49 protein-coding genes and 1 pseudogene (1 of these 50 only partly in view) are annotated in these 55,500 nt (G+C 69.1%); 23 read left to right on the top strand and 27 right to left on the bottom strand.

The features are described from left to right. On the top strand, window positions 1–1,597 hold the 3' portion of the coding sequence (locus AC4BAR_RS13380; protein WP_490628377.1) for an ABC transporter ATP-binding protein/permease. It extends 188 nt beyond the left edge of the window; only the last 1,597 of its 1,785 coding nucleotides appear in the window; its start codon lies beyond the left edge, outside the window; its stop codon occupies window positions 1,595–1,597. On the opposite strand, the gene queC is transcribed toward AC4BAR_RS13380, so the two are convergent. Further along, window positions 1,584–2,327 carry a 7-cyano-7-deazaguanine synthase QueC gene (queC, locus tag AC4BAR_RS13375; RefSeq protein ID WP_490628376.1) on the bottom strand — a complete coding sequence of 248 codons (744 nt, stop codon included), beginning with the start codon at window positions 2,325–2,327 and terminating at the stop codon, window positions 1,584–1,586. The two genes, AC4BAR_RS13380 and queC, sit on opposite strands and share 14 nt — an antisense overlap. 18 nt (window positions 2,328–2,345) lie before the next feature. Then, entirely contained in the window at window positions 2,346–3,008 is a 663-nt protein-coding gene (locus AC4BAR_RS13370; protein ID WP_490628375.1) for an alpha/beta hydrolase, read from the bottom strand. Between the two features lie 207 nt (window positions 3,009–3,215). Between AC4BAR_RS13370 and AC4BAR_RS13365 the strand changes: the two genes are divergently transcribed. Then, window positions 3,216–3,941, top strand: a complete 726-nt coding sequence (locus AC4BAR_RS13365; protein WP_490628374.1) for a TetR/AcrR family transcriptional regulator — start codon at window positions 3,216–3,218, stop codon at window positions 3,939–3,941. Window positions 3,942–3,959: 18 nt separating this feature from the next. On the opposite strand, the gene AC4BAR_RS13360 is transcribed toward AC4BAR_RS13365, so the two are convergent. Both AC4BAR_RS13360 and AC4BAR_RS13355 read right to left on the bottom strand, forming a co-directional pair. Next, the gene (locus AC4BAR_RS13360; protein ID WP_490628373.1) at window positions 3,960–4,463 is read right to left on the bottom strand and encodes a hypothetical protein; all 504 of its coding nucleotides are present in this window, start codon (window positions 4,461–4,463) and stop codon (window positions 3,960–3,962) included. Between the two features lie 76 nt (window positions 4,464–4,539). Next, complete coding sequence (locus tag AC4BAR_RS13355; RefSeq protein ID WP_490628372.1) at window positions 4,540–5,436, bottom strand: AraC family transcriptional regulator; 897 nt, start codon at window positions 5,434–5,436, stop codon at window positions 4,540–4,542. A 171-nt stretch (window positions 5,437–5,607) separates the two neighbouring features. On the opposite strand from AC4BAR_RS13355, the gene AC4BAR_RS13350 reads away from it, so the two are divergent. From AC4BAR_RS13350 to AC4BAR_RS13340, 3 genes are all read left to right on the top strand, one after another. Then, a complete protein-coding gene (locus tag AC4BAR_RS13350; protein ID WP_490628371.1) occupies window positions 5,608–6,075 on the top strand; it encodes a (2Fe-2S)-binding protein in 468 nt (155 codons plus the stop codon). A 9-nt stretch (window positions 6,076–6,084) separates the two neighbouring features. Continuing rightward, entirely contained in the window at window positions 6,085–8,325 is a 2,241-nt protein-coding gene (locus AC4BAR_RS13345; protein ID WP_490628370.1) for a xanthine dehydrogenase family protein molybdopterin-binding subunit, read from the top strand. A gap of 95 nt (window positions 8,326–8,420) precedes the next feature. Next, window positions 8,421–9,137 carry a queuosine precursor transporter gene (locus AC4BAR_RS13340; protein WP_490628369.1) on the top strand — a complete coding sequence of 239 codons (717 nt, stop codon included), beginning with the start codon at window positions 8,421–8,423 and terminating at the stop codon, window positions 9,135–9,137. A gap of 7 nt (window positions 9,138–9,144) precedes the next feature. On the opposite strand, the gene fba is transcribed toward AC4BAR_RS13340, so the two are convergent. Genes fba through AC4BAR_RS13300 form a run of 8 tightly spaced genes read right to left on the bottom strand, consistent with a single transcriptional unit; the run spans window position 9,145 to window position 16,601 of the window. Continuing rightward, window positions 9,145–10,188 (bottom strand): class II fructose-bisphosphate aldolase, encoded by a 1,044-nt coding sequence (fba, locus tag AC4BAR_RS13335; RefSeq protein WP_490628368.1) that lies wholly within the window; start codon window positions 10,186–10,188, stop codon window positions 9,145–9,147. 32 nt (window positions 10,189–10,220) lie between these two features. Next, complete coding sequence (gph, locus tag AC4BAR_RS13330; RefSeq protein ID WP_490628367.1) at window positions 10,221–10,904, bottom strand: phosphoglycolate phosphatase; 684 nt, start codon at window positions 10,902–10,904, stop codon at window positions 10,221–10,223. Beyond that, window positions 10,901–11,785 carry a phosphoribulokinase gene (locus AC4BAR_RS13325; RefSeq protein ID WP_490628366.1) on the bottom strand — a complete coding sequence of 295 codons (885 nt, stop codon included), beginning with the start codon at window positions 11,783–11,785 and terminating at the stop codon, window positions 10,901–10,903. Before AC4BAR_RS13325 ends, gph begins: the two co-directional genes overlap by 4 nt. Window positions 11,786–11,809: 24 nt before the next feature. Continuing rightward, window positions 11,810–12,904: a class 1 fructose-bisphosphatase gene (locus AC4BAR_RS13320; protein WP_490628365.1), complete on the bottom strand. Its 1,095-nt coding sequence runs from the start codon at window positions 12,902–12,904 to the stop codon at window positions 11,810–11,812. Between the two features lie 14 nt (window positions 12,905–12,918). Next, a complete protein-coding gene (locus AC4BAR_RS13315; RefSeq protein ID WP_490628364.1) occupies window positions 12,919–13,665 on the bottom strand; it encodes an HAD-IA family hydrolase in 747 nt (248 codons plus the stop codon). Then, window positions 13,662–14,630 carry a CbbX protein gene (gene cbbX, locus AC4BAR_RS13310; protein WP_490628363.1) on the bottom strand — a complete coding sequence of 323 codons (969 nt, stop codon included), beginning with the start codon at window positions 14,628–14,630 and terminating at the stop codon, window positions 13,662–13,664. Before cbbX ends, AC4BAR_RS13315 begins: the two co-directional genes overlap by 4 nt. A gap of 45 nt (window positions 14,631–14,675) precedes the next feature. Next, window positions 14,676–15,110, bottom strand: a complete 435-nt coding sequence (locus tag AC4BAR_RS13305; protein WP_490628362.1) for a ribulose bisphosphate carboxylase small subunit — start codon at window positions 15,108–15,110, stop codon at window positions 14,676–14,678. 30 nt (window positions 15,111–15,140) lie between these two features. After that, entirely contained in the window at window positions 15,141–16,601 is a 1,461-nt protein-coding gene (locus tag AC4BAR_RS13300) for a form I ribulose bisphosphate carboxylase large subunit (protein ID WP_490628361.1), read from the bottom strand. Window positions 16,602–16,706: 105 nt separating this feature from the next. On the opposite strand from AC4BAR_RS13300, the gene AC4BAR_RS13295 reads away from it, so the two are divergent. Further along, complete coding sequence (locus tag AC4BAR_RS13295; RefSeq protein ID WP_490628360.1) at window positions 16,707–17,645, top strand: LysR family transcriptional regulator; 939 nt, start codon at window positions 16,707–16,709, stop codon at window positions 17,643–17,645. Between the two features lie 14 nt (window positions 17,646–17,659). Here AC4BAR_RS13295 and AC4BAR_RS13290 read toward each other — a convergent pair whose 3' ends face one another. Genes AC4BAR_RS13290 through AC4BAR_RS13265 form a run of 6 tightly spaced genes read right to left on the bottom strand, consistent with a single transcriptional unit; the run spans window position 17,660 to window position 25,558 of the window. Continuing rightward, window positions 17,660–18,925, bottom strand: coding sequence for a TolC family protein (locus tag AC4BAR_RS13290; RefSeq protein ID WP_490628359.1), 1,266 nt, complete (start codon window positions 18,923–18,925; stop codon window positions 17,660–17,662). Then, window positions 18,922–19,245, bottom strand: a complete 324-nt coding sequence (locus AC4BAR_RS13285) for a DUF3240 family protein (protein WP_490628358.1) — start codon at window positions 19,243–19,245, stop codon at window positions 18,922–18,924. Before AC4BAR_RS13285 ends, AC4BAR_RS13290 begins: the two co-directional genes overlap by 4 nt. Next, window positions 19,242–22,358 (bottom strand): efflux RND transporter permease subunit, encoded by a 3,117-nt coding sequence (locus tag AC4BAR_RS13280; protein WP_490628357.1) that lies wholly within the window; start codon window positions 22,356–22,358, stop codon window positions 19,242–19,244. The genes AC4BAR_RS13285 and AC4BAR_RS13280 overlap by 4 nt, the downstream gene beginning before the upstream one ends. Further along, on the bottom strand, window positions 22,358–23,500 hold the full coding sequence (locus AC4BAR_RS13275) for an efflux RND transporter periplasmic adaptor subunit (protein WP_490628356.1): 1,143 nt from the start codon (window positions 23,498–23,500) through the stop codon (window positions 22,358–22,360). The genes AC4BAR_RS13280 and AC4BAR_RS13275 overlap by 1 nt, the downstream gene beginning before the upstream one ends. Window positions 23,501–23,522: 22 nt before the next feature. Next, window positions 23,523–24,896, bottom strand: coding sequence for a sensor histidine kinase (locus tag AC4BAR_RS13270; protein ID WP_490628355.1), 1,374 nt, complete (start codon window positions 24,894–24,896; stop codon window positions 23,523–23,525). Continuing rightward, window positions 24,896–25,558, bottom strand: coding sequence for a response regulator (locus tag AC4BAR_RS13265; protein WP_490628354.1), 663 nt, complete (start codon window positions 25,556–25,558; stop codon window positions 24,896–24,898). The genes AC4BAR_RS13270 and AC4BAR_RS13265 overlap by 1 nt, the downstream gene beginning before the upstream one ends. A gap of 156 nt (window positions 25,559–25,714) precedes the next feature. Here AC4BAR_RS13265 and AC4BAR_RS13260 point away from each other — a divergent pair, with 156 nt between their 5' ends. Then, a complete protein-coding gene (locus AC4BAR_RS13260) occupies window positions 25,715–26,470 on the top strand; it encodes a YoaK family protein (RefSeq protein WP_490628353.1) in 756 nt (251 codons plus the stop codon). Here the strand turns inward: AC4BAR_RS13260 and AC4BAR_RS13255 are convergent, their stop codons facing one another. From AC4BAR_RS13255 to AC4BAR_RS13240, 4 genes are all read right to left on the bottom strand, one after another. After that, a complete protein-coding gene (locus AC4BAR_RS13255; RefSeq protein ID WP_490628352.1) occupies window positions 26,471–29,008 on the bottom strand; it encodes a cation-translocating P-type ATPase in 2,538 nt (845 codons plus the stop codon). A gap of 16 nt (window positions 29,009–29,024) precedes the next feature. Continuing rightward, window positions 29,025–29,447 (bottom strand): universal stress protein, encoded by a 423-nt coding sequence (locus AC4BAR_RS13250; RefSeq protein WP_490628351.1) that lies wholly within the window; start codon window positions 29,445–29,447, stop codon window positions 29,025–29,027. 30 nt (window positions 29,448–29,477) lie between these two features. Further along, on the bottom strand, window positions 29,478–32,183 hold the full coding sequence (locus AC4BAR_RS13245) for a bifunctional acetate--CoA ligase family protein/GNAT family N-acetyltransferase (protein ID WP_490628350.1): 2,706 nt from the start codon (window positions 32,181–32,183) through the stop codon (window positions 29,478–29,480). 66 nt (window positions 32,184–32,249) lie between these two features. Further along, complete coding sequence (locus AC4BAR_RS13240) at window positions 32,250–33,506, bottom strand: Hsp70 family protein (protein ID WP_490628349.1); 1,257 nt, start codon at window positions 33,504–33,506, stop codon at window positions 32,250–32,252. 159 nt (window positions 33,507–33,665) lie between these two features. Here AC4BAR_RS13240 and AC4BAR_RS13235 point away from each other — a divergent pair, with 159 nt between their 5' ends. From AC4BAR_RS13235 to AC4BAR_RS13210, 6 genes are all read left to right on the top strand, one after another. After that, window positions 33,666–34,961, top strand: coding sequence for a TIGR03118 family protein (locus AC4BAR_RS13235; RefSeq protein WP_490628348.1), 1,296 nt, complete (start codon window positions 33,666–33,668; stop codon window positions 34,959–34,961). Between the two features lie 24 nt (window positions 34,962–34,985). Continuing rightward, complete coding sequence (locus AC4BAR_RS13230) at window positions 34,986–36,311, top strand: porin (RefSeq protein WP_490628347.1); 1,326 nt, start codon at window positions 34,986–34,988, stop codon at window positions 36,309–36,311. Continuing rightward, a complete protein-coding gene (locus AC4BAR_RS13225; protein ID WP_490628346.1) occupies window positions 36,311–36,886 on the top strand; it encodes an FMN-binding protein in 576 nt (191 codons plus the stop codon). The genes AC4BAR_RS13230 and AC4BAR_RS13225 overlap by 1 nt, the downstream gene beginning before the upstream one ends. Window positions 36,887–36,889: 3 nt before the next feature. Then, window positions 36,890–37,675 (top strand): FAD:protein FMN transferase, encoded by a 786-nt coding sequence (locus tag AC4BAR_RS13220; protein WP_490628345.1) that lies wholly within the window; start codon window positions 36,890–36,892, stop codon window positions 37,673–37,675. 4 nt (window positions 37,676–37,679) lie between these two features. Further along, window positions 37,680–38,165, top strand: coding sequence for a hypothetical protein (locus AC4BAR_RS13215; RefSeq protein WP_490628344.1), 486 nt, complete (start codon window positions 37,680–37,682; stop codon window positions 38,163–38,165). Between the two features lie 69 nt (window positions 38,166–38,234). Further along, window positions 38,235–39,389 carry a zinc-binding dehydrogenase gene (locus AC4BAR_RS13210; RefSeq protein WP_490628343.1) on the top strand — a complete coding sequence of 385 codons (1,155 nt, stop codon included), beginning with the start codon at window positions 38,235–38,237 and terminating at the stop codon, window positions 39,387–39,389. Between the two features lies 1 nt (window position 39,390). Here AC4BAR_RS13210 and AC4BAR_RS13205 read toward each other — a convergent pair whose 3' ends face one another. Next, window positions 39,391–40,692, bottom strand: coding sequence for a tetratricopeptide repeat protein (locus AC4BAR_RS13205; RefSeq protein ID WP_490628342.1), 1,302 nt, complete (start codon window positions 40,690–40,692; stop codon window positions 39,391–39,393). 171 nt (window positions 40,693–40,863) lie between these two features. Between AC4BAR_RS13205 and AC4BAR_RS13200 the strand changes: the two genes are divergently transcribed. From AC4BAR_RS13200 to AC4BAR_RS13190, 3 genes are all read left to right on the top strand, one after another. Then, the gene (locus AC4BAR_RS13200) at window positions 40,864–41,055 is read left to right on the top strand and encodes a YgaP family membrane protein (RefSeq protein ID WP_490628341.1); all 192 of its coding nucleotides are present in this window, start codon (window positions 40,864–40,866) and stop codon (window positions 41,053–41,055) included. A 588-nt stretch (window positions 41,056–41,643) separates the two neighbouring features. Then, window positions 41,644–43,164 carry an aldehyde dehydrogenase gene (adh, locus tag AC4BAR_RS13195; RefSeq protein WP_490628340.1) on the top strand — a complete coding sequence of 507 codons (1,521 nt, stop codon included), beginning with the start codon at window positions 41,644–41,646 and terminating at the stop codon, window positions 43,162–43,164. Between the two features lie 66 nt (window positions 43,165–43,230). After that, complete coding sequence (locus AC4BAR_RS13190) at window positions 43,231–43,608, top strand: DUF779 domain-containing protein (RefSeq protein ID WP_490628339.1); 378 nt, start codon at window positions 43,231–43,233, stop codon at window positions 43,606–43,608. Between the two features lie 90 nt (window positions 43,609–43,698). Here the strand turns inward: AC4BAR_RS13190 and modC are convergent, their stop codons facing one another. Genes modC through modA form a run of 3 tightly spaced genes read right to left on the bottom strand, consistent with a single transcriptional unit; the run spans window position 43,699 to window position 46,256 of the window. Then, a complete protein-coding gene (gene modC / locus AC4BAR_RS13185) occupies window positions 43,699–44,781 on the bottom strand; it encodes a molybdenum ABC transporter ATP-binding protein (RefSeq protein WP_490628338.1) in 1,083 nt (360 codons plus the stop codon). Then, a complete protein-coding gene (gene modB, locus AC4BAR_RS13180) occupies window positions 44,778–45,458 on the bottom strand; it encodes a molybdate ABC transporter permease subunit (protein ID WP_490628337.1) in 681 nt (226 codons plus the stop codon). The genes modC and modB overlap by 4 nt, the downstream gene beginning before the upstream one ends. 42 nt (window positions 45,459–45,500) lie before the next feature. Next, window positions 45,501–46,256 carry a molybdate ABC transporter substrate-binding protein gene (gene modA / locus AC4BAR_RS13175; protein ID WP_490628336.1) on the bottom strand — a complete coding sequence of 252 codons (756 nt, stop codon included), beginning with the start codon at window positions 46,254–46,256 and terminating at the stop codon, window positions 45,501–45,503. Window positions 46,257–46,387: 131 nt separating this feature from the next. Between modA and AC4BAR_RS13170 the strand changes: the two genes are divergently transcribed. The 7 genes from AC4BAR_RS13170 to AC4BAR_RS13140 all read left to right on the top strand — a co-directional run bounded on the left by AC4BAR_RS13170 (window position 46,388) and on the right by AC4BAR_RS13140 (window position 55,317). Then, window positions 46,388–47,212 carry a TOBE domain-containing protein gene (locus AC4BAR_RS13170; protein ID WP_490628335.1) on the top strand — a complete coding sequence of 275 codons (825 nt, stop codon included), beginning with the start codon at window positions 46,388–46,390 and terminating at the stop codon, window positions 47,210–47,212. 48 nt (window positions 47,213–47,260) lie between these two features. Further along, the gene (locus tag AC4BAR_RS13165) at window positions 47,261–47,806 is read left to right on the top strand and encodes an NADPH-dependent FMN reductase (protein ID WP_490628334.1); all 546 of its coding nucleotides are present in this window, start codon (window positions 47,261–47,263) and stop codon (window positions 47,804–47,806) included. Between the two features lie 286 nt (window positions 47,807–48,092). Next, a complete protein-coding gene (locus tag AC4BAR_RS13160) occupies window positions 48,093–49,847 on the top strand; it encodes an LVIVD repeat-containing protein (RefSeq protein WP_490628333.1) in 1,755 nt (584 codons plus the stop codon). Window positions 49,848–50,224: 377 nt separating this feature from the next. Further along, complete coding sequence (locus AC4BAR_RS13155) at window positions 50,225–51,907, top strand: LVIVD repeat-containing protein (protein ID WP_490628332.1); 1,683 nt, start codon at window positions 50,225–50,227, stop codon at window positions 51,905–51,907. An 85-nt stretch (window positions 51,908–51,992) separates the two neighbouring features. Continuing rightward, window positions 51,993–53,324 carry a DUF6765 family protein gene (locus AC4BAR_RS13150; RefSeq protein ID WP_490628331.1) on the top strand — a complete coding sequence of 444 codons (1,332 nt, stop codon included), beginning with the start codon at window positions 51,993–51,995 and terminating at the stop codon, window positions 53,322–53,324. Window positions 53,325–53,327: 3 nt separating this feature from the next. Next, window positions 53,328–54,845 carry a hypothetical protein gene (locus tag AC4BAR_RS13145; protein ID WP_490628330.1) on the top strand — a complete coding sequence of 506 codons (1,518 nt, stop codon included), beginning with the start codon at window positions 53,328–53,330 and terminating at the stop codon, window positions 54,843–54,845. Between the two features lie 28 nt (window positions 54,846–54,873). Beyond that, window positions 54,874–55,317 carry a hypothetical protein gene (locus tag AC4BAR_RS13140; protein WP_490628329.1) on the top strand — a complete coding sequence of 148 codons (444 nt, stop codon included), beginning with the start codon at window positions 54,874–54,876 and terminating at the stop codon, window positions 55,315–55,317. Between the two features lie 13 nt (window positions 55,318–55,330). Here AC4BAR_RS13140 and AC4BAR_RS13135 read toward each other — a convergent pair. Continuing rightward, window positions 55,331–55,500 (bottom strand): annotated as a pseudogene (locus tag AC4BAR_RS13135) (ABC transporter ATP-binding protein); the annotation flags it as partial.

Genomic DNA, 55,500 nt, shown 5'->3' with positions numbered 1-55,500 from the left:
GCTGTTCTACGACGCGCTGCAGGACAAGCAGGCGGCGGTGTTCTGGACCCAGCTGGGCCGCTTTTGCTGGATCGCTTTTGCGCTGATCGTGGTGGCGGTCTACAAGTTTTACCTGACCCAGTTGCTGGAGATGCGCTGGCGGGCCTGGATGACGGCCCATTACCTCGACCGCTGGATGGCCGACCAGGCCTTCTACCGGCTGGAGCTGGCCCGCTACGCGCCGGGCCAGGCCTCGCCCGACAACCCCGACCAGCGCATCCAGCAGGACCTGGCGCAGTTCACCGCCTTCACCGTGTCGCTGAGCATGGGGCTGCTGAACGCCGGCGTCACGCTGGTGAGTTTTGTCGGCATCCTGTGGGGGCTGTCGGGCGACTTCGCCTTCAACCTGGGCGAGACCCGCATCGACATCCCCGGCTTCATGGTCTGGGCGGCCATCGCCTACTGCGGTGTGGGCAGCTGGATCACCCACCGCATCGGCCGGCCGCAGATTCGGCTGAATTTTCAGCAGGAACAGGTCGAGGCCGACTTCCGCCACCACCTGGTGCGGGTGCGCGAGCACAGCGAGGCGATTGCGCTGGACCGCGGCGAGGCGGTGGAGCGCCGGCAAATGGATTTGCATTTCGGCCGGGTGCTGCAGAACTATTTGAAGCTGCTGAAGGCGCAGAAAAACCTGACCTGGTTCACCTCGGGTTTTGGCCAGGCCGCGGTGGTGTTTCCCTTCATCGTGGCCGCGCCGCGCTTTTTCAGCGGCGCCATCCAGCTCGGTGAGCTGATCCAGATCTCGTCGGCCTTTGGCCGGGTGCAGGACTCGCTGAGCTGGTTTGTCGACAACTACGCCAGCCTGGCGGCCTGGCGCGCCACCACCGACCGGCTGACCAGTTTCGAAGAGAGTTTTGCGCGCCTGGCCAGGTCGCCCTCCGAGGGTTTGGCGATGGACGCCGCGGCCGCTGGCGAGGGCCTGCTGGCCCAGCAGCTGACGCTGCGCCTGCCCGCCGGCGACGCGGCCCGTCCGCTGCTGGCCGCCACCACGCTGCAGGCCTTGCCGGGCGACACGGTGCTGCTCAGCGGCCCGTCGGGCAGCGGCAAGTCCACGCTGTTCCGCGCACTGGCCGGCATCTGGCCCTTTGCCCAAGGCCGGGTGGCCTTGCCGCCCGAGGTGATGTTCATCCCGCAGCACCCCTATTTCCCCAACGGACCGCTGCGTGACGCGCTGGCCTACCCGGACCCGGCCGCCAGCCACAGCGACGCGGCGCTGGAGCAGGCCTTGCGCGACGCGCTGCTGCCCGAGCTGGCCGACCAGCTCGACCGGTCGGCGGCCTGGGGCCAGACCCTGTCGGGGGGCGAGCAACAGCGGCTGGCCATCGCCCGGGTGTTGCTGAAGCGGCCGGCCTGGGTGCTGGCCGACGAGGCCACCAGCGCGCTCGACGAAGCGGCCGAGGCCACGTTGTACGGCCGGTTGCTGGCGCTGGTGAAAGGCCGGGGTGGCCTGGTGTCGATTGCCCACCGCCCGGCGGTGGCGGCCTTCCATGGCCAGCGCTGGACGCTGGTGCCGCAGCCCGAGGGCGCGGCGGCCCGTTACGCGGTCAAGGTGGACTGAGCGGTTGGCCTGTGGCCTGGCGCCAGGCCTGGAAGCCGCGCGCGCGCAGCGTACAGGCCGGGCAACCGCCGCAGCCATAACCCCAGGGGTGACGGTGTTCGCGGTCGCCCAGGTAGCAGGTGTGGGTGGCCTCAATGATCAGGTCCACCAGACGGCGGCCACCGTCGGGCGTGCCCGAGGCCTCGCCCAGCTGGTGGGCCAGGGCCCAGGTGGCGGCCTTGTCGATCCACATCAATGGGGTTTCAATCAGGTAGCGCTTGTCCATGCCCAGCGAGAGCGCCAGCTGCATGGCCTTCATGGTGTCGTCGCGGCAGTCGGGGTAGCCGGAGAAATCGGTCTCGCAGACGCCGGTGACGATGACCTCCAGCCCGCGCCGGTAGGCCAGCGCGGCGGCCAGTGTCAGAAACAGCAGGTTGCGGCCGGGCACAAAGGTGTTGGGCAGGCCCGAGCTTTCCATCGCGAATGCGGTGTCGCGGGTCAGCGAGGTTTCGCTGACCTGGCCCAGCACCGCCAGGTCCAGCTGGTGGTCGTCACCCAGCTTGGGCGCCCATTGGGGAAACTCGGCCTTGAGGGCTTGCAGCACCGCCAGCCTGGCCTGCAACTCCACGCTGTGGCGTTGCCGGTAGTCGAAGGCCACGGTTTCCACCCGCTCGTACTTGGACAGGGCCCAGGCCAGGCAGGTGGTGGAGTCCTGCCCACCGGAAAACAGCACCAGCGCGTTTTTATGCATCACGGTCGTTGGTCGGCTTCAGGCCAGCACACGCAACAGGAAGGCGTTGATGTCGTCAATCTCCTCCGGGCTGACCGAGTGGGGCATGGGGTACTCGTGCCATTCGGGCGCGTAGCCCAGCGCCTGCAGCGCGTCGCGTGAGGCGGTGGCGCGGGCCAGCGGCACCACCGGATCGACCCGGCCATGGGCCAGAAAAATCGGCACGTCGGCGTTGGCCGGGCTGCGCTCGGCGGCGGTGCTGGCGGCCAGCGGCAGGTAGCCTGACAAGCCGATCAATCCGGCCAGCCGTTCGGGGTGGCGCAGGCCAGCCATCAGCGTCATCGCGCAGCCCTGCGAAAAGCCCATCAGCACGGTGCGGGCTGCTGGCACGCCGAGGGCGCGCTCGCTGGCCAGCAGCGATTCGATCAGGTCGCAGGACTGGCGCAGGCCGGCCTCGTCTTCGCGGCGCACCAGATCGGCACCCAGGATGTCGTACCAGGCCCGCATCACGTAGCCGCCGTTGATGGTCACCGGCTGCAGCGGCGCGTGGGGGAAGACAAAACGCACGGCGCCGACAGACCGCAGGTCCAGCTCGCGGGCCACCGGCACGAAGTCGTGGCCGTCGGCGCCCAGGCCGTGCAGCACGATGACGGTGGCGGTGGGGTGGGGGCCGGTTTCAAAGGCCAGGGCTTCGAGGGACATGGTGGGCGTGGCGTGGTGAAACCCCGATTTTGCCGCACCGGCCGACGCGGCCGACGGCCTTCACCCGGTCGGCCCGACGACCCCGTGGTTCGACTGTACTTTTGGCTGATGGCGACCGGCGGGTCACTGGGGTATCTTATGGTTCTGACCGGTGTTCGGTGCGCTTCAATACACTCACCCGCAAGAAGAAAAACCAGGAGACAAAAGATGCCAGTATGGAACGGTGCAGTACCCGCGGCCAAGGCACAGTTTGAGGCCAAGCGCGAGGCCTTGCTGAGGGAGGCCGCCGCCTGTTTCACCCGCAACGGCTACCACGGCACCTCGCTCACCGAGATTGCCTCCATCCTGGGCGTCAGCAAGGCGGCGCTTTACACCTATGTGAAGAGCAAGGATGAGCTGCTGTATTTCTGCCACCAGGCGGCCATGGACATGGCGCTGGAGAGTGTGGTCCAGGCCCGTTCGGCGCCGGGCTCGGGGCTGACCCGGCTGTGCCAGGCGTTGGAGAGTTACCTCAGCATGATGCTGTCTGAAAACCGCAGCTTTGTGCTGATTCTGGAAGAGCACGCCTTGTCGAAAGAGCATGTGCGGCTGATCGTGGCCCGCCGTGACCAGTTTGAGGCCGAGTTGCGCACCCTGGTGATCGAGGGCACGGCCGACGGCAGCATCGTGCCCTGCAACCCCAAACTGGCCGTGTTTGCCGCCCTGGGCATGCTCAACTGGGTGATGAAGTGGTACAGCGCCAGCGGCACCTGGACCGGCGAACAGGTGTCGGCGGCGCTGGTGCGTTTTCTGGAGCGCATGCTGTCCACCCAGCCCAAGCCCTCGCTGCTGGAGGCCTTGCCCGGCGAGGCCGATGGCTGGAGCGCGCTGGGCATGCCGCCCTTTGCGCTGGGTGAGTTGAACGGCGAGGCTTCGGCCAAGCTGCCGTCCTGAGCCCCAGCGGGCCGGCTGTCAGCGCAAGCAGGCGGTCCAGGGCTGGTTGGCCTTTTGCGCGGCGTCGCGGTCCAGCTTGACGATGCTGGCCGGTCCCCAGGGGTCGTCGCGTTTGGCTTTGGTCTCGGTGCCCACGGTCACCTCGGTGGTGCGCCAGCGGCCGCCTTCGGCGATGTAGGCAAGGCGAGCCACGTCGCGCTGCAGCCGGTTGTCCGGGCCGGCCACCAGCTGTTGCGCTGCGGCCTGGCTGTTGGCCACACCAAAACCCTCGATACGCTCCACCGTCAGCACCGCCACAAAGGGCGATGAGTAGTATTTCTGGCTGATCTCGTACTTGAGCTTGGACTCGGTAGTGATCTTGCGCACCCACAGCGGCGGCGCATCGGCCATCACCTCACCGGCCCGGATGGCCTTGTGGGTGGCTTCGCATTGGGCAAAGATGTTGGCGAAATCGCCCATGGCGTCGGCATGGGCGGCACCGGCCAGGCAGGCGGCCACGGCAAAGAGTGATAGGTGTTTCAAGCGCAGCTCCCAGGAAGGCAAAACCGCATTATCAAGGCCGCCCTCTGTCTGGCAAGCCCTGGCACCGGCCGGGTGCTCAGTTGGGACCGGCCCGCAGTTGCCGCATGTCCTCGCCCGGGCTGTTGCCAAAGGCGCGCTTGAACTCGCGGTTGAACTGCGACACGCTTTCGTAGCCCACCCGCAGCGCCGCCGCACTGGCGCGTTCGCCATCGTGGGCCATCAGCAACCGGGCCTTGTGCAGGCGGATGCTTTTCAGGTATTGCAATGGCGAGCTGGAGGTGACGGCCTTGAAGTTGTGGTGGAAGCTGGACACGCTCATGTGGGCCTCGCGGGCCAGGGTTTCGATGTCCAGCGCCTCGGCGTAATCGGCATGGATGCGCTGCAACACCCGGGCCATGGTGCTGAAATGGCCATGCCGCGCCGCCAGGTTGCGCAAGGCGCCGCCATAGGGTCCTTGCAGCACCCGGAAGACGATTTCGCGCACCAGCTGCGGGCCCAGGATGCGGCTTTCGGTGTCGCTGCGCAGGCAGTGCAGCAGCCGGCAGCTGGCGTCACGCAGCGCCTCGGTCATGGGCGCGGAGCAGATGCCGCGCGGCACCTCGCGGGCGCCGGGGCCGGGCTCATCGAGCTGCAGCAGCAACTCCTGGATCAGCGCCGGCTGCAGGCTGACCGACAGGCCCAGCAGCGGCGATTCGGGTGTGGCCTGGGTTTCGCACTCAAACGGCAGAGGCACCGACAGCACCAGGTAGTTGTCGCGGTCGTAGCAGTAGCGCTCGTCACCCAGGTAACCGATCTTGTGGCCTTGGGCGACGATCACCACACAGGGTTCGTAGACCAGCGGCACCCGCGGAAAACTGCGCTGGGTGTGCATCAGGTTGACGCCAGCCACCCGGCTGGGGTGGATGCCTTCCTGCAGGTCCAGGCCGCGCAGCAGCTCGGCCAGGGGGGTCGGGGAGGGGGCGGATTTGGCCATGGTGCGTGTGTCTACAGTATTACGGTCTGGTGGAGCAAGTATCCAGGTTCTGGCGATGAAACAGGTTGTTCTGTCCGAACTTTTGCAGGATCAGGCAAGTCTTGTGCAGGATTTTTCTTGAGCGCATGCACCCCGCTGGGAACAATCACCCCATCCTCAAGAAAGGCCTGTATGACCCCACTGAACATCAACCAGAAGACCCACCAGGTCGACCTGCCCGGCGACACCCCGCTGCTGTGGGCGCTGCGCGACGAGATCGGCCTGACCGGCACCAAATTCGGCTGCGGCATGGCGCTGTGTGGCGCCTGCACCGTGCACGTCAACGGCGTGGCCACCCGCTCCTGCATCACGCCCATCTCGTCGCTGAACGGCCGCAAGGTCACCACCATCGAGGCGGTGGCCAGCGGCCCCGCCGGCAAGGTGGGCAAGGCCGTGCAGGACGCCTGGGTCAAGCACGACGTGGCCCAGTGTGGCTACTGCCAGAGTGGCCAGGTGATGAGCGCCACCGCGCTGCTGCAGAAAAACCGCAAGCCGACCGATGCCGACATCGACGCCGCCATGGCCGGCAACATCTGCCGTTGCGGCACCTATGTGCGCATCCGCGCCGCCATCCTTGATGCCGCCCGCGCACTTGCCTGAGGAAACCCCATGTTGTTCACATCCCCCACCGACTCCCACGATCTGCTGGCCGGCACCGCGCCGCACGACGCCCCGGTGAGCGCCGGCCTGCAACGCCGCGGCTTTCTGAAGATGGCCACCGCGTCCGGCTTTGCGCTGGGCCTGTTCCCTGCCGGCGCGGCGCTGGCCGCCGACGCCCCCACCGCTGCACCCGCTGGGCTGACGCCGCAGCAGCAGCCCAGCGCCTTTGTGCGCATCAGCCCGGACGGCATCGTCACCGTGGTCATCAACCGGCTGGACTTCGGCCAGGGCGTGCAGACCGCGCTGCCCATGATCCTGGCCGAGGAACTGGACGCCGACTGGAGCCGCGTGCGCAGCACCCATGGCGATGCCAACCCGGCCTACTTTGACCCGGCCTTTGGCATGCACCTGACCGGTGGCTCCAACACCATCAAGAACTCCTACACCCAGTACCGCGAACTGGGCGCCCGCACCCGGGCCATGCTGATGGCGGCGGCCGCCGCGCAGTGGCAGGTGCCGGTGGCGTCCGTGCGCACCGACAAGGGCTTTGTCATCGGCCCCAAGGGCCAGAAGCTGGGCTACGGCCCGCTGGCCGCCGCCGCCATGCAGCAGCCGGTGCCGCAGACCGTGGTGCTGAAAGACCCCAAGACCTTCCGCCTGATCGGCCAGCCCACCGGCCGCATCGACGCGCGGGCCAAATCCAGCGGCCAGCAGTCCTATGGCATCGACACCCGCTTGCCGGGCCAACTCACCGCCGTGGTGGCCCATGCGCCAGTGTTTGGCGCCAAGGTCAAATCGGTGGACGACGTGGCCGCCAAGGCCGTGCCCGGCGTCAAGGCCGTGCTGCGGGTGCCGGCCGACCGGGGTGGCGAGAGCGTGGCGGTGGTCGCCAGCGGCTACTGGGCCGCCAAGAAGGGCCGCGACGCGCTCAAGGTCGAATGGGACAGCAGCGCGGTGGAAAAGGTGGACACCACCAAGCAGTTGGCAGCCTACCGCGCGCTGGCCAAAACCAAGGGCCTGGTGAAGTTTGACGCTGACGTGAGCCAACTCTCTGCCGCGCCCAAGAAGATCAGCGCCGAGTACGTCTTCCCCTACCTGGCCCACACGCCGATGGAGCCGCTGAACTGCACCGTGTCGCTCAGCGGCACCGGTGCCGAGCTGTGGCTGGGCACCCAAATGCCGGGGCTGGACGCCGCCGCCGCCGCCAAGGTGCTGGGCGTGGAGGCGGCCCAGGTCAAGGTCCACACCCAGATGGCCGGTGGCGGTTTCGGCCGGCGCGCCATCCCCACCAGCGACTACGTGGTGGAGGCGGTGCAGGTGGCCAAGGCCGCCAAGGCGGCCGGCCTCAACGTGCCGGTGCGCATGGTCTGGAGCCGCGAAGACGACGTCAAGGGTGGCTACTACCGGCCGTTGCATGTGCACCGTGCCGAGATCGGCTTTGACGCCCAGGGCAACATCAAGGCCTGGGACCATGTGATCGTCGGCCAGTCCATCGTCAAGGGTTCGCCCTTCGAGGCCTTCATGGTCAAGGACGGCATCGACGCCACGGCCGTGGAAGGCATGAAGGAGCCCTACGCGCTGCCCATGCGGCTGTCGGTGCACCACCCGCAGGCCAATGTGCCGGTGCTGTGGTGGCGCAGCGTGGGCTCGACCCACACCGCCTACGTGATGGAAACGCTGATCGACGAGGTGGCCCGCCAGTCCGGCCAGGACCCGGTGGCCTACCGCCTGAAGCTGATCGGTGACGCCGCGCCGCGCCACAAGGCCGCGTTGCAACTGGCGGTGGACCGATCGGGCTACGGCAAGCGCACACTGCCCGCCGGCCGCGCCTGGGGCGTGGCGGTGCATGAATCGTTCCAGTCGGTGGTGGCCTACGTGGTCGAGGCCTCGGTGGACAAGGGCGTTCCGAAGCTGCACCGCGTGACCGCCGGCGTGCACTGCAACCTGGTGGTCAACCCCAAAACGCTGGAAGCCCAGGTGCAGGGTGGCGCGCTGATGGGCTTGTCGATGTGTTTGCCCGGTGCGGCCATCACGCTGAAAGACGGCGTGGTCGAGCAGAGCAATTTCCACGACTTTGCCGTGCCCCGCATCACCGACATGCCCCAGGTTGCGGTGCACCTGGTGCCCAGCACCGACGCGCCCACCGGCATGGGCGAGCCCGGCCTGCCGCCGCTGGCGCCGGCCTTCGCCAACGCCGTGGCCCAGCTCACCGGCAACACGCCGCGCGAGCTGCCGTTCAAGCTGGCCTGAGCCCGCTGGCCCTGCGGCCGCCGTGCCTCTGGGGAGGCCGGCGGCCTTTTTCATGGCCTTGCCTAGAATGGGGGCATCACCCCCCGAGGCTCCCCATGCGTCGCACGTCCTACCGCTACTACGACTTCATCCTGGCGGCCTTTGTCTGTGTGCTGCTGTGCTCCAACTTCATCGGCGCGGCCAAGCAGGCCACGCTGACCTTGCCCGGCTGGGGCCCGGTGACCTTTGGTGCCGGGGTGCTGTTCTTTCCCATCTCGTATCTGTTCGGCGACATCCTGACCGAGGTCTATGGCTATGGCCGCGACCGCCGGGTGGTGTGGGCCGGTTTTGCCTCGCTGGCCTTTGCCTCGGTGATGGCGGCGGTGGTGGTGGCCCTGCCGGCCGCCCCCACCGACTTCATGGCCAGCTACCAGGGCCAGCTGGAAGGCGTTTTCGGTGGCGCCTGGCGCATCGCGCTGGCGTCCATGCTGGCCTTCTGGTGCGGCAGCTTTGCCAACAGCTTTGTGCTGGCCAAGCTCAAGCTGCTCACCCAAGGCCGCTGGCTGTGGACCCGCACCATCGGCTCCACGCTGGTGGGTGAGCTGGTCGATTCCGGCCTGTTTTACTTCATCGCCTTCTACGGCATCTGGGCCACCTCGGACATCCTGGCGGTGACGCTGGTGCAGTACCTGCTGAAGACGCTGTGGGAGGTTCTGGCCACGCCGCTGACCTACGCGGTGGTGGGCTGGCTCAAGCGCGCCGAGGGGGTGGACCACTACGACCGGGACACCAACTTCAACCCCTTCCACTTGGGCGACGACGCGGCACCTTGAGCCGCCGTCAGTGCTTGGCGTAGCGCGGCACCATGGCCTCCAGCGGCACCGGCCGGATGCGCTCGGCCTGGCCGCAGCAGCCAAAGGCCTCGTAGCGCGCCTTGACCACATCACGGGCGGCGTTCTTGGCCGCCACCAGGGCCTTGCGTGGGTCGAACTCGCTGCGCTGCTGGGCCATGCTCTGGCGCATCGCGCCGGTCATGGCCAGCCGGATGTCGGTGTCGATGTTGACCTTGCGCACGCCATGGCGGATACCGCGCTGGATTTCTTCCACCGGCACGCCGTAGGTGGCCTTGATCTCACCGCCATGGGCGCGGATGGTGTCCAGCCATTCCTGCGGCACGCTGCTGGAGCCGTGCATCACCAAATGGGTGTTGGGCAGCGCGGCGTGGATGGCGGCGATGCGGTCCATGGCCAGGATGTCGCCGGTGGGCGGGCGGCTGAACTTGTAGGCGCCGTGGCTGGTGCCGATGGCAATGGCCAGCGCGTCCACCCCGGTGCGGGCCACGAAGTCAAGCGCCTGCACCGGGTCGGTCAGCAGCATGTCGTGGCTCAGCCGGCCGGCCGCGCCCACCCCATCTTCCTCGCCCGCCTCGCCGGTTTCCAGCGAGCCCAGGCAACCCAGCTCGCCTTCCACCGAGACCCCCACCGCGTGCGCCAGTTCGCAGGCCTGGCGCGTCACCGCCAGGTTGTGGGCGTAGCTGGCCGGGGTCTTGGCGTCGGGCATCAGCGAGCCGTCCATCATCACGCTGGTGAAGCCCGAGCGGATGGCCTGCACACACACGGCCGGTGAGGCGCCATGGTCCTGGTGCAGCACCACCGGGATGTCGGGGTGCTGCTCCACCGCGGCCAGCACCATGTGGCGCAGGTAGGCCTCGCCGGCGTATTTGCGGGCGCCGGCCGAGGCCTGCAGGATCACCGGGCTGCGGGTCTCCTCGGCGGCTTCCATGATGGCCTGGATCTGTTCCAGGTTGTTGACGTTGAACGCCGGAATGCCGTACTGGTGCTCGGCCGCGTGGTCGAGCAGCTGGCGCAGGGTGACAAAGGCCATGGGAACTCCTGAAAACAAAGGGTGCCGTGGCCTCAGGCCGTAACGCCGGGCCAGGCCTCGAGCAGCGTGGCGAAATGGTCGATCACCCGGTCGGGCTGGCTGGCGGCGATCGGCTGCCCCATGTTGTAGCCATGGCTCAGCGCCCAGACGGGCACGCCGGCGCGGCGGGCGGTGGCCACGTCGATGGACGAATCGCCGACGAACAGCGCCTCCTTCGGTGACAGGCCAAAGGCCCGCAGGCAAAACAACACGCCGATCGGGTCGGGCTTTTTGGTGGGCAGGCTGTCGCCGGAGACCACGCGGTCGAACAGCGGACCCAGGTCATGGGCGTCCAGCACCCGCTGGGTGTAGCGGCCCTCCTTGTTGGTGACCACGGTCAGCCAGACGCCGGCGGCGTGCAGCTGCTGCAGCACCTCGCGCACGCCGGGGTAGAGCCGGCTGCGGGTGCCGCAGCGGCGGTGGTAATGGCCATCGAAGGCGGCGGAGATCTCGGCCTGCGGCGGCAGTGCGGGTCGGTCGCTGGCCTGGCTGGTGGCCCAGGCCAGCGCCTGCATCAGCAGGGTGTGGGTGCCATGGCCTATCCAGGCCTCGGCCTGGGCCTGGGCCACGGTGGGCAGGCCGAACTGCCACAAGGTGTCGTTGACGGCATCGGTGATTTCCGGCGCGGTTTCCACCAGCGTGCCGTCAAGGTCGAACAGCGCCAGCCGCGGGTTCATTCGGCGCCCAGCGCGCGCCGGCGCCGCTCCATCATGCGCCAGATGAAGGGCGTGAAGATCAGCTGCATCGCCAGCTCCATCTTGCCGCCCGGTACGACGATGGTGTTGGCGCGCGACATGAAGCTGTCGTGCACCATGCTCAGCAGGTACTGAAAGTCGATGCCCTTGGGCTGGGCGAAGCGGATCACCACCATGCTCTCGTCGGCCGTGGGAATGTCGCGGGCGATGAAGGGGTTGGAGGTGTCCACCATGGGCACACGCTGGAAGTTCACATGGGTGTGGGCGAACTGCGGCACGATGTAGTGCACGTAGTCGGGCATGCGGCGCAGGATGGTGTCGGTCACCGCCTCGGTGCTGTAGCCGCGGTGGTGTTTGTCGCGCCACAGTTTCTGTATCCATTCCAGGTTGATCACCGGCACCACGCCCACCAGCAGGTCGGGGTGCTGGGCGATGTTGACCTCGGGCGTCACCACCGCGCCGTGCAGGCCTTCGTAAAACAGCAGGTCGGTGTCGTCGGGCACCGGTGTCCACGGGGTGAAGGTGCCGGGCGGCTGGCCATGGGGCGCGGCCTCCTCCGCGTTGTGCAGGTACTTGCGGTGCTGGCCGGTGCCGTTGTGGGCGTACTGGCCGAACAGCCCGGCCAGTTCGGTGAACAGGTTGTTCTCCGGGCCGAAATGGCTGAAGTGGCCGTTGCCGGCGCGCTCGGCCTCGGCCTGGCGCTGCTTCATCTCCTGCCGGTCGTAGCGGTGAAAGCTGTCGCCCTCGACCACCGCCGCGTGGATGCCCTCGCGGCGGAAGATGTTGGTGAAGGTGCGGGTGACCGAGGTCGTGCCGGCACCGGACGAGCCAGTGATGGCGATGATAGGGTGGCGCTCGGACATGGGGCTTCCTGGGGTGGGACCGGCTCAGTGGCGGAACAGGCTGCGTTCGGCAAACAGCGGGTTGCCGCTGTCGTGCGAGGCCGGGTCGGCGTGGTAGCGCTCGATGCGCTCGACCTCGTTCTTGGAGCCGAACACCAGGCCCACCCGCTGGTGCAGGGCGCTGGGGGTCAGGCCCAGCACAGGCTGACGGCCGGTGCTGGCCCGCCCGCCGGCCTGTTCCATGATGAAGCCGATGGGGTTGGCCTCGTACAGCAGCCGCAGCCGGCCGGGCTTGGCCGGCGTTTTGGTGTCGCGCGGGTACATGAACACACCGCCGCGCATCAGGATGCGGTGGGCCTCGGCCACCATGGAGGCGATCCAGCGCATGTTGAAGTCCTTGCCGCGCGGGCCGGCCACACCGGCCAGGCACTCGTCCACATAGCGCTTGACCGGCGGTTCCCAGAAGCGGCTGTTGGATGCGTTGATGGCGAACTCCTGGGTGTCGGGCGGCACCTGCAGGTCCGGGTGGGTCAGCATGAACTCGCCCAGTTCGGGGTTGAGCGTGAAGCCGGCCACGCCCTTGCCCACCGACAGGATCAGCATGGTGGTGGGCCCGTAGAGCGCGTAGCCGGCCGCCACCTGGCGGCAACCGGGCTGCAAAAAGTCGGCCTCCACCACGTCGCGGCCGCTGTCCAGCACGTCTTGTGGCGCACGCAGCACCGAGAAGATGCTGCCCACCGACACGTTGACGTCGATGTTGCTGGAGCCGTCCAGCGGGTCGAACACCAGCAGGTACTTGCCACGCGGGTAGGCGGCGGGAATCTGGTGCGGCTCGGCCATTTCCTCCGAGGCCATGCCGGCCAGGTGGCCACCCCATTCGGTGCGCCGGGTGAAGACTTCGTTGCTGATGACGTCGAGCTTTTTCTGCGTCTCGCCCTGCACGTTGACGCTGGCGCCGTCCGCACTGCCATGGTCGCCCAGCACGTCGCCCAGTGCGCCCAGCGCCACGGTCCGGGCAATCGCCTTGCAGGCCAGCGCCACGTCAAGCAGCAGGGCGTTGAAATCCCCGGTGGCCTGCGGGAACTGGCGGCGCTGCTCGATCAAATACTGGGTCAGCGTGAAGCGGGGCGACAAGGGCATGGCCAAGGCTCCGTTCAGGCGCCGACCAGCACCGGCGCCTGGCGGCCGGTGTGCCAGGCCCGCAGCGTGGCCACGCCGACGCCGTCCAGGTGGGGCAGCACCCGCAGCGCACCGCTGAAATCATGGTGCTGGGTGAAGCCGGTGGGGGTGATCACCGTGGCCAGGCCGGCGGCCAGCGCGGCCTGCAGGCCATTGGCCGAGTCTTCCAGCGTCACACAGGCGGCGGCTGGCAGGCCCAGGCGCTGCAGGGTTTGCCGGTAGACCTGGGGGTCGGGCTTTTTGCGCGGCGCGGTGGAGGCGTCTTCCACCACCGCGAAGCGACTGGCCCAGCCGTCGCCCAGCACCGGGCGCAGCAGCGCGGCGATGTTGGCTGGCGAGGTGGTGGTGGCAATCGCCAGCTTCAGGCGGTGGCGCAGCCCGTCCTCGATCAAGGCCAGCACGCCGGGCCGCAGCGTCACCGCACCGGCCCGCACCCTGGCCTCGTAGGCGGCGGTTTTCATCGCGTGGATGCGGTCGATGGTGTCGCGCAGCGCGTGGCCGTCGATGTCGGTCAGGCCGGGCTGCACCTGCTGCCAGTGGTGGCGGATGCGTTCCTTGCCGCCGGAGATGGTCAGCAGCTCGGTGTAGTGCGCCAGGTCCCAGTGCCAGTCCAGGCCCTCGGCGGCAAAGGCCTCGTTGAAGGCCTCCAGGTGGGCGTACTCGGTGTCGGCCAGCGTGCCGTCGACGTCGAAGATCAGCGCTTGCAGCGGCAGGGCGTTCATGGCGGGGCTCCTTCGGTGGACTGGAACACCCGGCTGGCCAGGATGTCCGGCGCGGTCAGCGTGCTCAGGTCGTCGGCGCTGAGTTCGCGCTCGCGGTCGGCAAACAGCCGGCTGGCCTGGCGCAGCCGGGCCCGGTCGAGCGCGTTGCGCACGCTGCGGGCGTTGGCGAAATGGGGCTGGACCACGCGGCGCTGCAGGTAGGCGTCGAAGGCCTCCTGCGCGCCGGGGCCGAAGCGGTAGTTCTGCGCCACCAGCATGTGCTGGGCGATGTGGGCCAGTTCGGCCACCGCGTAGTCGGGAAAGTCCAGGTGGTGGGCGATGCGGCTGCTCATGCCGGGGTTGGACTGGAAGAAGGTGTCCATGCGGTCCTTGTAACCGGCCAGGATCACCACCAGGTCGTCGCGGTGGTTCTCCATCACCTGCAGCAGGATCTCGATGGCCTCCTGGCCGTAGTCGCGTTCGTTCTCCGGGCGGTAGAGGTAGTAGGCCTCGTCGATGAACAACACGCCGCCCATGGCCTTCTTCAGCACCTCCTTGGTCTTGGGTGCGGTGTGGCCGATGTACTGGCCCACCAGGTCGTCGCGGGTGACGGCCACCAGGTGGCCTTTGCGCACATAGCCCAGCCGGTGCAGGATGGTGGCCATGCGCAGCGCCACCGTGGTCTTGCCGGTGCCGGGGTTGCCGGTGAAGCTCATGTGCAGGCTGGGCGCCTGGCTGGTCAGGCCCAGGTTGATGCGCAGCTTGTCGATCACCAGCAGCGCGGCGATGTCGCGGATGCGGGCCTTCACCGGCGCCAGGCCCACCAGGTCGTGGTCCAGCTCGGCCAGCACCGCCTCGACCTGCGAGTCGGCCAGCACCTGGCCCACCGAGCGGGCCACCGGGGCGCTGGCCGCGGGCGTGGCCACATCGGCTGCATCGGGCACAGCGCCGGCGCTGGCGGGCAGGGCGTAGAGCGGGGATTTCATGGGCTGGCGGGTGGACAGCTCGGTGGGGCAGGCCGGGGCCGGCCGTCAGTAGCGCTCGCCTTCGGACCGGCTGGCCGCGTAGCCGCGGGTGGTGTAGCGCATGGTGCGGCCGTTGACCTCCTGGCGTTCCAGCATGAAGCCGGGCTCGTTGACCGGCCGGTGGACGATGAAACTCATCGCGATGGTTTCCACGCCGCGGGTGGCGTCAAAGGCCATCAGCCGGATGTAGTGGCGGGGAAAGGCCTGGCGGCATTCGCGCAGTTCCACCATCACGCCGGCGGCGTCGCGCAGGTCGAACATCGGGTGGCCGTGCATCTCCCAGTAGGTGTTGCGCGGGTGCGGGTCGTCGGTGTACTCCACGCTCCAGGCGTAGCCGCGTTTCAGGCCGTACTCGATCTGCAGCGCGATTTCGTCGTCCGTCAGGTCGGGCAGGAAACTGAACTGGCCCTGGGTGATGCGGCCGGTGGGGTTGGTCATCATGGCGTTGGCTCCTTGGACGGGGTGAGGGGGTCAGGCCATGGCCGGCGTGACGGCGTAGTCGCTGCTGTCGGTGGGCGCGTAGTTGAAGCTGATCTCGCCCCAGGTGTCGAGCGCGGCCTTCAGCGGCGTGCAGTGCTGGGCCGCCTTGCGCAGGATGTCCGGGCCTTCTTCGAGGAGGTTCTTGCCCTCGTTGCGCGCCTTGACCATGCATTCCAGCGCCACCCGGTTGGCCACCGCCCCGGCCTGGATGCCCTGCGGGTGGCCGATGGTGCCGCCGCCGAACTGCAGCACCACGTCGTCGCCGAACAGGTCGATCAGCTGGTGCATCTGGCCGGCATGGATGCCGCCGCTGGCCACCGGCATGACCTTTTTGATGTCGCACCAGTCCTGCTCGAAGTGGTTGCCGCGTTGCAGGTTGACCCGGGTCACGCTTTCGCGGCAGACGTCGTAGTAGCCCTGCACGGTCAGCGGGTCGCCCTCGAGCTTGCCCACCGCGGTGCCGGCGTGGATGTGGTCCACCCCGGCCAGCCGCATCCACTTGGCAATGACACGGAAGCTCACGCCGTGGTTCTTCTGCCGGGTGTAGGTGCCGTGCCCGGCGCGGTGCAGGTGCAGGATCATGTCGTTCTTGCGCGCCCAGTTGGCCATGCTCTGGATGGCGGTGTAGCCAATCACCAGGTCGATCATCACGATCACGCTGCCCAGCTCCTTGGCGAAATCGGCACGCTCGTACATGTCTTCCATGGTGGCGGCGGTGACGTTGAGGTAGCTGCCCTTGACCTCGCCGGTGGCGGCACTGGCCTTGTTCACCGCGTCCATCACGTAGAGGTAGCGGTCGCGCCAGTGCATAAAGGGCTGGGAGTTGATGTTCTCGTCGTCCTTCATGAAGTCCAGCCCGCCTTTCAGGCCCTCGTAGACCACCCGGCCGTAGTTGCGGCCACTCAGGCCCAGCTTGGGTTTGGTGGTGGCGCCCAGCAGCGGCCGGCCGAACTTGTCCAGCCGCTCGCGTTCCACCACCAGGCCGGTGGGCGGGCCCTTGAAGGTTTTGACATAGGCCACCGGGATGCGGATGTCTTCCAGCCGGGCCGCCTTCAGCGGCTTGAAGCTGAAAACGTTGCCGATCAGGCTGGCCGTCATGTTGCTGATGCTGCCTTCCTCGAACAGGATGATGTCGTAGGCCACCCAGGCAAAGTACTCGCCCGGCCGGCCCGGCACCGGCTCGACCCGGTAGGCCTTGGCGCGGTAGCTGTCGCAGGCGGTCAGGCGGTCGGTCCACACCACGGTCCAGGTGGCGGTGCTGGACTCGCCGGCCACCGCCGCCGCCGCCTCCACCGGATCCACGCCGTCCTGCGGGGTGATGCGGAACAAACAGATGGTGTCGGTGTCCTTGGGCTGGTAGTTGGGCATCCAGTAACCCATCTGGCGGTACTTCAGCACCCCGGCGGCGTAGCGCTTCTTGCTGTCTGTGATGGCGGTGGCGGCGTCGGTCATGGTGGTCGGCTCCTGGTCGGGTGGGCTGTGGGAAAGCCGACTGTAGGGACGCGGTTTGATAAGGTAAATTCAATAATTCGGCGATTCGAGTTAAGCTTTAACTGAATGAAGAACGCCACCTTCCGGCAGTTGCGTGTGTTCAACGAGGTCGCCCGCCACCTCAGCTTTGCCAAGGCCGCCCGCAGCCTGCACCTGAGCCCACCGGCCGTGACCATGCAGGTCAAGGAGCTGGAAGGCCACATCGGCCTGGCGCTGTTCGAGCGCAACGGCCGCAGCGTGTCGCTCACCACCACCGGCGAGTACATGCTGGTTTATGCGCGCAAGATGCTGGCCACGCTGAAGGACGCCGAGGACGCCGCCGCCCGGCTGCAAAAGCTGGAGCTGGGCACGCTGACCATCGGCATGGTCAGCACCGCCAAGTACTTTCTGCCCCGGCTGCTGGCCAGCTTCCGGCGCGAGCACGAGGGGGTGGAGGTGCGGCTGGTCGAGGGCAACCGCGAGAAGCTGCTGCAGCTGCTGCGGGCCAACGAGGTCGACATCGCCATCATGGGCCGGCCACCCAAGGAGCTGGCCACCCGGGCCGAGCCGTTTGCCGCCCACCCGCATGTGTTTGTGGCCCCGGTGGACCACCCGCTGGCGCAGGGCGAGCGGCTGACGCTGGAGGCCTTGCGACCTCACGCCTTCATCGTTCGCGAAGCCGGCTCGGGCACCCGGGCGGCGATGGAAAAGTTTTTGCAGACCGGCTGGCTGGAGCCCAAGGTGGCGATGGAGCTGACCAGCAACGAAACCATCAAGCAGGCGGTGATGGCCGGCCTGGGCCTGGGCTTTCTGTCGCTGCACACGCTGGGGCTGGAGCTGGACCACCGGTTGATTGCGGTGCTCGACGTCGAGGGCAGCCCGGTGGTGCGGGCCTGGAACTGCGTGCACACCTCGGCCAAGCTGCTGTCGCCGGCGGCCGAGGCCTTTCGCTACTTTGTGCTGGAGCATGGCGAGCGCGAACTCGCCGCCGCCTTCCGCCACCACCTGCCCATGCCGCCGGCCTGAGGCGGCCAGGAGCGTCAGCGGCCGACGTCGGTCGGTGCCGGGTGGTGACCGCCCGGCGGCTGCCACAGCCGGTGGGCGTCGAGCGCGGCGCGGGCCTGGGCTTCCAGTGCGTCGAGCCGGGCGGTCTCGGCGGCCAGTTCGGCGTCGAGCGCGCTGCGCCGGGCCAGCAGGGCCTCGCTCAGCGGCGTCTCGCCCAGCGCATAGCCGCGCTGGGCCAGCGCGGCGGCCTGTTGCAGGCCGCTGTGCGCCGCCTGCAGGCGGCGCCAGCCACCCGGGCGTTGCACCGCCTCGGTGGCCACCCGCAGCGCCGCGGTTTCCACCTTGTTGCGGACCTCGGCTTCGGCCTGCTGGGCGGCCTCGGCCTGGGCCAGCGCCACCTGCGCGTCGGCGGCCCGGGCGCCACTGCCCAGCGGCAATGCCAGGTAGACCCCCAGCAGCTGTTCCTGGCCGCCGCGTTCGCGGCTGGCGCGCAGTCCCAGCAGCGGGTCGCCCAGCCGCTCCTGGTCGGCGCGGGTGGCGCGTTGCCGGGCCAGTTCGGCCTGGGCCTGGGCCAGCTCCAGCTCGTGGTTGTCGTCCAGGATGCGGGCCACCCAGGCGTCCACACCCAGCCCATCGGCCTCGGGATCGGGCAGCGGGGTGGGCGGGTTCAGTGGCAGGCCGGGCAGGCGGCGCGCCAGTTCGGCCTGCGACAAATCGGCTTTTTGGGCAGCCTGGGCCGCCTTGGCCAGGGCCCGGTCGAGTTCGGCCTGGGCCAGCAGCAGCTCCAGCCGGGCGGCGTCACCGGCGCGCAAGCGCTTGGCCGCCACCGCCTGCTGCTGGCCGGCCAGCGCGGCTTGTGCGGCCAGCACCTGGGCGCTGCGCCACTCGCGCAACCAGCCGAACCAGCCGGCCAGCAGGCCGCGCGCGGCCTCGTGCCAGGCGTCGGCGTAGCGCAGGTCGCCCAGCGTCCGCTCGCTTTCGCCCAGCTGGCGGTCGGTGGTGGCCTTGGCCGGGGAGCGCAGCGCGCGCTCCAGGCCGATCTCCTGTTCGTTGAAACGCGGGCCGGCCTGTTCCTGGCGGCGCTGGGCGCCCAGCTTCAGCGTCCAGTCGTGGGGGCCGGCTTGCAGCCGTTGTTGCCGGCCCAGGGCTTCGGCCCGCCCGGCCTCGGCGGCGCGCACCGCGGGCAGCCGGCTCAGGGCCTGCAGCACCGCGTCGGCCGGCGGCAAGGCCGCCGCGGGCACCTGGGCATGGGCGGTCTGCAGAGCGCACAGCAGCACCAGCGCGCAGGTCTGGCGGCTCATGCGAACCGCCCGAACCGGTCCAGCGGCACGACCCAGTAGGCGATCTCCGGGTTGGGCAGCGCCGCCTGCAGCCGCTGCAACAGCTCGGGCACCGCCTGGTCGTTCAGCGCCAGCTGCACAAAGACCCGGTTGGCCCGGCCCTGCACCTGCTCCATGGCGGTGGCCAGGCGGGCGTGTTCGCCATGGCCGTGGCCATGCAGCATGGAGAAACCCGACACGGTGTCGGGCAGGGCCCGCAGCGCGTCGGTGATGTCGGCTTCCAGCGCGCTGGGCAGGGCCAGCGTCAGCAGGCAGTTGGGTGGGGCAGGGTGGGAGGTCATGGGGACACCGGGGTCAATGCGGCCTGGCGGGCCGGGGCCTGGCCGAAGCGGCGGTACAGGATGGGCAGCAGCACCAAGGTCAGCACGGTGGCGCTGACCAGGCCACCGATCACCACCACCGCCAGCGGGCGCTGGATTTCCGAGCCCGGCCCGCTGGCCAGCAGCAGCGGGATCAGGCCCAGCGCGGTGATGCTGGCCGTCATCAGCACCGGCCGCAGCCGGCGCAAGGCGCCTTGGCGCACCACCTCGTCGATGGGCAGGCCACGGGCGGCGAGCTGGTTGAAGCAGCTCACCAGCACCAGGCCATTGAGCACCGCGATGCCCATCAGCGCGATGAAGCCCACCGAGGCCGGCACCGACAGGTATTCGCCGGAGATCGCCAGCGCCACCACCCCGCCGATCAACGCAAACGGGATGTTGGCAAACACCAGCAGCGCCTGGCGCAGCGAGCCCAGCGTGGTGAACAGCACCAATACGATCAGCGCCAGCGCCACCGGCACCACCAGGCCCAGCCGCTGGGCGGCGCGCTGCTGGTTCTCGAACTGGCCGCTCCAGGCCAGCCGGTAGCCGGTGGGCAGCGTCAGCTGCTGGGCCACCGCGGCCTGAGCCTCCTGCACAAAGCCCACCAGGTCGCGGCCGCGCACATTGGCCCGCACCACCGCCATGCGCGAGGCGTTCTCGCGCTCGATTTTCACCGGGCCCTCGGTGGTTTCCAACCGCGCCACCGCGCTCAAAGGGATGGCGCTGCCGTCGGCCATGGGCAGCCGCAGCTGCCGAAACAGCTCGGGCGACAGCCGAAGCGACTCGGGCCCGCGCAGGGTGAGCGGCACGCGGCGGCCGTCCAGCACCACCACACCGCTGCGCTGGCCTTCGACCAGGGTGCGCAAATCGCTCTGGATGGCCTCGGCGCTCAGGCCCAGCCGGCCGGCGGCCACCCGGTCGATGTCCACCCGCAGGTACTGCACACCCTCGTTCTTGGTGGTGATGACGTCCTCGCTGCCGCGCAGGCCGGACAGGATTTGCACCAACTGGTCGGCGAGTTTGGCCAGCGCCTGCTCGTCGCTGCCGAACACCTTGACCGCCAGGTCGCCACGCACGCCGGACAGCATCTCCGAGGTGCGCATCTCGATCGGCTGGGTGAAGCTCAGGTTGACGCCTGGCATGGGGGCGGCGGCCGTGCGCAAGGCGTCGATCAGCTCGGCCTTGCTGCCAAAACGCCAGCTGTCGCGGGGCTGCAGCACCATGAAGGTGTCGGTCTCGTTCAGCCCCATCGGGTCCAGGCCCAGCTCGTCGGAGCCCACCCGGGCCACGATGCTCTGCACCTCGGGCACGGCCTTCATCAACGCCCGTTGCAGTGCCAGGTCGGTCTGGGTGGAACGGTCCAGGTTGATGGACGGCAGCTTTTCCACCTGCATGATGATGTCGCCCTCGTCCAGCGTGGGCATGAAGGATTTGCCGATGAAGGGAAACAGCACCGCCGCCCCCACCAGCGCCAGCACCGAGGCGATCGCCACCGCGCGCGCATGGCGCAGCGCGGCGTCCAGCCAGGGCGCGTAGCGGGCTTCGAGCCAGCGCACCAGCCGCGGTGTGGCGTGGACGGCACCGGCCTTGGGTTGGAGCAGCACCGAGGCCAGCACCGGGATGACCGTGAGCGACAGCAGCAGCGAGGCCAGCAGCGCGAACACGATGGTCAGCGCCACCGGGCCGAACAGCTTGCCCTCCAGGCCTTGCAGCGTGAGCAGCGGCAAAAACACGATGACGATGATGGCCATGCCGGCGGTCACCGGCACGGCCACCTCCTGGGTGGCGCGGAACAGCGTGTGCAAATGGGGCAGTGGCGTGCGGCCGGGCGTGCTGTGGCGGGCCAGCGCCTGGCGCGCCTCGATGTTTTCCACCACCACCACCGCGGCGTCGACCAGCATGCCGATGGCGATGGCCAGGCCACCCAGTGACATCAGGTTGGCCGACAGGCCCCAGCCACGCATCAGCACGAAAGTGGCCAGCGCCGACAGCGGCAGGATCAGCGCCACCGCCAGCGCCGCCCGCAAATTGCCCAGGAACAGCAGCAGCAAAATCACCACCAGCACGGTGGCCTCGGCCAGCGCCTTGCCCACCGTGCCAATGGCGCGGTCGACCAGCTGGCCGCGGTCGTAGAAGGGCCGCACCGTCACCCCCGGCGGCAGCGAGGGCGCGAGCTGGTCCAGCTGGGCCTGGACCTCGCGCACCACCTGGCGGGCGTTGGCGCCGCGCAGGCCCAGCACCAGGCCTTGCACCACCTCGCCCTGGCCGTCCTTGGTGACCGCGCCGTAGCGGGTCAGGCTACCGATGCGCACCTCGGCCACGTCACCCACCCGCACCGCCTGGCCGTCGCGCTGCAGCACCGCGATCGCCCGCACGTCGTCCAGCGTGCGCACGCTGCCGTCGCTGCGCACCAGCAGCGACTCCTCGCCGCTGGACAGGCGGCCGGCACCGTCGTTGCGGTTGCTGGCCGCCAGCGCCGTCTGCAGCTGGCCCAGCGAGAGCCGGCGTGCCGCCAGCGCCGCCACATCGGGCACGACCTCGAAGGTCTGCACCTGGCCACCCAGGGTGTTCACGTCGGCCACACCGGCAATGCCGCGCAGCCGCGGCCGGATCACGGTGTCGAGCAGGCTGCGCTTGTCCATCAGCGAGCCCGGGCCCTCGACGGTGAACATGAACATCTCGCCCAGCGGGGTGGTGATGGGCGCCAGCCCGCCGCTCAGGCCCGGTGGCAGGTTGTCCATCACGCCGGCCAGCCGCTCGCTGACCTGCTGCCGGGCCCAGTAGATGTCGGTGCCGTCGTCAAAGTCCAGCGTGATGTCCGCGATCGCGTACTTGGACTGCGAGCGCAGCACCTTCTGGTGCGGAATGCCCAGCAGCTCCTGCTCGATGGGGGCGACGATGCGGGTCTCGACCTCGGAGGGCGTCATGCCCGGGGCCTTGAGGATGAGCTTGACCTGGGTCGACGACACGTCGGGGAAGGCGTCGATGGGCAGGCCCCGCGCGGCCAGCAGGCCGGCGGCCACCAGGCCCAGCGTCAACACGGCCACCAGCAGGCGCTGCGACAGCGACCAGGCGATCAGGCGCGACAGCATCACGGGCCTTTCGGGGCCTGGCCGCCGGCGGCTTCGGCACCCAGGCCCAGCCAGGCCCCTTTCAGTGCCGCCGTGCCCTGCACCACCACCGCGTCACCCGCCTTCAGGCCGCTGCGCACCGGCCGGCGTTCAGCGCCTGCGCCCAGCGCCACCGGCGTGGGCACGAACTGGCCGCCGCGCGACACAAACACATGGGCCTGGCCTTCGTGCTGGACCACCGCCGCGGCCGGCACGCTGAGGCCCGCGGCCGGGGTGGCGCCAAGCAGCTGGGCCAGCACAAACTGGTTGGGCCGCAGGCAGGCCGCCTGCTCGCTGGCCGGCCCGGTGGGCAGGGCCCGCAGCAGCCGGGACTGGGTGGCGCCGCTGAGCTGCGGCGCCACCGACACCAGCCGCGCCGGGCTGGCGCAGCCGTCGATGCGCAGCCGGTCGCCGGGCCGGGCCATGGCGGCCTGCTCGGCGGCGGCCTGCAATTCGATGGCCAGCTGGCCTGCGCGGGCCACCTTGGCCAGCGGGGCACCGGCCTCCAGGCGCTGGCCCGGCGAGACCAGCAGTTCCAGCACCGCACCGGCCAGGCGGCTGGTGACGGTGAGCAGCGGCGTGAACTCGCTGGCGGCCAGCCGCTCGCCCGGGTTCAGGCCCGCCATCTGCAAGGCCATGCGTTTCTCGGACAGCGCCAGCCTGGCCAGTTCGGCCTGGGTGCGGGACTCGCGCAGCCGCCCCTCCGACACCACGCCTTCGTTGAACAGCTGCTCGTCACGCTGGCGTTTGTCGTCGGCCAGCCTGGCCTGGGCCTGGGCCTGGCGCCAGTCGCGCTGCCACTCCACCAGCTGCGGGCTTTGCACCCGGGCCACCGGCTGGCCGGCGCGCAGCGGCTGGGCGATGTCCACCAGCACCGCCTGCACCACCCCGGCCACCGGCGTGCTCACCACCTCGATGGCCGACATTGGCAGCACCACCGTGCCCTGCAGCCGCGCGCCGTCGCCGGCCTCCTGGCCCACCCGCTCGGTGCGGATGCCGGCGGCACGCACCTGGGCCTCGGTCCAGGCGATGGGGGCGGGGGTTTGGGCCTGGGCGGTCAGGCTGGTCAGCAGCACCAGCAGGGCGCTGGCGGGACGCCAGGAAAAGGGGTGTGGAGAGGGCATGGGCGATCAGGGTGCGGGCTGTTCAGGGCGTGACCGGCGCCGGGCGGAAATCGAGCCGGGCTTCCAGGCCCTGGGGCTGGCCGGCCGGCGGCGAGGTCAGTGTGAGGCGGGCCTGGTGGCGTTCGGCGATGGTGCCGACGATGGACAGGCCCAGGCCGAAGCCGGCCGCGTCCTTGCCGTGGCGCACATGGCGGCGCGTCAGTGCGGCCAGCTGGGCGGGGGGCAGTCCGGCACCGTGGTCGCGCACGGTCACCGTGCCCGGGGCCGACACGGTCAGCTCGATGGGGCCTTGCGGTGCGTAGCGCACGGCGTTTTCCACCAGGTTGCGCAACGCGATCGCGATGGCGTCGAAATCGCCCAGCACCACCACGTCGTGTTCGGCCGGGATGTGCAGCCGCAGCCGGTCCAGCAGCTCGGCCTGGGCCCAGAACTCCTGCGCCACCACCCCGGCCACCTGGCCCAACTGCACCGGGGCCTGGGCCAGCGCGGCACCCGATTCGGCGCGCGACAGTTGCAGCAGCTTCTCGGCCCGCCGGCTGAGCTGGGTCAGCGCGTCCAGCGCCTCGCGCACCTGCTGGGCGGTGTCCTCGGGCAGGGGGTGGCCCAGGATGCCTTGCAGCCGCAGCCGGGCGGTGGCCAGCGGGGTGCGCAGCTCGTGGGCGGCATTGGCCGCCAGCGCCCGCTCGGTCTGCAGCGCGTCCGACAGCCGGGCCAGCAGGTGGTTGGTGCTGGTGGTGATGGCCTGCATTTCCAGCGGCAGGTCGGCGTCGCCGATCGGGGTCAGGTCACCGTCGCCGCGCTGGCCAATCTGCCGCGCCACCTGGCCCACCGAGCGCAGCGCGTACTGCGCGGTGCGCTGGATCAGCCAGGCCAGCAAGGGCAGCAGGCCCAGCAGCGGCAGCAGCTGCCACAGCGTGGCCTCCAGCATCGCCTGGTGGCGGTGGTCCAGCGAGTCGGCCACCAGGATGTAGACCGGCTCCAGCGGGTGTTTGAGGGTGAACACCCGCAGCGTGTCGGTGTCGCTGTAGCCGGTGGCCAGCGGCACCGGGATGGGGGTCAGCGGCGCATCGAGCGAGCGGCGCAGCACCCGGCGGTTCTGGTCCAGCATCTGGAAAACCAGGAAGCTCTGGGCCTCGTCCAGTTGCTCCAGCTCCTTCTGCGCCAGCAGCCGCAGGTTCATCGTGGCGTCGGGGTGGTGTTCGCGTTCGGCCAGCTCGTGGTCGATCAGGTCGAGCAGGGTGTAGGCGCTCTCCAGCAGCTTGCCGTCGTAGCCCTCGGCCAGTTCGCTGCGCACCTGCCAGGCCACGCCCAGCGAGGCCAGCAGCCACAGGCCACCGACCACCAGCAGCAGGTGGCGCAGCAGCAGGTTGACCAGGCTGCGGCCCTGGGCGGCCATCAGACCCCCCCTGTCAGGCGGTAACCCATGCCACGCAGGGTTTCGATGCTGTTGCGGCCCAGCTTGCGGCGCAGGCTGCTGATGAAGACCTCCAGCGTGTTGCTGCCGACCTCGTCGTCAAAACCGTAGAGCGCGCTGGTCAGGGCCTCGCGCGAGTGGATGCGGTCGGGCCGGGTGGCCATGACGCGCAGCAGCGTCCATTCCTTGGCGGTCAGCGTGACCGGCTGGCCCTGGGCCAGCACGGTGCTGCGGCCCAGGTCGATTTCCAGGCCGCCCAGCGTGATGGTGCCGGCGGTGCTGGCGCTGCCGCGCCGCTGCACCGCACGCAGCCGGGCCAGCAGCTCGTCGGGGTCGTAGGGCTTGACCAGGTAGTCGTCGGCGCCGGCGTCCAGGCCGCGGATGCGGTCGCTGACCTGGTCGCGCGCGGTCAGCACAATCACCGGCGTATCGGCGGCCTGGCGGCGGATGGTGGGCAGCAGCGACAGGCCATCGCCGTCGGGCAGGTGCAGGTCCAGCAGCACTGCCGACCAGTCGGCCAGCGGCAGCGCGGTGCGGGCGGCGGCCAGCGAGCTCACCGGCTCGACCACGAACTGCTGGCTGCGCAGGTAGTTGGCCAGTGCGCTGGCCAGGGGCAAGTCGTCTTCAACCAGCAGGATGCGCATGGGAAAGGGGTCCAAAGGTAAGCACCATGCATTGGACCTTACCAAAATGAAATCCACCTGAAAGCAGGGGCTTTCGGCACGCCCCGCCATGGCCCCGGGCTGTCAGTCAAGCGGGGCTGAAAAGCGCGCAGAATAAGCCCAGGTTCGAACCGCACCATGCCCATTGCCTACGCCCGCCGCCTGACTGGCCGCCACCGCACCGCCGACGCCAACCGGCATCTGGGCTACACCCTGGCCGCGGTGGCCGGGGCCATCAACGCCGGCGGCTTTCTGGCGGTGCAGCAGTACACCTCGCACATGACCGGTGTGGTGTCGGCCATGGCCGACCAATGGGCCCTGGGCACGCCCGACCTGGCCTGGGGCGGGCTGGGCGCGCTGCTGTCCTTTGTGCTGGGGGCGGCCTGCTCGGCCTGGATGGTCAACCGGGCGCGGCGCTGGCAGCTGCACAGCGAGTACGCGCTGCCGCTGCTGCTGGAAGCTGGCCTGCTGCTGTGTTTCGGCTTGCTGGGCGGGCGGCTGTCGCAAATCCACGGCCTGTTTGTGCCGGTCACGGTGATGCTGCTGTGCTTCATCATGGGCTTGCAGAACGCCGTCATCACCAAGCTGTCGCGCACCGAGATCCGCACCACCCACGTCACCGGCATCGTCACCGACATCGGCATCGAGCTGGGCCGCTGGGCGCACCGGTTGGGCGAGCCCGACCCGGACCCGGCCGCCGCCGGCCAGAGCGGCACCCGGCTGACGGTGCTGGTCAGTTTGCTGGTGGCGTTTTTTGGCGGCGGGGTGGTCGGTGCCTGGGGCTTCAAGCACCTGGGTTATGTCGCCACCGTGCCGCTGGCGCTGGCGCTGGTGACGCTGGCCATTGTGCCGGCGCTGGACGACCTGCGGGACTGGCGCCAGCGCGGCCGCTGATCACCGGGCCGCGCGCCGGGCCAGCCGCCGAAAGGCCTCCAGCCACAGGGCGCCCGCGGCCACCAGACCGGCCACCGCGGTCCAGCCGGCCAGCCCCAGCGGGGCCACACCCATCAGCTGGCGCAGCCAGGGCAGGTTGAACACCAGCAGCAGCAACAAGGCCACGGCCGCGGCCATGCGGCCCACCCAGCGATTGGGCACGGCCAGCGTTTGCCACAGCGGGCGCGACGGGTCGCGGTTGGCCAGGATCAGCAGCACCACGCCGAGCACCAGCCCGGCAAACACCAGGCCCCGGCTCGGCGCGGCGTCCCAGCCCTGGGCCAGTGCCCAGGCGTGGCCGCCCAGCAGCAGCGCGGCCAACCCCAGGCCCTGCAGCACCGCGCCAACCAGCACCGCGGGCGAGAAGGGGGTGGCCTGCGGCGACCGGGGCGGGCGGTCCATCAGGCCGGGCACCGGTGGCTCGGACTCGAACACGATGGCGCAGCTGGGGTCGATCAGCAACTCCAGCAGCACGATGTGCACCGGCCACAGCAGCGGTGGCCAGCCCAGCAGCGCCGGCAGCAGCGCCAGCGCGACGATGGGCATGTGCACCGCGAAGGTGAAGCGGGACGCCTTGGCGATGTTGTCGTAGATGTGGCGGCCCTGGCGGATGGTGGCGACGATGCGCGAGAAGCTGTCGTCCAGCAACACCAGCGCCGCCGCCTCGCGGGCCACGTCGGTGCCGCGTTGGCCCATGGCGATGCCGATGTCGGCGGCCTTCAGCGCCGGCGCGTCGTTGACGCCGTCGCCGGTCATGGCCACCAGTTCGCCCGCTGCCTGCAGCACCCGCACCAGGCGCAGCTTGTGGGCGGGTTGCAGCCGCGCACACAGGTCGACCTGCTTCAGGCGCGCGGCCAGGGCGGTGTCGTCGAGCGCGGCCAGCTCGGCACCGGTGAGCACCTCGGGTCGCGCCGACAGGCCCACCTGGGCGGCGATGGCGCGGGCGGTGGCCGGGTGGTCGCCGGTCATCATCACCACCCGCACGCCGGCGCGGCGGCATTCGGCCAGCGCGGCCGGCACCTCGGGCCGCGGCGGGTCGGCCAGGCCCAGCAGGCCAAGGAACTCGAAATCGAAATCATGCTGCTGCGCCGGCCAGTCCGGTGGGCCGCCAGCCACAGGCGATGTGCCAACCCAGCGGCCGCCGGCCACGCCCAGCACCCGCAGGCCCTGGGCGGCCATGGCCTCCACCTGGGCCCGCACCTGCTGCAGCCGCTCGGCCGGCAGGTGGCACAGGTCGGCCACCGCCTCGGGTGCGCCCTTGGTGGCCAGCCGGTAGGCCGCGGGGGAGGGCTCGGCATGCAGCTGGGTCATGGCCAGCAGCGTGGGTGACAGCGGGTAGGTGTGTTCCGGCGCCAGGCTGTGCTGCCCGTGGCCGGTGCCGGCCAAGTGCACCCGGCCGAACTGCTGGATGGCTTTCTCCATCGGGTCGAAGGGGTCGACCGGCGTGGCCAGCAGCGCCGCCTCCACCAGCCGGTGAAAGGCCTCGGGCAGGGCAGTGGAGTCGGTGGCGCGGAAATGCGCGTCGCCGGCGGCCAGCTCGGCCACGCCCATCTGGTTGACGGTCAGGGTGCCGGTTTTGTCCACCGCCAGCACAGTGATGGCGCCCAGCGCTTCGACGGCCGAGACGCGCCGCGTCAGCACCTGCTGCTGGGCGATGCGCCAGGCCCCCATGGCCAGAAACACGGTCAGGATGACGGTGATTTCCTGCGGCAGCATGGCCATGGCCAGTGCCAGCCCCGACAGCAGGCTGTCCAGCAGCGGCTGGCCGTCCCAGCCCCACAGCAGACCGACCTGCAGCAAGGCCAGCACCCCCGCCACCAGGCCCAGGCCTCGCACCAGCCGGCGCGAGGCCTGTTGCAGGCCCGAGGGCGGCTCCACCGTGGCCGCCAGGTCGGCGCCGATGCGGCCCACCGCACTGGCCGGGCCCACCGCTTCCACCCGCGCCAGGCCACTGCCCCGGGTCACCACGGTGCTGGCGAACACCCGACCTGTGTCTGCGCTGTCGCCGTCGGCGGTGGGCCGCTTGGCGGCCGGCACGGCCTCGCCGGTGAGCAGCGATTCGTCCACCTCCAGCTGGCCTTCACACAGCCGGGCGTCGGCCGCCACCCGGTCGCCTTCGCGCAGCACCAGCAGGTCGCCGCACACCACCTCACGGCCAGGCACGCGCAGCGGCTGGCCGTCACGCAGCACCAGGGCACGCGGCGCCGACAGGTCGCGCAGCGATTCCAGGGCCCGCTGGGTCTTGCGCTGCTGGGCCAGCGTGGTGCCGATGACGGTGAACACAAAACCCAGCAGGAACAAAGCCTCGGCCCGGTCGCCCAGCGCCAGGTAGATGCCGCCGGCGGCCAGCAGCATCAGAAACATCGGTTCGGTCAGCACCTCGCGGGCGATGGCCCAGCCCGGTTTGGGCTGGCTGCCGGGCAGCAGGTTGGGACCGTCGGCGGTCAGCCGGCGGGCGGCTTCCGCCGAACTCAGACCGGCCGGTGGTGGCAGGCCCATGCCGTCCGGTGGCGGCTCAGCGGACCAGCAGCACCGGGGTGGCGCAGCTGGCCAGCACGCCGGTGGTCACCGAGCCGACGATGGCGCCGGCCAGCGCGGTGTGGCCATGGGTGCCCATGACGACCAGGTCCTGCGGGTGCGCGGTCACGTAAGCCGCCACCTCGGCAGCCGGCTGGCCCACGCGGTACAGCGTGTCGGCCTTCCAGCCCTGCTGTGCAGCGAACTTGCGTTGCGGCGCCAGCACTTCCTCGGCGGTGTCGAGGTAGTACTGGTCGAGTGTGGGTTGGTCGATGTAGCGCGCCGCGTGCGGCGGTACCGGCATCACCACGGTCAGCAGCGTGTAGTGGTGGCGGGGGCCGAGCAATTCGTCGTGGGCGGCGATGTAGCTCAGCATGCGCTTGGTGTAGGCACTGCCGTCAACGGCCAGCAAGATGTTCACCGCGTCTCCTGGTGGGTGGGGGCCTGGCCATTATGGGGTGGTCCTGGTGGTTGGCGCTTGATCCCCCTCAAGCTTCAGGTTCAACACCACATGCACGGTCTGGTTGTCGGAACCGGCCGGGTCGGCCTGAAAGCCGTGGTGCTGGGCCAGCTGGCGCATGGCCTGGTTCTCCCGCAGCACCTCGCCCACCACCCGCTGCGTGCCATGGCCACGCAGAAAGCGCACCAGCTTGCCCAGCAGCAGGTGCCCCAGGCCCAGGCCCTTGTGGTCGGAGCGCACGACGATGGCGAACTCGGCTTCGACGTTGTCGGGGTCGGTGGCGGCGCGGGCCACGCCCAGGGTTTCCCATGCGCCGTCGGCGTTCTGCGCCAGCGCCAGAAAAGCCATCTCGCGGGCGTAGTCGATCTGCACCAGCCGGGCCAGCTCGCTGCGCGGCAGTTCGCGCCGGCCGCCAAAAAAGCGCAGCCGCAGGTCGTCGGGCGTCAATTGATCGATGAAGGCCGCGTGCAGGGCCTCGTCTTCCGGCTTGATGGGCCGCAGCAGCAGCGACCGGCCCTGCCAGGCCACCGTTTCGACCAGCTGGCTGGGGTAGGGCAGGATGGCGAAGCGGTCGGTGCCGGCGCCGGTGCTGCGGGCCACGCGGATGCGGGCGTCCAGCGCCAGCACGCCCTGGTGGTCGGCCCACAACGGGTTGATGTCCAGCTCGGCCAGTTCCGGCAGGTCGGCCAGCAGCTGCGACACCGCCACCAGCGTGTCGTGCAGCGCCGGCAGATCGGCTGGCGGGTGGTCGCGGTAGCCGGCCAGCAGTTTCGCCACCCGGGTGCGCGACACCAGCTCGGCCGCCAGGCTGCTGTTCAGCGGCGGCAGCGCGATGGACCGGTCGGCCACCACCTCCACCGCGGTGCCGCCCTGGCCGAACAGGATCACCGGGCCAAACACCGGGTCGACGCTGGCGCCGACGATCAGCTCCTGGGCCATGGGTTTTTGCACCATGGCCTGCACCGAAAAGCCGCTGAGCCGGGCCTCAGGCCGCGCCAGCCCGATGCGCGCCAGCATCTGTTCGGCCGCCTGGCGCAGCTGGGCTTCGTCGCCCAGGTGCAGCGCCACGCCGCCCACATCGGACTTGTGGCTGATGTCGGGCGACAGGATCTTCAGCGCCACCGGAAAACCCAGGTCGCGTGCCACGGCCAACGCGGCCTCGGCCGTGGCGTCCACCGCCTGCGTGGGCACCACCGGGATGCAATAGGCCGCCAGCACCGCCTTGGCCTCAACCTCGTTGAGCATGGTGCGGCCCTCGGCCAGCACCGCCTCGACGATGCGGCGGGCGGCCGCGGCGTCGGGCGCCTGGCATTCGCTGGCGCTGGGGGCCTCCTGCAGCAAGGCCTGGTTGCGGCGGTAGGTGGACAGCATGGCGAAGGCGCTGACCGCTTCTTCGGGCGTGGCGTAGTTGGCCACACCGGCGTCCTCGAACACCCGGCGCGCCTCGGCCACACCGCCGTCGCCCAGCCAGCAGGCCATGACGCGCCGCGCCGCCTGCTGGGCCAGCGGCGCGCAGGCCTGGGCAATGCCGGCGCTGGGCACGATGGCGGTGGGGGCGTGCATGAACAGCACCGCGCCCACCGCCGGGTCGGCCAGCAAGGTGGACAGCGTGGCGGTGTAGCGCTCGACCGGCGCGTCGCCGATCAAATCAATCGGGTTGGCCTGTGACCAGGTGGCAGGCAGCACCGCGTCCAGCGCCGACCTGGTGGCCGGGCTCAGCTCGGGCAGGGCCACCCCCAGCCGGGCGGCGGCGTCGGCCGCCATCACACCGGCGCCGCCGCCGTTGGTCATCATCGTCAGGCCACCGGGGCCACCGACCTCGCTGCCACGGAAACGCACCAGGGTTTCGGCGGCCATGAACAGCTCCTGCAGCGTGTCCACCCGCAGCATGCCGGCGCGGCGGATGGCGGCGTCGTACACCACGTCGGAGCCGGCCAGAGCGCCGGTGTGCGAGGCCGCAGCCTGCAGCCCGCGGCCGGCCCGGCCGGCCTTGACCACCACCACCGGCTTGTTGCGCGCCGCCGCCCGGGCCGCCGACATGAACTTGCGGGCGCACTCGATGGATTCGATGTAGAGCAGGATGGAGCGGGTGTGGGGGTCGCTGGCCAGGTGGTCCAGCAGGTCGCCAAAGTCCACGTCGGCCCGCTCGCCCAGCGACACCATGTGTGAGAAGCCGATGCGGCGCGACTGCGCCCAGTCCAGCACCGTGGTGACCAGCGCGCCCGACTGCGACACAAAGGCCATGTCGCCGGCCAGCGCGTCGGTGTGGGCGAAGCTGGCGCTCAGGCCCAGGCGGGGCGTCAGCAGGCCCAGGCAGTTGGGGCCCAGGATGCGCAGCACATGGGGCCGGGCGGCGTCCAGCATGGCCTGCTTCTGCGCCGCCGACAGGCCGGCCGTCATGACGATGGCGGCGCGGGTGCCCCGCCGGCCCAGCTCGGTCACCAGGCCGGCCACGGTGTCGGGCGGGGTGCAAATCACCGCCAGGTCGGGCGCCAGCGGCAGGTCGGCCACCCGGGCAAAGACCGCCCCGCCGGCCAGGGCCGGCTGGCGCTTGTTCACCGCGAACAGCGGGCCCTGAAAGGCGCCGGCGCACAGGTTGCGCCAGACGGTGGCGCCCACGCTTTGCGGCCGGTCGGAGGCGCCCACCACCACCACCGAGGTGGGGGTCAGCAGGCGGTCAAGGTGGCGGATGCTCATCGGGGCCTTCCTGGGAATGTGCACCGAGGATAGCGGCCCGGTCCACGGGCGCACAAGCGCGGGGGCTCAGAAGGCCTGGGTGTAGGCCAGGCCGGCGGCCACCCCGCCGAACAGGTCGCCCTCGACCAGGGCCACGCCGGGGAAGGCGGCGGCCAGCGCCTGCTGGAAGGGCCGCAGCGCCGACGAGCCGCCGGTCAGGTAGACCGCATCCAGCGCACCCGCGCCGAGGCCGGCGGCCCGCACGCAGTCGCCGGCGCAGGCCACGATGCGGTCCAGCGCCGGCGCCAGGTCTTGCGCCAGGGCTTGGGCGGCCAGCGTCACCGCGAGACCGGCCTCGATGAAGGGCAGGCCGATCTCGGCCTGGCCTTGTTGCGAGCAGGCAATTTTGGCCCGCTCCACCGCATCGGCCAGGCGGTGACCGTCGCGCTGGCGCAGCAGCTTCATCAACCGGTCGTGCAGGCGCAGGTCGGTGTAGTTGACACGCAGGCCCTGGGCCTGGGCCAGGGCCTTGGGCTGGTACAGCCAGTGGATCAAATGCCAGGTGGCGAGGTCAAAAAACACCCGGCTGGGCACCTCGCGCTGCTGCGGGCCGATGTGACCCAGGCCCAGCAGCGGCATCGCGCGGGCCAGGCTCAGGGTCTGGTCGAAGTCGGTGCCGCCCAGGTGCACGCCGCGGGTGGCCAGCACGTCACGGGCGCGGTCGGTGCGGGCGATGCGCTCCGGCCCCAGCCGCACCACGGTGAAGTCGGAGGTGCCGCCGCCGATGTCGGCCACCAGCACCACCGCCTCGCGTTGCAGCCGGCGTTCATAGTCCAGCGCCGCGGCGATCGGCTCCAGCTGGAAGGCCACCTCGGTGAAGCCCACCGCCTGGGCCGCCTGTTGCAACGAGGCCTGGGCCTGGGCGTCGCGCTGGGCGTCGTCGTCCACAAAGTGCACCGGCCGGCCCATCACCACCCGGGTGGGCGCATGGCCCAGGGCCTGGCTGGCGCGCTCGCGCAGCGCGGTGAGAAAGGTGGCGATGATGTCCTGGTAGCTGACCTGTTGGTGGTTGACCACCGTGGTCTCGCGCAGCAGCGGACTGCCCAGCAGGCTTTTCAGCGAGCGCATCAGCCGGCCCTCGGTGCCGGCCAGGTACTCGGCGATGGCGTCGCGGCCGAACTGCACCCGGCCTTCGTCGGCATTGAAGAACACCGCGGTGGGCATGGCCGTGGCCGCCCCCTCCAGCGCGATGGGCCGGGCCTGGCCAGCGTCCTGAACCCAGGCGGCGGCCGAGTTGGAGGTGCCGAAGTCAATGCCAAGGGTGCCTGAGCGGGAAGCGGTCATGGAGGGGAAACAAAAAAGCCGATGGCGAATGCGCGGGGAGGAGCAAGTCTAGGGCTTTGCCGTTTGGGTGGTTTGGTAATGCAAATGAAAGTAGTTATCATTAAGTTTCTTGGGGTTGATGGGTGCCAAGCCCGGCCCCTTTGCGACGAAAGGACAACAATGCAACGGCGATCGGTGGTGTTGGGAGGCTTGTCAACCAGTGTGCTGGCGGCCTGCGGCGGTGGGGGGTCTGGCAGCGGTGGTGTGGGCACGGCCCCGGCCCAGCAAAACAGCTTTGCCTTGACCCACTTGGTGGCCTCGTCCGCGGCGGTCAAGGCCAAGTTCACCGTGCCGGATTTTGTCAATGCCTGGGGCATTGCCATCCGTCCCGCCGGCGCCGGCGGGCATTTCTGGATCGGTGGTGGGGGCTCGTCCTGGGAGTTCCTGGGCGATGTCAGCGCCTCACCCGATCCCGGCTTGCGCAGCCTGAGCACCGACGCGCTGACCCGGGTGTCGGTGCCGGGCACACAGGATCCGGTGCTGGGTGGCACGGTGACCGGTGTGGCCTTCAATGGCGGCAACATCAACGCGGCGAACTTTGTGCCGGTGGGCCAGACCATGCCGGACGACCAGGGGGTGCCGGTGGCCATCGGCGGGTCGTCGCGCTTCATCTTCGTCACCGACAGCGGCCACATCGGCGCCTGGGGCGAGCGCAGGCTGGACAACGGCGCGGTGATGCGCCACAACGGCGCGGCCGCCGACGTCTACGACGGCAGCGCGCTGGGCTCGGCCTTCTTCGGTGTGGCGGTGAAGCCGGGCAGTTTCGACACCTTGTGGGTGGCCGATTTTGGCCGCGATCCGCAGATCCGCCAGTTCGATGGCCAGTGGGCGCTGGTGCCCACCGCGGGCTTTGCCAACCCCTTTGGCAGCGGGCCCGGCGGTGCGGTGCGCCCAGGCGACTTCGTGCCGTTCAACATCCAGGCCATCGGCCAGCGGGTGTTTGTGACCTACGCCAAGTCGCGGCCCAACCCGGGCGACATCACGCAGTTCTTTGCCGGCGAAGAAGACGCGCTGGACGCCGACGCCGAGCGCGCCAGTGGCTACCAGCCCAACCGCGGTCGCCTGGTGGAATTCGACACCGCCGGCAACCGGGTGCGCGTCTACAACGACCGCCAGCACCTCAACGCGCCCTGGGGCCTGGCCATCGCGCCAGCCGCCTTCGGTGCCTTCGCCGGCGCGGTGCTGGTGGGCAATTTCGGCGGTGGGGGTTTCATCACCGCCTTTGACGGCGCCAGCGGCGACTTCCTGGGGTATTTGCGCGGCACCGACGGCGGCTTTGTCTCGCTGCCCGGCCTGTGGGGCCTGAGTTTTGGCAATGGTGTGGCGCTGGGCGACAGCGACGCCCTGTATGCCGCCTCGGGCCCCGACGACGAGGCCTCCGGCCTGTTCAGTGCTTTGCGCTACGCCCCGCGCTGACCCCTTTTTTTCAGGACATTCACGATGAAAGCTGTTTCCTTTTCCACGCTGGCCCTGGGCCTGCTGCTGGCCACTGCCAGCGTGCCCGCACTGGCCCAGTCGGTCGCGCCGGCCACGGCGCCGCAACTGTTGATCGACAGGCTCAATCAGATGAGCGCCGAGATTGACAAGCTCAAGGCCGAGGTGCAGCAACTGCGCGCCCAGCAAGGCCAGACCGAGGCCACCGCACAACGCGCCAGCCAGGAGGCGCAGCAGGCCCGCACCGAGCTGGCCACGGTGGCTGGCACCGGCCTCAAACCGGAGAGCGCCACCGTCATCAATGGCTATGGCGAGATCGTCTATTCCCGTCCCTTGCGGCGCAGCGGTGAGGCCCAGGCCGACCTGCGTCGCGCGGTGATCGGCCTGCAGCACCGCTTCAACGACCAGACCAAGCTGGTCACCGAAATCGAGTTCGAGCACGCGGTGACCTCGGCCGGTGACCAGGGTGAGGTGGCCATCGAACAGGCCTACATCGAACACCAGCTCAAGCCCGGCCTGGCGGTGCGCGCCGGCCTGTTTCTGGTGCCGCTGGGGCTGGTCAATGAAAGCCACGAGCCCCACACCTTCTACGGTGTCGACCGGCCCCTGGTCGAAACCGCCATCATCCCCAGCACCTACCGCGAGGGTGGTGTGATGCTGGTCGGTGACACCGACAACGGCCTGAACTGGAAGCTGGGCTTGTCGACCTATTTCGACCTGAGCAAGTGGGACTCGGCCTCGGCCGAGGGCAAGGCCTCGCCGCTGGCCAGCGTGCACCAGGAATTGCAGTTGGCCCGCAGCAAAAACCTGGCGGTGCTGGGTTCGCTGGACTGGCGTGGCCAGCCCGGTCTGCTGGTGGGCGGCGGCTTCATTACCGGCAAGGCCGGCCAGGGCGCGACCACCGGTGCCAACCCGCGCATCACGCTGGCCGACCTGCATGCGCGCTGGACGCCGGGCAAATGGGACTTGCAGTCGGTCTATGCCCGCGGCACGGTCAGTGGCGCCGGCCCGCTCAATGTGGCCTTCGCCGCCGACCCCACCCCCATCCCGTCGCGCTTTGACGGCCTTTACCTGCAGGCCGCCTACAAGCTGTGGAGCAATGGCGACCAGGCGCTGAAGCCCTTTGTGCGGCTGGAGCGCTTCAACACTGCCGCGGCCTATTCGGCCTTCCCGGCCGGTCTGGGTCGGGCCGCCGACCCCTACACCCGGGTCGCGGTGATCGGCGCCAACTACCACCTGGCCCCCACGGTGGTGGTCAAGGCCGACCTGCAGCGCTTCGTCTCCAACCGCGACAACGACCGCTTCAATCTGTCGCTGGGCTACGCTTTCTGATGAACGCTTCTTCGCCACTGCAAACCCTGGTGCCGGTGGCGTTGGCCACCGGGCTGGTGCTGGCTTCCACCTCGGCCTTCGCGGTGGACTACCTCAGCGCCGAACAGGCCCGCAAGGCCATCTTCCCCACGGCAGCCAGCTGGCAGGAGGCCGCGGTGACGCTGTCGCCCGAACAGCTGCAGGCGGTGGCCAAGGCCGCGCAACAGCCGGCCCGCTCGGTGGGCTGGAAGCTGGCCCACGCCTTTGACGCCAACCACCGCTACCTGGGCAGTGTGGTGGTGGACAACGTGGTGGGCAAGTTCGAACTCATCACCTACGCGGTGGGCATCGACGCCAACGGCGCGGTGGCGGGCATGGAGGTGCTGAGCTACCGCGAAAGCCATGGTGGCGAAATCCGTCTGCCGGCCTGGCGCCGGCAATTCGTGGGCAAGACCGCCGCCCAGCCACTGCGCATCGGTGACGATATTGCCGGCCTCAGTGGCGCCACGCTGTCCTGCACCCATGTCACCGACGGCGTGCGCCGCATCGTGGCGGTGTGGGGCGTGTTGCGCGAGGCCAAGGCCTTGCCGGCCTGAACCATGGCCTGGCTGCGCCGCGCCCGCCCGCTGCTGGGCACCCTGGTGGACATCGCCTGCGAGGCCGCCGACGCCGACGCCGCCATGCCCGCCCTGGGCGCGGCCTTCGATGCGGTGGCTGCGGTGCACCAGACCATGAGTTTCCAAGAGGCCAGCAGCGAGGTCAGCGCGATCAACCGCGCCCGGCTGGGCGACTGGGTGGCTGTGGGCGAGGATTGCTGGGCGGTGCTGGCCACCGCGCAGGCGCTGAGTGCCGAGACCGGCGGGGTGTTTGACGCCTGCAGCGCCGGGCCCCAAGGCGGCTGGCGTGATCTCGAGCTCGACGCCGCGGGTCGCCGGGCGCGGCGCCATGCGCCGCTGGTGCTCGACCTCAGCGGCATTGCCAAAGGCCATGCGGTGGACCGCGCGGTGGCGGTGTTGTCGGCCCGGGGGGTGAAGGCTGGCGTGGTCAATGCCGGGGGTGATTGGCGGGTGTTTGGCGACCGGGTGCAGCCACTGTGGGTGCGCGACCCGGCCGATTTGTCGCAGGCCCGCTGCCTGGGTGAACTGCGCGAGTGCGCGGCGGCCACCTCGGCCTCCTACCTGCTGGACACGCCGGTGCTGCGCCATGGCCGCAGCCGCGCCACGGTGACGGCCTCGGCCAGTTGGACGGTGGTGGCGCCGACCTGCATGGCCGCCGACATGCTGACCAAACTGGTGGCCGCCACCGGCGACACCACCCATCCGGTGCTGGTCCGGCACCAGGCCCGTGCCTGGTGCCTGCAGGCCCCGGCCCTGGAAACCGCCTGAACCCATGCGCCCTAGCCACCGTCCCACCCCACCCCACCTGGTGCACCACGCGGTGGCGCTGCCACGCTGGCAGCGCCAGGCCGTGGCCTGGGCCACCGCGCTGGTGTGGGCCAGTGGGGCGGTGTGGCTGGCGCTGCACTGGGGTTGGCCAGCCCTGAGTGACGAGGGCTTGCCCCTCAACGCGGCGGGCAAGCTGTGGTCGGTGCGGTTGCACGGGGCCGGGGTGTTGCTGGTGCTGCTGGTGATCGGCGGCCTGATGCCAGTCCACATCCGGCTGGCCTGGCGGTTGCGGCGCCACCGGCTGGGCGGCATCGCCAACCTGTTGTTGTTGGGCGCACTCACGGTCAGCGGCTATGCGCTGTGGTACGCCAGCGATGGCGGCTTGCGCGAGGGGGCCGAGTGGCTGCACTGGGTGGTGGGCCTGCCCTTGCCGCTGGTGTTGTGGCACCACGCCTGGTGGGCCCAGCGCCGCCGTCGCCACCCGGCCTGAGGGACAGGGGGCTGTCCATGCCCCACCCCGCTCCCTACAATGGTTTTTTACCCCTGCAGGAGCCTGCCCATGGTCAGCCATGCCACCCCCGCCGTGCCCGAACGGACCTTGATGCTGCGTTCCCTGGTCAGCAGCCAGGGGGAGCTGACGCTGTCGCTGGTGGAGGCGGCCGTGCCCCAGCCGCAGGGTCAGGAGGTGCTGATCCAGGTCGAGGCGGCGCCGCTGAACCCGTCGGACCATGGCCTGCTGTTCGGTGCGGCCGATTTGTCCACGGTGCGGGTCTCGGGCAGCGACGAACGGCCGGTGATCCAGGCGCTGGTGCCGGCCCAGGCCATGCGGTCCATGGTGGGCCGGGTGGGTCAGGCCATGGCGGTGGGCAACGAGGGCGCTGGCCTGGTGGTGGCCGCCGGCCCCGACCCCGCGGCCCAGGCGTTGCTGGGCCGGCGGGTGGCGGCGCTGGGCGGCGGCATGTACGCCCAGCACCGGGTGGTGCCGGCGGCGCAATGCCTGGTGTTGCCCGAGGGCGCCTCGGCCATCGACGGCGCGTCGAGCTTCGTCAACCCGCTGACCGCGCTGGGCATGGTGGACACCATGCGGCGCGAAGGCCATTCGGCGCTGGTGCACACGGCCGCGGCCTCCAACCTGGGCCAGATGCTGAACCGCGTCTGCCTGAAAGACGGCATCGGCCTGGTGAACATCGTGCGCTCGGTGCAGCAGGCGGCCTTGCTGCAATCGCAGGGCGCGGTCCATGTGTGTGACAGCAGCGCCCCGCATTTCACCGACGACCTGACCCGGGCGCTGGACGCCACCGGCGCCACGCTGGCCTTTGACGCGGTGGGCGGCGGCGCGCTGGCCGGGCAGATTCTGTCGTGCATGGAAACCATGCTGGCCAAACGCCTGCCTTCGTACAGCCGCTACGGCTCGCCGGTGCACAAGCAGGTCTATGTCTACGGCGGGCTGGACACCGGGCCCAGCACGCTGGTGCGCAATTTCGGCATGGCCTGGGGCATGGGCGGCTGGCTGGTGTTTCCCTACCTGCAAAAGATCGGCCCGGCCGCCACCGAGGCCTTGAAGCAGCGGGTGGCGGTGGAGCTGACCACCACCTTCCGCAGCCATTATTCGCAGCAGATCAGCCTGACCGAGGTCTTGTCGCTGACCCACATCCGGCGCTATGCCCAGCGCCACACCGGCGAGAAATTCCTGATCCTGCCGCAGCGCGGCTGATTCAGCCCGGCCGGCGCGCGCTCAGCAGGAAGCCCGCAATGGGCTGGCCGTCCTCGACCCGGATCGGGGTGGGCGTCAGCGTCACGGCCTCGAAGCCGGCGGCCTCGCACAGCGCCTGCACATGGCTGGCCTTGTGGGCGTAACGGGTGCTGGGGCGCAGCACCAGGTTGGCCTCGTGCTCGCCCGCCGCCTCGCAGGAAAACACCAGGTGACCGCCAGGCCGCAACCAGTGCCAGGCCAACGCAATGGCCTGGCCCGGGTCGCCGAGGTAGATGAACACATCGCAGGCGGCCACCACGTCGAACGGCGTCGGTGTGCCGCGCAGAAAAGCCACCAACTCGGCCACATGCAGCGCGTCGTACAGGCCCAGGCGTTGGGCCTGGGCCACCATTTTGGGTGCCAGGTCCACCCCCACCAGCCGGCCCTGGCCAGCGCCGAGTTGCTTGGCCAGCAGGCCGGTGCCACAGCCCAGGTCCAGCACCCCCAGCGCCCGCTGCGGGTGGTGTTGCGCAATCCACGCCGCCACCTGCTCGGGCACCCGGTACTGCAGGCCCTGCACCAGGTGCTGGTCGAACAAGGGTGCGTAGCCATCGAACATGGCTTGCGTCATGGCCAGCGGCTGGGTGGGTGGCGTGTCGCCGCAGGCCACGGCCAGCCAGAAGCGGTGGGTCTCGTTGCCGGGGTCTTGCGCCACCAGCCGCTCGCCGTCCTGGCGTGCGGCGGCCAGGTCGCCGGCATAGACCGCAGCCTTGGCCCGGGCCAGGCGGAATTCGGCGTGGTCGGGCTGGCGTGCCAGCAGCGTGGTGTAGGCGGTCTGGGCCTCGGTGTAGCGGCCGAGCTGGGTCAGGTCGCGGGCGATCAACGGCAGCAGCTCCGGGTTGTCCGGGTCCAGCGTGGCCGCGTGCTGCAGCCAGTCCAGCGCCAGCTGGGGGTTGAGGGCCTGGTGGGCGATGTCCACCACCCGGTACAACACGTCCAGGCTGTCCGGGGCCAGGGCCACGGCGTGGCGGGCCGCGTCCAGCGCCTCCAGCGGCCGGCCCTGACGCGCCAGCAGCAGCGCCAGTTCAGTGGCCGGGGCCTCCCAGTGCGGCGCCAGGGCCACGGCCTTGCGGGTGTGGCTCAGCGCCTGGTCCGGCTGCTGTGAGGCCTCGGCCAGCTGGGCCGCCATCAGGTGCAGCCGGGGGTCGGTGGGGTGGGTGGCCCAGGCGCTTTGCAGCTGCGCCGTGGCCGCCGTCGCATCGCCCCGCGCCATGGCCTGGCCCACCGCGCGCAGCACGGCCATCACGGGGTCAGGGCTGGTCATGGAAGGAGATGGCTTTGGGCATGGGCGGGGCGCGGCACAGGGCAGCCCGCATTCTGCCGCTTTCCATGCGCCGGTCTCCTGCGGAAAGTGCGCTTGATGGGGCTGGCAAAGGCGGGCAGACTGGTTGCCGCCGGGGCCGTGCACCCGGACCTCTTTTTCAAAGGAAACATCATGATCAAGAACGTCGGTGGCATCGACAAGGTGTTGCGTATTGTGGGCGGCCTGGTGTTGATCGGCCTGGCCGCCACCGGCACCGTGGGCTGGTGGGGTTACCTGGGCGTCGTGCCCTTGTTGACCGGTCTGACGGGCCGCTGCCCTCCCTATGCGCTGCTGGGCATCAACACCTGCAAGACCGCGAAGTGAAGGTCTGGCGGCCCGCCGTCCCACCTGCATCCAGCGTCAGTGGGTGTATGCAGGCATTTGCATAGGTTTTCGAAAAAACACCTTGCTTGAATCGTTCCGGGATGGCGCAGGAGGCGTTTCGTCGGCGGTGAATTCTTGACGTTGGCGGTTGGCCTGTTGCTCACGGATGGTGGTCCGGTGTGGGGCTTTTTCAGAAGGAAAAGGTCGGTGTGCAGGGATTGGACAGGGGGCGATTTCCAGGGTCGGCAGGTGTGTCAAAAACAGCCAGCAATCGGACCTGACCCTGTGCGCCACAGGGCTGTTTTTCACCCTGTTTTCAAGTGCTTTTTTCTATGCACGGCGCTGCCATTTTGAGGGTGATGTGACTTAATTCACACCCCCGGCGTGGCCTGCGCGGTGGAACGTCACATTTCCGGACATGTGTCAGGTCCTGCAACGACCAGGGGGCTTGGCGGTGTGGTGTGGGTGTCAAAAAAAGCATATTTAAATCAACAGCTTACGGTCTTGTCAGCGGGTGGCATGGAAGTTGTGATGAAGCATGGGCCACATGGCAGCTTTCACTCCATTCAGACCCACAAAGGACGAGACATGATTTATGCAGCTCCCGGCGCCGCCGGTGCCAAGATTTCCTACAAAGCCAAATACGACAACTTCATTGGCGGCAAGTGGGTGGCTCCGGTCAAGGGACAGTATTTCGACGTCATCACCCCGATCAACGGCAAGGTCTACACCCAGGCCGCCCGCTCCAGCGCTGAAGACATCGAACTCGCCCTGGACGCCGCCCATGCTGCCGCCGACGCCTGGGGCAAGACCCCGGTGGGCGACCGCGCCAACGTGCTGTTGAAGATCGCCGACCGCCTGGAAGCCAACCTCGAGTTGCTGGCCTATGCCGAAACCGTGGACAACGGCAAGGCCATCCGCGAAACCCTGAACGCCGACATCCCCTTGACGGTGGACCATTTCCGTTACTTCGCTGGCTGCCTGCGCGCCCAGGAAGGCGGCATCAGCGAGATCGACGCCAACACCATGGCCTACCACATCCAGGAACCGCTGGGCGTTGTGGGCCAGATCATTCCCTGGAACTTCCCCATCCTGATGGCTGCCTGGAAACTGGCCCCCGCGCTGGGCGCCGGCAACTGCGTGGTGCTCAAGCCCGCCGAGTCCACCCCCATCAGCATCCTGGTGCTGGCCGAGCTGATTGCCGATCTGCTGCCGCCCGGCGTGCTGAACATCGTCAACGGTTTCGGCCGTGAAGCCGGCATGCCGCTGGCCACCTCCAAGCGCATCGCCAAGATCGCCTTCACCGGTTCCACCAGCACCGGCCGCGTGATCGCCCAGGCCGCTGCCAACAACCTGATTCCCGCTACGCTGGAACTGGGTGGCAAGTCGCCCAACATCTTCTTCGCCGATGTGATGGACAAGGACGACGCCTTCCTCGACAAGGCGATTGAAGGCCTGGTGCTGTTCGCGTTCAACCAGGGCGAGGTTTGCACCTGCCCGTCGCGCGCACTGATCCAGGAATCCATCTACGACAAGTTCATGGAACGGGTGCTCAAGCGCGTGGCCGCCATCAAGCACGCCAACCCGCTGGACACCGACAGCATGATGGGCGCCCAGGCGTCTAAAGAGCAGCTCACCAAAATCTTGTCCTACCTCGACCTGGGCAAGCAGGAAGGCGCGCAATTGCTGGCCGGCGGCAGCCAAGCCGTGCTGGGCGGTGAGCTCGACGGCGGCTACTACGTGCAGCCCACGCTGTTCAAGGGCCACAACAAGATGCGCATCTTCCAGGAAGAAATCTTTGGCCCGGTGCTGGCCGTGACCACCTTCAAGGACGAAGCCGAAGCCCTGGAAATCGCCAACGACACGCTGTACGGCCTGGGCGCTGGCGTCTGGAGCCGCAACGGCAACGTGGCCTACCGCATGGGCCGCGCCATCAAGGCCGGTCGCGTCTGGACCAACTGCTACCACGCCTACCCGGCCCACGCGGCCTTCGGCGGCTACAAGGAATCCGGCATCGGCCGTGAAACCCACAAGATGATGCTGGACCACTACCAGCAGACCAAGAACCTGCTGGTCAGCTACAGCGAGAACAAGCTGGGCTTCTTCTGATCCAACGAGGTCTGCCCCCGGTCCGGCCTGGTTCCGGTCCGGGGGCTTCCCACACACAAGGCCACCATGGTTGAACGCGTCATTGCCACCGAGGCCGCACTGGCCCTGATTGCCGAGCTGCAGGCCCAGCATGGGGCGCTGATGTTTCATCAGTCCGGCGGCTGCTGCGACAACAGCGCGGCCAATTGCTACCTGCCGGGCGACCTGACGATAGGCGCCTACGACGTGCTGCTGGGGCAGGTGGGCGGCACGCCCTTCTACATCAGCAAATCGCAGTACGAGTATTGGAAACACACGCAGCTGATCCTCGACGTGATCGAGGGCAGCGGTGGCACCTTCTCACTGGAAGGCAACACCGGCAAGGCCTTTCACACCCGGTCCCGCTTGTTCACCGACGAGGAGTGGGCCGAGATTGAGCCCCAGGTCAACCGCGACCTGGCCTGATTTCTCCGCGTGCGGCCTGCGTCCATGCGGCGCCGCCATTCACCAGGGCATGGTCTTCGGACCATGCCCTTTTTTCATGGTCGGTCGCCCTCAGCCGACGATGGCCACACCCTTGACCTGCGCATACACCGTCAGGCCCGGCGCCAGCGCCAGCGCATCGGCCGATTTGCGGGTGATGCGTGCCAGCAGCCGCGTGCCACCGGCGTCCAGGCCCACCATCAGCTGGCCGGGGCTGTCGTCGGCCAAGTCGGTCACGGTGGCGGGCAGGATGTTGAGGATGGAGGTGCCGCTGCCGGGCTGCAGGGTGAGGCTGACGTCGCGCGCGGGCACCCGCAGCCGCACCGTCTGCCCCACCCGCAGGCCTTGCTGGGTGAGTTGCAGCGCGCCGCCGGCAAACCCGGCCTGGGCCAGGTGGTATTGGGGGTCAATGGCGGTCACCTGGGCCATCACCAGCGCGGCGGCGGCGTCGCCATGGGCCAGCGGGAGGTCGGTGCGGGTCAGCAGCGCGTGGGTGGGGCCGCTGGCCACCACCCGGCCCGCCTCCAGCAGCACCAGGTGGTCGGCCAGCCGGGCCACCTCGTCGGGGGAGTGGGTCACGTAGACCACCGGCATCTGCAACTCGTCGTGCAGCCGCTGCAGATAGGGCAGGATTTCTTCCTTGCGCTGCAGGTCGAGTGCGGCCAGCGGCTCGTCCATCAGCAGGATGCGCGGGCTGGTGGCCAGGGCCCGGGCAATCGCCACCCGCTGGCGTTCACCGCCCGACAGCGTGGCCGGCATCCGGGCCAGCAAGGGGGCAATACCCAGCAGATCGATGGCATGGTCCAGCGACACCTTGCGCTGCGCTGCCGGCACCCGGTCCATGCCGTAGCGCAGGTTGCGCTGCACGTCCAGGTGGCTGAACAGACTGGCTTCCTGGAACACATAGCCCAGGTCACGCCGGTGGGTGGGCAGAAACAGCCGGTTGGCGTCGTCCTGCCAGACCTCGCCGTTGACCACCAGCCGGCCCTGGTCAGGCCGCTGCAGGCCGGCCATCAGCCGCAAACAGGTGGTCTTGCCCGAGCCGGAATGGCCGAACAGCGCGGTCACGCCGGTGCCGGGCAGGGCCAGGTCGACGTCGAGCGAGAAGCCGTCGAAACGCTGGACAAAACGGGCCTGGATGCCAGTGGCGCTCATGCCGCGCCCTTGCGTTTGCCGGTGGGGTTGAGCCAGTACAGCGCCAGCAGCACACAGAAGGAAAACACCAGCATCAGCGCGGCCAGGCGGTGGGCGTCGGCGTACTCCAGCGCCTCCACATGGTCGTAGATCTGCACCGACACCACCCGGGTCTGACCCGGGATGTTGCCGCCCACCATCAGCACCACGCCGAACTCGCCCACGGTGTGGGCAAAGCCCATCACGGTGGCGGTCAGGTAGCCGGGCCGGGCCAGTGGCAGCACCACACTGAAAAAACGGTCCAGTGGCGAGGCGCGCAGCGAGGCCGCCACCTCCAGCGGCCGGTCACCCATGGCCTCGAAGGCGTTCTGAAGCGGCTGCACCACAAAGGGCAGCGAATAAAACACCGAACCCAGCAACAGGCCCCAGAAGCTGAAGCTCAGCGTGCCCCAGCCCAGCGACTGGGTGAGTTGCCCCACCGGGCCTTGCGGCCCCATGGCCAGCAGCAGGTAAAAGCCCAGCACCGTGGGGGGCAGCACAAAGGGCAGGGCCACCAGCGCCCCCACCGGCCCCTTGACCCAGGACCGGGTGCGGGCCAGCCACCAGGCCAGCGGCGTGCCCAGCAGCAGCAGGATGACGGTGGTGGCGGTCGCCAGCTTCAGCGTGAGGGTGATGGCCGCGAGGCTGGCGTCAGACATGATGGCGGATTCTATGCACCGGCCCACCCTGCACGTTGAGCTTCACAGCGCGTAGCCGTAAGAACGGATCAAGTCCTTGATGCGCTCTGACTTGAGCAGCGTCACCAGTGCGGCGGCGGCCTTGTTGTCTTTGCCGCGGGTCAGTAGCACCGCGTCCTGCACGATGGGGGTGTGCAGCTTCTCGGGCACTGTCCAGGCCGAGCCCGACTTCAGCTTGCCACCCTCCAGCACCTGTGACAGCGCCACAAAGCCCAGTTCGGCGTTGCCGGTGGCGATGAAGCTGTAGGTCTGGCCAATGCTCTCGCCCTGCACCAGCTTCGGGGTGATGGCCTCGCTCAGGCCCAGTTTGGCCAGGGTTTCCACGGCCGCCGCGCCATAGGGGGCGACCTTGGGGTTGGCAATGGCCAGCTTGTGGAAGCCGCCCTTTTTCAGCACCTCGCCGCCGCCGTCCACCATGCCGGCGTTGGCTGACCACAGCACCAGCTTGCCACGGGAGTAGGTGAAGCGGCTGCCTGGCACGGCCAGGCCCTCGGCCTCCAGTTTGGCCGGTGTGCTGCTGTCGGCCGACAGAAACATGTCGAAGGGCGCGCCGTTCTGGACCTGTGCGTAGAACTTGCCGGTGGCGCCCGACACCAGCTCGGCCTTGTGGCCGGTGGTGGCCTCCAGCACCGCTGCCACCGCCTTCATTGGGCCGAAGAAATTGGCCGCCACCGCCACCTGCACCGTGTCGGCGTGGGCGGCGGCCGAGGCCAGCCAGAGGGACAGGCCGGCCAGGGCCAAGGTGAAGCGAGGGCGCATGGTCAGAACTCCTGAAGGCGAGTCGCCGAGGGGCGTTTGAAAATCATCGAAATATAACAAAGTATATAACGATTGTCGGGTGCCTGACCGATGCAGGATTGGACCCTGGCCGCTCTGCTATCTTCAGTGTCATGAGTCAAGCCCCGGCCCGCCCCCTGGTGGGGAAAGTCGCCTTTGAAACCGCCGCTGGCGGTCAGCTGGGGGAGGCGCGCATTCGCTTGCTCGAAGCCATTGCCCAACTGGGCTCGCTGAGCCGCGCCGCCAAGGCGGTGCCGCTGTCCTACAAGGCCGCCTGGGACGCGCTGGACGCGATGAACCGCCAGGCCGAACAGCCGCTGGTGGTGCGCACCACCGGTGGCAAAAATGGCGGGGGCACCCAGCTCACCGAACATGGCCGGCACATCATTGCGCTGTACCGGGCCATGGAGAGTTCGCAGCAAGACATCCTGAACCAGTTGGCCGAGCGCCCTGCCGAGGGTGCGGCCGCCCACGCCAATGCCTCGTTGCGCAGCCTGATCCGCCGGCTGTCGGTGAAGACCAGCGCCCGCAACCAGTTCATGGGCCAGGTGTTGTCGCTGGTCGACGGGGGCGGCCTGGTGCAGGTGGCGCTGGCCCTGGAGGGCGGTGGCGAGATGACGGCCACCATCACCCCGGAGTCGGTGACCCGCATGGGCCTGGTGCCGGGCAGCGAGGCCTATGCGCTGGTCAAAGCGCCCTGGGTCAGCGTGTCGGGCAAGTTGCCGCGCCGCAGCGCCCAGCGCAATGTGTTTGCCGGCACGGTGGCGGCGTTGACGCCGGGGCAGAACAGCACCCAGGTGGCACTGGACACCGCCCACGGCCACACCGTGGTGGCGGCCATGCCCCACGGTCAGGTGGCCGAGCATGGCCTGACGCCAGGCCAGCCGGCCTGGGCCAGCTTTGCCTGCGACAGCGTCATCCTGGCCACCTTCTCATGACCCGGGTTGAACCCCGTCCATCGCTTTTTTCACTCCCTGGATTCCACCATGTCACTCCAATTCCTCGGCATCGCTGGCAGCCTGCGCCAGAAATCGGCCAACAAGGGTCTGCTGCGGGCCGCCCAGGCCCATCTGCCGGCCGGCGTGACGATGGCGGTGGCCGACCTGTCGGACATTCCCTTCTTCAACGCCGACCTGGCCGAGCGGCCGGCGTCGGTGCGCCGGGTGCTGGCCCAGATCGGTGAGGCCGACGCCCTGGTGCTGGCCTGTCCGGAGTACAACTACTCCATCGCCCCCGCGCTGAAAAACATCCTCGACTGGGCCTCGCGCGAACCCGACAACGCGCTGCTGGCCGGCAAGGCCGTGGCCATCCTGGGTGCGGGCGGGGGCATGGGCACCTCCCGGGCGCAATACCACCTGCGGCAGGTCTGTGTGTACCTGGACCTTCATCCCTTGAACAAGCCCGAGGTGTTTGCCAGCGCCTTCGGTGGCGGTTTCGACGCCGAGGGCGAGCTCACCGACGCGCGCATCACCCAACTGGTGGCGCAGCAGATGGAGAAACTGGCGGCGTGGAGCCAGACGGTTCGGGGCTGAGCCCGGCCCGAACGCCACCGCGGGCCGGTCAGCAGGCCCGTGAAAAAAGTCGCGAAGTCCGCCGAAAGTTCTCCTTCTTGGCCAGAAGTTCTCTTGCCATGGGTGGAAATGCGGAATAAGTCCTGCCGTTTCAGGGGGGTGACTAATACATTCGTATCCATCTGCACTGGCGGTTGGAGGGGTGTGAAGCCGTTCACAAGCTCCAAACGGTCGGTGCCATCGGTAAAGCCCTCGCCACAACGAACTTTGGGATTCGACAGGCGAACAACCTTGATCAGGTGCTGACATGAGCTCTTTCTTGCCCCTTTTTTCCAAACACCCGTCGCTGCTGTCGGTGGCCCTGGCCAGCCTGCTGGTGCTCTCCGGCTGCGGCGGGGGCGATGCCAGCCCCACCACCACCGGCGTGGCCACGCAGAAGCAGGGCAGCGCCAGTGAACCGTCCAGCGGCGGCGCCGCGCCGGCCGGCGATGCCAGCCAGGGCTCGCTGCTCAGTGCCAGCGGGGCGCTGCATGTCGGTGCCCTGTCGGCCAGTGGCGCGGTGAACCTCGCCATGCCCGATCTTGGAGGCAACGGCGGCGGTGCGGTGCCCACGTCGCTGCAGGAATACGCCACCAAGGTGGCCGCCTGCGCGGCCGGCGACTCGCCGGAAACCGCTTTGCAAGGCCAGGTGCCGGCGCTGTTGCGGGTCATGGGCTTCAAGGGCTTCAGCTGCAACCTGGAACTGGTGGGTCGTTATGCCGGCGAGGGCGGCAACTGGTCGGCCGCCACCTTCAAGGACAACAGCGGCCACCACTGTGCCTACCATTCCACCGCCACGCCCCGGCCGGTGATTCGCATGAACCCCGGCGTGCCGGTGATCGACATGACCGACCCGGCCCACCCGGTGCGCACCATGTCGCTGACCACCCCGGCCATGCTCGACCCCTGGGAGTCGCTGCGCGCCAACCCGATTCGCCAGATGCTGTTCGCCGTCAACGGCTCCGACAGCCTGGGTGGGCCCGACTTCGATGTGTATGACCTGTCGGCCGACTGCCGTTCGCCGCAGCTGCTCAGCACCAGCGCGCTGAGCTACAAGGCCGCCGATGGCAGCAGTGCGGCGATGAAGGGCCATGAGGGCAACATCTCGCCGGACGGCATGACCTACTACGTCGGTGACATCACCAACAAGCAGTACCACGCGATCGACGTCACCAATCCCACCCGTCCCAAGCTGATTGCCAGCTTCGACATGAAGAACTCGCCCATCGGCAAGTCGCCGCATGGCCTGTCGGTGAGCAAGGACGGCAACCGGCTGTACGCGGTGGCGTTTGACACCGGCACACCGCTGGACGTGGTCAACCCGAACTTCGTGGCCAACACCGGCTTCATCACGCTGGACGTGTCCGACATCCAGGCCCGCAAGCCCAACCCGCAGTTCCGTGTGGTGGCGTCCGTCGCCCACAAGGACGGCAACCTGGCCCAGCACACGCTGGCCACCAAGATCAATGGCAAGCCGCATTTGGTGATGGTGGACGAGGCCGGCTCGGCCGGCGTGCACACCCTGGCCTCGGCCAAGGCCGCCTGCCTGGCCAACATGACGCCCTTCCCGCTGGCCCGCATCTACGACATCAGCGACGAAAAAGCCCCCAAGCTGGTGTCCAAGCTCAAACTGGAAACCCACGATCCCAAGAACTGCGACGCCGTGTTGCCCGACGTGGCCGACCTGACCGTGTTCGCCTACGGCAGCCACTACTGCTCGGTGGACGACACCGACAACGCCACCGCCATGGCCTGCTCTTATTTCAACTCCGGCATCCGTGTGTTCGACATCCGCAACCCGGCCGAGCCCAAGGAAATCGCCTACTTCAACCCCGCCGGCACCACCTTGCCACCCGCCGGCTCGGGCAAGGTGAACCTGGGCCAATGGCGCCCGGGCGGCGCCGACTGGTGTGCCTCCCGTCTCGACTTCGACAAAAAGAAGGGCCTGCTCACCACCATGTGCCAGGACAACGGCCTGCTGGTGATGAAGTTCAAGGACGGCGTCTGGCCGTTCAAAGACTGAGCATCACACCGGCCCTGTTCAAATCCGTGGGCTGTGGCTTGCGGGCTGTCGTGGGGAGACCACGACACACCCGTGTGGGTCATGGCGGCGTCGAACCCCGCTTTCGCCCGCGTCCGTGAACAAAGTCGCCAAGTCCGCTGAAAGTTTTCCTTTCGGTGCAGGCTGTGGAATAAGTCCTCCCTTTTCAGGAGGGTGGGTAATACATTGGTACCCATGTGCATTGAGCGGTTTTTCTGGGCGTGCGTCGGTCACGGGCAGCAAGGCAATTCAGTCCCATTGGAAAAGTCCTTGCCACCTCGCCGTCGAACGGCGAACCAACCTGATCAGGTGCCCACGTGAGCCTTCGCCACCATGTTGTCTTTCCTTGCCCCCCGTTGATGTCGGTGGCCCTGGCCAGCCTGCTGGTGCTGGCCGGCTGTGGTGGCGGTGAGCCCGCCTCGGCGGCCGGCGATGGCAGCCAGAAATCGCTGGCCAGTGCCAGCGGCCAGGCCAGCGGCGGTGGCGGATCGGCCCATGGCGCGGCCAACGTGGGCACGGCAGACGCTGGCAACGGCAACGGCAACGGCAACGGTGGTGGTGCACCCACGCCACTGCAGGAGTACGCCACCAAGGTGGCCGCCTGTGCGGCTGGCGACACGCCGGAAACTGCTTTGCAAGGCCAGGTGCCGGCGCTGATGCGGGTCATGGGCTTCAAGGGCTTCAGCTGCAACCTGGAACTGGTGGGCCGCTATGCCGGCGAGGGCGGCAACTGGTCGGCCGCGACCTTCAAGGACAGCAGCGGCCACCACTGTGCCTACCATTCCACCGCCTCCATGCGGCCAGGCCGCATCAACCCCGGCGTGCCGGTGATCGACATGACCGACCCGACCCACCCGGTGCGCACCATGTCGCTCACCTCACCCGCCATGGGCAACCCCTGGGAGTCGCTGCGCGCCAACCCGGTTCGCCAGATGCTGTTTGCCGACAACGGCAACCTCAGCGGTGACGGCGGTCCCGAAGTCGACATCTACGACCTGTCGGCCGACTGCCGCTCGCCGCAGCTGCTCAGCTCCACCCCGCTGAACTACACCGCGGTCACCAAAACGCCCCTGGGCGACGTGGTGCAGTCCAAGCCCATCAAGGGCCACGAAGGCAACATCTCGCCCGACGGGATGACCTATTACGTGGGTGACAACAGCCAGAACGCGGCCTACCACGCCATCGACGTGACCAACCCGACCCGGCCGAAAACCATCACCAGCTTCGAGATGAAGAACAGCTCGCCGATCGCTCAGGCCCCACACGGCCTGTCGATCAGCAAGGATGGCAAGCGTGCCTATGTGGTGGCGTCCACCGCACCCACGCCGCTGGACGTGGCCAATCCCAGCACCACACCCATGAATGGCTTTCTGATTCTGGACACCTCCGAGGTCCAGGCCCGCAAGCCCGGCGCGCAGATGAAGCTGATCGCGGCGGTGGCCTTCAACGACGGCGGCCTGGCCCAGCACACCCAGGTGGTCACCATCAACGGCAAGCAGCACCTGATCATGGTCGACGAGGCTGGCCCGGCCGGTCTGTCCACCGCGGCCAGCATCAAGGCCGCCTGCAACGCCGGCCTGCCACCCTTCCCGATGGCCCGCATCTACGACATCAGCAACGAAAAAGCCCCCCAGCTGGTGTCCAAGCTCAAGCTGGAAACCCACGACGTGAAGAACTGCGACGCCGTGTTGCCCGACGTGGCCGACCTGGCGGTGTTCACCTACGGCAGCCATTACTGCTCGGTGGACGACACCGACAACGCCACCGCCATGGCCTGCTCCTACTTCAACTCCGGCATCCGCGTGTTCGACATCCGCAACCCGGCCAAGCCCAAGGAAATCGCCTACTTCAACCCGGCCGGCACCCAGCTGCCGCAGCTCGGCTCCGACCACACCACGCTGGGCCAGTGGCGTCCCGGTGGCCCCGACTGGTGTGCCTCCCGGCTGGACTTTGACAAGAAGAAGGGCTTGCTCACCACCATGTGCCAGGACAACGGCCTGCTGGTGATGAAGTTCAAGAACGGCGTCTGGCCCTTCAACTGAGCCCAGGGCCCGCGCGTTGACGACCCGGGGAGGATAGGGTCTACTCGCTGCGACCTTGTTCACTTCCCAAGCTGCCCCTCGCTGGATGAGATTTCGCGTTGCCCTGTTGTTGACCGCGCTGCTGGGTGCGGCCTTGCCCACGCAGGCTTTCGAGAGCGACGTGCATTTCGGCCTGACCCAGTGGCTGGCCATGAAGGCCGGCTTCACCGAAGCCCAGGCCGAGACCATTGCCGCCGGCAATCAGCGCAGCGACGCCGGTGTGATGGACAGCATCGAGCTGGTGCTGGAATACGCCTGCCTGGGCGCCCATGCCGACGCCGCCCAAGTGGCCCAGTCCTACCATTTCCCCAGCGACGGCAAGCCGCCCGCCGCGCCGGCGCAGCGGGCCATCGTGGCCGGTGGTGGGGCCGCGCGGCGCCCGCTGAACACCGTGCTGGCCGCGGCCGCCAAAGGCAAGGCCGACTTCCTGCTGTACAAGCTGGGCGAGGCCTTGCACCTGCTGCAGGACTCGTGGTCTTACCAGGGCCTGCCCGCCACGCCGGTGTTTCCGTCCAGCCCGGTGCGCTGCGACCCGCAGCTGGCCTGGACGGCCCCGGAGGCCCGCGGCGGCTGGGCCAGCCACCGGGCCGACCTCAGCAAGGCCTGGCCCGAAGACACCCTGGCCATGGCCCAAGCCAGCTACCAGGCCTTGACGCAATACCCCGCCGTGGCCGGCAAGGCCAGAACACCGCAGGACTGGGCCGCCGTGCGGGCCCAGCTGCCAGGCTTCATTCAAGGCGCCAGCAAGACCGACAAGCGGCGCTGGTTTGTGGCCCAGGGCATGCCCAACACCCGGTTCCTCGACAGCATTTCGCTGCCGGATGGCAAACAGCCGGTGGCTCTGGGCGCGGACGGCCGGCGCCTGCCCACATTGCCCAGCGGCGGCACGGCACAGCATGGCCTGGACACCGACACCCGCGAGTTTTTCGACCTGTTCTTCGCCCGCTGGCTGGGCACCGACAAACCTGACGCTGCCTTGCGCGAGCTCATCAGCACACAACGCCAGCCCGACCTGAGCGCGCGGCTCAGGCTGTGGCGCATGCGTGACCATGGCGCGGTGGCCGAACTGGCCCATGCACCCGCCCCGCTGACGGCCGCCCAGTTGCAGACCGTGGACCGGCTGGCCGGCCAGGCCAGGGCCTATGCGCGCTACGGCCAGCTGTCGGAGGCATTTTTTCCGCTGCTGCTGCAGGGCCCGGGGGTCTCGCCGCTGCTGCCTTACGCCATCCATGGGTTGCCACCGTCCAGCGAGGGCCTGGCCCGTGCCATCGCGGTGACCAAGCTGCGCCATCTGCCCTACGACGAGCTGGCCATCCTGGCGGAAAAAGGCCCCAAGGGCTGGCGCGCCGTGCAGCTGATCGCCATGGTCAACCACTGAGCCATGCGCCGCCGGTCTGTGCTGTCCCGCCGTCACCCCCTGGTGCTGTGCCTGGCCCTGCTGGCGTCGCTGGGCGCGGCGGCCACGGCCTCGGCCCACAGCTTTGCCGCGCCCTATGCCTTGCCGGTGCCGTTCTGGATGTACGCCTACGGCGCCTCGGCCGCGCTGGTGCTGTCCTTTGTGGTGGTGGGTCTGGTGTCGCGGGTGCCGGCGCCGGTGGTGCCACTGCCCCAGCCAGCCACCCCAGCGCCGCTGGCCGTGAGCGGCACGGTGGCGGCGCTGCAAGGCCTGGCGCTGGCGGTGCTGGCCTTGACGGTGGCCACCGGGCTGTTTGGCACGCCCAACCCGTTTGCCAACTTCAACATGGGTTTTTTCTGGATCATCTTCGTGCTGGGCTTTACCTACCTGTGTGCGCTGTGCGGTGATTTGTTTCTGCTGCTCAACCCCTGGCGGGCGCTGTGCGAGGGCCTCCAGCGGCTTTGGCCCGGCGCGTTTCGTCCGGTGTTTGCCGTCTATCCAGCGGCGCTGGGCTGCTGGCCGGCGCTGGCGCTGTTCATGGCCTTCATCTGGCTGGAGCTGTTTGGCAACACCACGCCCCACAGCCTGTCGGTGGCCCTGCTGGCCTACACCGCCATCAGCCTCGCCGGCGCGCGGCTGTTCGGTCTGGACGCCTGGTTTCGCCACGGCGAGTTCTTCGGCGTTTTCCTCGGGCTGGTGGCCAGGATGGCGCCGCTGGCCTGGTCGCTCGCGCCCCTGCCCAGCGGCCGGCGCGGCATCGCGCTGCGCTGGCGCCGGCCCTTTGTCGGCCTGCTGGAAGACCGGCCACCGCATGGCAGCGGGGTGGTGTTCATTCTGTTCATGCTGTCGGCCACCGCCTACGACGGCCTGCACGAGTCCGGCCCCTGGGCCCGCTTCTTCTGGGGCCAGCTCTACCCGCTGTTTGGCGCGGTGGTGCAGGCCCACGCCGCCCAGCCCTATGCGGTGGCCGCCCGGCTGTTCCACCTCTGGCAGTCGCTGGCCTTGTTTTTGTCGCCGCTGGTCTACCTGGCCTGCTACCTGGCCGCACTCAAGTGGACGCAGCGGCTGGCCGGCCACCGGCTGACGCTGGGTGCGCTGGCACTGGACTTTGCCCACACGCTGGTGCCGATTGCCGTGGTTTACCACGTCACCCATTACTACACGCTGCTGCTGGCGCAGGGCCCGGCCTTTGTGCGCCTGCTGTCCGACCCCTTTGGCTGGGGCTGGAACCTGTTTGGCACGGCCACGCTGCCGGTGGCGCCCTGGTTCATCGACGCCAACACCGTCTGGCACACCCAGGTCGCGCTGATCCTGGTCGGCCATGTGGTGAGCGTCTACCTGGCCCACGGGGTGGCGCTGCAGGTCTTTGGCAACAGCCGCCGCGCGGTGCTGAGCCAGCTGCCCATGCTGCTGCTGATGGTGGGCCTGACGGCGGCCGGTTTGTGGATCCTGTCGCTGCCCATCGCTTCAACCACGGTGGTCTTGCCCGCTGTGGCGTCCTGACAAAAACCAAGCCCGAGAGGAACACACCATGAAAACCGGTTTACGCAACGGGCTGCTGCTGGCGCTGTCGGTGGTGGTGCTGGTCGGTGGCTATGTGGTGGCCCAGAAGGCCGGCGCGCCGGCATCCGAACCGGCGCCGGCAACGGCTGCCCAGCCAGCCAGCGCGGCCGCCTTGCCCCAGGCGCCTCGGCCCATCCCCCCGACTTTCCGCATCGATGTGGGTCAGGCCCAGGCGGGGGCGGCCACCGTCTATCAGCTGCGTCAGGGCGAGCAGGCCGAGTTCGTGGTGTCGTCGCCGCGCGATGGGATGCTGGAGATCCACGGCTACACCGAAGGCATCGCGCTGAAGGCCGGTCAGGAAAGCCGTTTCCCGCTGCAGGCTGCACACACCGGGCGTTTTCCGGTGCATGTGCACAGCAAGGACGGTGGCCATGCCGAGGTGGGGGTGCTGGAGGTCTTGCCCAAGCCCTGAGGGGATCGCGGGTTCACACCCCCAGGTGCTGCGTCAACAGATCGGGGTCCTGCAGCAGTTCAGCCGAAGACCCTTCAAACACCACCTGCCCTTTGACGAGGATGACATTGCGGTCGGTGATCTGGGTGACATGCTTCCAGTTCTTGTCGACGATCACACTGGAGATGCCCGTCTCACGGATCA

It is taken from the genome of Rhodoferax sp. SPJ4 (genome assembly GCF_058216275.1).
Note: the sequence above shows the minus strand (reverse complement) of the source record. Positions and strands in the feature narration are given on the sequence as shown.

Coding starts and splice junctions, on each gene's coding strand:
- AC4BAR_RS13325 (WP_490628366.1), bottom strand. CDS start 11,785: ATGTCCGAGCGCCACCCTATCATCGCCATCACTGGCTCGTCCGGTGCC.
- AC4BAR_RS13340 (WP_490628369.1), top strand. CDS start 8,421: ATGCGTCGCACGTCCTACCGCTACTACGACTTCATCCTGGCGGCCTTT.
- AC4BAR_RS13270 (WP_490628355.1), bottom strand. CDS start 24,896: ATGGCCGCCCAGGGCCGCAGCCTGGTCAACCTGCTGCTGCGCCACCTG.
- AC4BAR_RS13170 (WP_490628335.1), top strand. CDS start 46,388: ATGAGTCAAGCCCCGGCCCGCCCCCTGGTGGGGAAAGTCGCCTTTGAA.
- modA (WP_490628336.1), bottom strand. CDS start 46,256: ATGCGCCCTCGCTTCACCTTGGCCCTGGCCGGCCTGTCCCTCTGGCTG.
- cbbX (WP_490628363.1), bottom strand. CDS start 14,630: ATGAAATCCCCGCTCTACGCCCTGCCCGCCAGCGCCGGCGCTGTGCCC.
- AC4BAR_RS13345 (WP_490628370.1), top strand. CDS start 6,085: ATGTTGTTCACATCCCCCACCGACTCCCACGATCTGCTGGCCGGCACC.
- AC4BAR_RS13275 (WP_490628356.1), bottom strand. CDS start 23,500: ATGCCCTCTCCACACCCCTTTTCCTGGCGTCCCGCCAGCGCCCTGCTG.
- AC4BAR_RS13290 (WP_490628359.1), bottom strand. CDS start 18,925: ATGAGCCGCCAGACCTGCGCGCTGGTGCTGCTGTGCGCTCTGCAGACC.
- AC4BAR_RS13350 (WP_490628371.1), top strand. CDS start 5,608: ATGACCCCACTGAACATCAACCAGAAGACCCACCAGGTCGACCTGCCC.
- AC4BAR_RS13280 (WP_490628357.1), bottom strand. CDS start 22,358: ATGCTGTCGCGCCTGATCGCCTGGTCGCTGTCGCAGCGCCTGCTGGTG.
- queC (WP_490628376.1), bottom strand. CDS start 2,327: ATGCATAAAAACGCGCTGGTGCTGTTTTCCGGTGGGCAGGACTCCACC.
- AC4BAR_RS13265 (WP_490628354.1), bottom strand. CDS start 25,558: ATGCGCATCCTGCTGGTTGAAGACGACTTGCCCCTGGCCAGCGCACTG.
- AC4BAR_RS13260 (WP_490628353.1), top strand. CDS start 25,715: ATGCCCATTGCCTACGCCCGCCGCCTGACTGGCCGCCACCGCACCGCC.
- AC4BAR_RS13225 (WP_490628346.1), top strand. CDS start 36,311: ATGAACGCTTCTTCGCCACTGCAAACCCTGGTGCCGGTGGCGTTGGCC.
- AC4BAR_RS13230 (WP_490628347.1), top strand. CDS start 34,986: ATGAAAGCTGTTTCCTTTTCCACGCTGGCCCTGGGCCTGCTGCTGGCC.
- AC4BAR_RS13235 (WP_490628348.1), top strand. CDS start 33,666: ATGCAACGGCGATCGGTGGTGTTGGGAGGCTTGTCAACCAGTGTGCTG.
- modB (WP_490628337.1), bottom strand. CDS start 45,458: ATGTCTGACGCCAGCCTCGCGGCCATCACCCTCACGCTGAAGCTGGCG.
- AC4BAR_RS13370 (WP_490628375.1), bottom strand. CDS start 3,008: ATGTCCCTCGAAGCCCTGGCCTTTGAAACCGGCCCCCACCCCACCGCC.
- AC4BAR_RS13295 (WP_490628360.1), top strand. CDS start 16,707: ATGAAGAACGCCACCTTCCGGCAGTTGCGTGTGTTCAACGAGGTCGCC.
- AC4BAR_RS13210 (WP_490628343.1), top strand. CDS start 38,235: ATGGTCAGCCATGCCACCCCCGCCGTGCCCGAACGGACCTTGATGCTG.
- AC4BAR_RS13145 (WP_490628330.1), top strand. CDS start 53,328: ATGCGCCGCCGGTCTGTGCTGTCCCGCCGTCACCCCCTGGTGCTGTGC.
- AC4BAR_RS13165 (WP_490628334.1), top strand. CDS start 47,261: ATGTCACTCCAATTCCTCGGCATCGCTGGCAGCCTGCGCCAGAAATCG.
- AC4BAR_RS13245 (WP_490628350.1), bottom strand. CDS start 32,183: ATGAGCATCCGCCACCTTGACCGCCTGCTGACCCCCACCTCGGTGGTG.
- AC4BAR_RS13155 (WP_490628332.1), top strand. CDS start 50,225: ATGTCGGTGGCCCTGGCCAGCCTGCTGGTGCTGGCCGGCTGTGGTGGC.
- adh (WP_490628340.1), top strand. CDS start 41,644: ATGATTTATGCAGCTCCCGGCGCCGCCGGTGCCAAGATTTCCTACAAA.
- AC4BAR_RS13190 (WP_490628339.1), top strand. CDS start 43,231: ATGGTTGAACGCGTCATTGCCACCGAGGCCGCACTGGCCCTGATTGCC.
- AC4BAR_RS13255 (WP_490628352.1), bottom strand. CDS start 29,008: ATGGGCCTGCCACCACCGGCCGGTCTGAGTTCGGCGGAAGCCGCCCGC.
- AC4BAR_RS13305 (WP_490628362.1), bottom strand. CDS start 15,110: ATGATGACCAACCCCACCGGCCGCATCACCCAGGGCCAGTTCAGTTTC.
- fba (WP_490628368.1), bottom strand. CDS start 10,188: ATGGCCTTTGTCACCCTGCGCCAGCTGCTCGACCACGCGGCCGAGCAC.
- AC4BAR_RS13205 (WP_490628342.1), bottom strand. CDS start 40,692: ATGACCAGCCCTGACCCCGTGATGGCCGTGCTGCGCGCGGTGGGCCAG.
- AC4BAR_RS13200 (WP_490628341.1), top strand. CDS start 40,864: ATGATCAAGAACGTCGGTGGCATCGACAAGGTGTTGCGTATTGTGGGC.
- AC4BAR_RS13300 (WP_490628361.1), bottom strand. CDS start 16,601: ATGACCGACGCCGCCACCGCCATCACAGACAGCAAGAAGCGCTACGCC.
- AC4BAR_RS13140 (WP_490628329.1), top strand. CDS start 54,874: ATGAAAACCGGTTTACGCAACGGGCTGCTGCTGGCGCTGTCGGTGGTG.
- modC (WP_490628338.1), bottom strand. CDS start 44,781: ATGAGCGCCACTGGCATCCAGGCCCGTTTTGTCCAGCGTTTCGACGGC.
- AC4BAR_RS13320 (WP_490628365.1), bottom strand. CDS start 12,904: ATGCCCTTGTCGCCCCGCTTCACGCTGACCCAGTATTTGATCGAGCAG.
- AC4BAR_RS13220 (WP_490628345.1), top strand. CDS start 36,890: ATGGCCTGGCTGCGCCGCGCCCGCCCGCTGCTGGGCACCCTGGTGGAC.
- gph (WP_490628367.1), bottom strand. CDS start 10,904: ATGAACCCGCGGCTGGCGCTGTTCGACCTTGACGGCACGCTGGTGGAA.
- AC4BAR_RS13365 (WP_490628374.1), top strand. CDS start 3,216: ATGCCAGTATGGAACGGTGCAGTACCCGCGGCCAAGGCACAGTTTGAG.
- AC4BAR_RS13150 (WP_490628331.1), top strand. CDS start 51,993: ATGAGATTTCGCGTTGCCCTGTTGTTGACCGCGCTGCTGGGTGCGGCC.
- AC4BAR_RS13315 (WP_490628364.1), bottom strand. CDS start 13,665: ATGAACGCCCTGCCGCTGCAAGCGCTGATCTTCGACGTCGACGGCACG.
- AC4BAR_RS13215 (WP_490628344.1), top strand. CDS start 37,680: ATGCGCCCTAGCCACCGTCCCACCCCACCCCACCTGGTGCACCACGCG.
- AC4BAR_RS13285 (WP_490628358.1), bottom strand. CDS start 19,245: ATGACCTCCCACCCTGCCCCACCCAACTGCCTGCTGACGCTGGCCCTG.
- AC4BAR_RS13240 (WP_490628349.1), bottom strand. CDS start 33,506: ATGACCGCTTCCCGCTCAGGCACCCTTGGCATTGACTTCGGCACCTCC.
- AC4BAR_RS13355 (WP_490628372.1), bottom strand. CDS start 5,436: ATGGCCAAATCCGCCCCCTCCCCGACCCCCCTGGCCGAGCTGCTGCGC.
- AC4BAR_RS13160 (WP_490628333.1), top strand. CDS start 48,093: ATGAGCTCTTTCTTGCCCCTTTTTTCCAAACACCCGTCGCTGCTGTCG.